Source organism: uncultured Sphingomonas sp., from assembly GCF_964021865.1.
Classification (GTDB): Bacteria; Pseudomonadota; Alphaproteobacteria; order Sphingomonadales; family Sphingomonadaceae; genus Sphingomonas.
Genome location: NZ_CAXIAM010000001.1, coordinates 114,674 through 163,921 on the forward strand (window position 1 = coordinate 114,674; position 49,248 = coordinate 163,921).

49 protein-coding genes and 2 pseudogenes (1 of these 51 running past the window's edge) are annotated in these 49,248 nt (G+C 67.9%); 31 read left to right on the forward strand and 20 right to left on the reverse strand.

Annotated features, from left to right (window positions below; genetic code table 11):
• On the reverse strand, window positions 1-980 hold the 5' portion of the coding sequence (dprA, locus tag AADI75_RS00540; protein WP_341207113.1) for a DNA-processing protein DprA. Its footprint begins 97 nt before the window's first position; the window shows 980 of its 1,077 coding nt (coding positions 1-980); its start codon is at window positions 978-980; its stop codon lies beyond the left edge, outside the window.
• The gene (gene plsY / locus AADI75_RS00545; RefSeq protein ID WP_341207114.1) at window positions 973-1,653 is read right to left on the reverse strand and encodes a glycerol-3-phosphate 1-O-acyltransferase PlsY; all 681 of its coding nucleotides are present in this window, start codon (window positions 1,651-1,653) and stop codon (window positions 973-975) included. Before plsY ends, dprA begins: the two co-directional genes overlap by 8 nt.
• Window positions 1,654-1,710: 57 nt before the next feature.
• Here plsY and murI point away from each other — a divergent pair, with 57 nt between their 5' ends.
• A complete protein-coding gene (gene murI / locus AADI75_RS00550) occupies window positions 1,711-2,541 on the forward strand; it encodes a glutamate racemase (RefSeq protein WP_341207115.1) in 831 nt (276 codons plus the stop codon).
• A gap of 103 nt (window positions 2,542-2,644) precedes the next feature.
• Window positions 2,645-3,889: a 5-aminolevulinate synthase gene (gene hemA, locus AADI75_RS00555; protein WP_341207116.1), complete on the forward strand. Its 1,245-nt coding sequence runs from the start codon at window positions 2,645-2,647 to the stop codon at window positions 3,887-3,889.
• 28 nt (window positions 3,890-3,917) lie between these two features.
• Here hemA and AADI75_RS00560 read toward each other — a convergent pair whose 3' ends face one another.
• From AADI75_RS00560 to AADI75_RS00570, 3 genes are read right to left on the reverse strand one after another with little or no spacing between them, the layout of a single operon-like run.
• Window positions 3,918-4,862: a M48 family metallopeptidase gene (locus tag AADI75_RS00560; RefSeq protein WP_341207117.1), complete on the reverse strand. Its 945-nt coding sequence runs from the start codon at window positions 4,860-4,862 to the stop codon at window positions 3,918-3,920.
• Between the two features lie 5 nt (window positions 4,863-4,867).
• Entirely contained in the window at window positions 4,868-6,199 is a 1,332-nt protein-coding gene (locus AADI75_RS00565) for a sigma-54 dependent transcriptional regulator (RefSeq protein WP_341207118.1), read from the reverse strand.
• Window positions 6,196-7,926 (reverse strand): cache domain-containing protein, encoded by a 1,731-nt coding sequence (locus tag AADI75_RS00570; RefSeq protein WP_341207119.1) that lies wholly within the window; start codon window positions 7,924-7,926, stop codon window positions 6,196-6,198. The genes AADI75_RS00565 and AADI75_RS00570 overlap by 4 nt, the downstream gene beginning before the upstream one ends.
• A 192-nt stretch (window positions 7,927-8,118) precedes the next feature.
• Here AADI75_RS00570 and AADI75_RS00575 point away from each other — a divergent pair, with 192 nt between their 5' ends.
• The 11 genes from AADI75_RS00575 to pal all read left to right on the forward strand — a co-directional run bounded on the left by AADI75_RS00575 (window position 8,119) and on the right by pal (window position 19,266).
• The gene (locus tag AADI75_RS00575) at window positions 8,119-9,633 is read left to right on the forward strand and encodes an alginate export family protein (RefSeq protein ID WP_341207120.1); all 1,515 of its coding nucleotides are present in this window, start codon (window positions 8,119-8,121) and stop codon (window positions 9,631-9,633) included.
• 19 nt (window positions 9,634-9,652) lie between these two features.
• The gene (locus AADI75_RS00580) at window positions 9,653-10,939 is read left to right on the forward strand and encodes an MFS transporter (protein WP_341207121.1); all 1,287 of its coding nucleotides are present in this window, start codon (window positions 9,653-9,655) and stop codon (window positions 10,937-10,939) included.
• A gap of 93 nt (window positions 10,940-11,032) precedes the next feature.
• Window positions 11,033-13,069 carry a M3 family metallopeptidase gene (locus AADI75_RS00585; protein ID WP_341207122.1) on the forward strand — a complete coding sequence of 679 codons (2,037 nt, stop codon included), beginning with the start codon at window positions 11,033-11,035 and terminating at the stop codon, window positions 13,067-13,069.
• Window positions 13,066-13,551 carry an asparaginase domain-containing protein gene (locus AADI75_RS00590; RefSeq protein ID WP_341207123.1) on the forward strand — a complete coding sequence of 162 codons (486 nt, stop codon included), beginning with the start codon at window positions 13,066-13,068 and terminating at the stop codon, window positions 13,549-13,551. Before AADI75_RS00585 ends, AADI75_RS00590 begins: the two co-directional genes overlap by 4 nt.
• Window positions 13,548-14,597, forward strand: a complete 1,050-nt coding sequence (locus AADI75_RS00595; RefSeq protein ID WP_341207124.1) for a PLP-dependent cysteine synthase family protein — start codon at window positions 13,548-13,550, stop codon at window positions 14,595-14,597. The genes AADI75_RS00590 and AADI75_RS00595 overlap by 4 nt, the downstream gene beginning before the upstream one ends.
• A 182-nt stretch (window positions 14,598-14,779) precedes the next feature.
• Window positions 14,780-15,241: a YbgC/FadM family acyl-CoA thioesterase gene (locus tag AADI75_RS00600; protein ID WP_341207125.1), complete on the forward strand. Its 462-nt coding sequence runs from the start codon at window positions 14,780-14,782 to the stop codon at window positions 15,239-15,241.
• Window positions 15,238-15,930 carry a protein TolQ gene (gene tolQ / locus AADI75_RS00605; protein ID WP_341207126.1) on the forward strand — a complete coding sequence of 231 codons (693 nt, stop codon included), beginning with the start codon at window positions 15,238-15,240 and terminating at the stop codon, window positions 15,928-15,930. Before AADI75_RS00600 ends, tolQ begins: the two co-directional genes overlap by 4 nt.
• Window positions 15,930-16,361 (forward strand): protein TolR, encoded by a 432-nt coding sequence (gene tolR / locus AADI75_RS00610; RefSeq protein WP_341207127.1) that lies wholly within the window; start codon window positions 15,930-15,932, stop codon window positions 16,359-16,361. The genes tolQ and tolR overlap by 1 nt, the downstream gene beginning before the upstream one ends.
• Window position 16,362: 1 nt before the next feature.
• Entirely contained in the window at window positions 16,363-17,334 is a 972-nt protein-coding gene (locus AADI75_RS00615; protein ID WP_341207128.1) for a cell envelope biogenesis protein TolA, read from the forward strand.
• Window positions 17,334-18,713, forward strand: a complete 1,380-nt coding sequence (gene tolB, locus AADI75_RS00620) for a Tol-Pal system beta propeller repeat protein TolB (RefSeq protein ID WP_341207158.1) — start codon at window positions 17,334-17,336, stop codon at window positions 18,711-18,713. Before AADI75_RS00615 ends, tolB begins: the two co-directional genes overlap by 1 nt.
• Before the next feature lie 31 nt (window positions 18,714-18,744).
• Window positions 18,745-19,266 (forward strand): peptidoglycan-associated lipoprotein Pal, encoded by a 522-nt coding sequence (gene pal, locus AADI75_RS00625; RefSeq protein ID WP_341207129.1) that lies wholly within the window; start codon window positions 18,745-18,747, stop codon window positions 19,264-19,266.
• Between the two features lie 114 nt (window positions 19,267-19,380).
• Here pal and AADI75_RS00630 read toward each other — a convergent pair whose 3' ends face one another.
• The 5 genes from AADI75_RS00630 to AADI75_RS00650 form a co-directional block, all read right to left on the reverse strand.
• Window positions 19,381-21,090: a long-chain fatty acid--CoA ligase gene (locus AADI75_RS00630; protein ID WP_341207130.1), complete on the reverse strand. Its 1,710-nt coding sequence runs from the start codon at window positions 21,088-21,090 to the stop codon at window positions 19,381-19,383.
• 39 nt (window positions 21,091-21,129) lie between these two features.
• Window positions 21,130-21,354, reverse strand: a complete 225-nt coding sequence (locus AADI75_RS00635) for a hypothetical protein (RefSeq protein WP_341207131.1) — start codon at window positions 21,352-21,354, stop codon at window positions 21,130-21,132.
• 97 nt (window positions 21,355-21,451) lie between these two features.
• Complete coding sequence (locus tag AADI75_RS00640; protein ID WP_341207132.1) at window positions 21,452-23,113, reverse strand: diguanylate cyclase; 1,662 nt, start codon at window positions 23,111-23,113, stop codon at window positions 21,452-21,454.
• 196 nt (window positions 23,114-23,309) lie between these two features.
• Window positions 23,310-25,631, reverse strand: coding sequence for an ATP-dependent Clp protease ATP-binding subunit ClpA (clpA, locus tag AADI75_RS00645; protein ID WP_341207133.1), 2,322 nt, complete (start codon window positions 25,629-25,631; stop codon window positions 23,310-23,312).
• 144 nt (window positions 25,632-25,775) lie between these two features.
• Complete coding sequence (locus AADI75_RS00650; protein ID WP_341207134.1) at window positions 25,776-25,973, reverse strand: DUF1192 domain-containing protein; 198 nt, start codon at window positions 25,971-25,973, stop codon at window positions 25,776-25,778.
• A 73-nt stretch (window positions 25,974-26,046) separates the two neighbouring features.
• Here AADI75_RS00650 and AADI75_RS00655 point away from each other — a divergent pair, with 73 nt between their 5' ends.
• Window positions 26,047-27,048 (forward strand): NAD(P)H-quinone oxidoreductase, encoded by a 1,002-nt coding sequence (locus tag AADI75_RS00655; RefSeq protein ID WP_341207159.1) that lies wholly within the window; start codon window positions 26,047-26,049, stop codon window positions 27,046-27,048.
• Between the two features lie 153 nt (window positions 27,049-27,201).
• Here the strand turns inward: AADI75_RS00655 and AADI75_RS00660 are convergent, their stop codons facing one another.
• Together AADI75_RS00660 and AADI75_RS00665 are read right to left on the reverse strand one after the other, a co-directional pair.
• The gene (locus AADI75_RS00660; protein ID WP_341207135.1) at window positions 27,202-28,497 is read right to left on the reverse strand and encodes an amidohydrolase family protein; all 1,296 of its coding nucleotides are present in this window, start codon (window positions 28,495-28,497) and stop codon (window positions 27,202-27,204) included.
• Window positions 28,494-29,912: an amidohydrolase gene (locus AADI75_RS00665; RefSeq protein WP_341207136.1), complete on the reverse strand. Its 1,419-nt coding sequence runs from the start codon at window positions 29,910-29,912 to the stop codon at window positions 28,494-28,496. Before AADI75_RS00665 ends, AADI75_RS00660 begins: the two co-directional genes overlap by 4 nt.
• A gap of 224 nt (window positions 29,913-30,136) precedes the next feature.
• Here AADI75_RS00665 and AADI75_RS00670 point away from each other — a divergent pair, with 224 nt between their 5' ends.
• The 4 genes from AADI75_RS00670 (at window position 30,137) to AADI75_RS00685 (ending at window position 33,517) form a co-directional block, all read left to right on the forward strand.
• Window positions 30,137-30,643, forward strand: a complete 507-nt coding sequence (locus AADI75_RS00670) for a MucR family transcriptional regulator (protein ID WP_341207137.1) — start codon at window positions 30,137-30,139, stop codon at window positions 30,641-30,643.
• A gap of 29 nt (window positions 30,644-30,672) precedes the next feature.
• Window positions 30,673-31,530, forward strand: a complete 858-nt coding sequence (locus AADI75_RS00675) for an oxygenase MpaB family protein (RefSeq protein ID WP_341207138.1) — start codon at window positions 30,673-30,675, stop codon at window positions 31,528-31,530.
• A 46-nt stretch (window positions 31,531-31,576) separates the two neighbouring features.
• The gene (locus AADI75_RS00680) at window positions 31,577-32,008 is read left to right on the forward strand and encodes a CoA-binding protein (RefSeq protein WP_341207139.1); all 432 of its coding nucleotides are present in this window, start codon (window positions 31,577-31,579) and stop codon (window positions 32,006-32,008) included.
• Between the two features lie 117 nt (window positions 32,009-32,125).
• The gene (locus AADI75_RS00685; RefSeq protein WP_341207140.1) at window positions 32,126-33,517 is read left to right on the forward strand and encodes an amino acid permease; all 1,392 of its coding nucleotides are present in this window, start codon (window positions 32,126-32,128) and stop codon (window positions 33,515-33,517) included.
• A gap of 120 nt (window positions 33,518-33,637) precedes the next feature.
• Here AADI75_RS00685 and AADI75_RS00690 read toward each other — a convergent pair whose 3' ends face one another.
• A complete protein-coding gene (locus AADI75_RS00690; protein ID WP_028967721.1) occupies window positions 33,638-33,934 on the reverse strand; it encodes a zinc ribbon domain-containing protein YjdM in 297 nt (98 codons plus the stop codon).
• 74 nt (window positions 33,935-34,008) lie between these two features.
• Window positions 34,009-36,696, reverse strand: a pseudogene (acnA, locus tag AADI75_RS00695) (aconitate hydratase AcnA).
• Window positions 36,697-36,931: 235 nt separating this feature from the next.
• Between acnA and AADI75_RS00700 the strand changes: the two are divergent.
• From AADI75_RS00700 to AADI75_RS00710, 3 genes are all read left to right on the forward strand, one after another.
• Window positions 36,932-37,246 (forward strand): hypothetical protein, encoded by a 315-nt coding sequence (locus AADI75_RS00700; protein ID WP_341207141.1) that lies wholly within the window; start codon window positions 36,932-36,934, stop codon window positions 37,244-37,246.
• Window positions 37,236-37,445, forward strand: a complete 210-nt coding sequence (locus AADI75_RS00705) for a hypothetical protein (protein ID WP_341207142.1) — start codon at window positions 37,236-37,238, stop codon at window positions 37,443-37,445. The genes AADI75_RS00700 and AADI75_RS00705 overlap by 11 nt, the downstream gene beginning before the upstream one ends.
• Window positions 37,446-37,640: 195 nt before the next feature.
• Window positions 37,641-38,159, forward strand: coding sequence for a hypothetical protein (locus AADI75_RS00710; protein ID WP_341207143.1), 519 nt, complete (start codon window positions 37,641-37,643; stop codon window positions 38,157-38,159).
• 175 nt (window positions 38,160-38,334) lie between these two features.
• On the opposite strand, the gene AADI75_RS00715 is transcribed toward AADI75_RS00710, so the two are convergent.
• Both AADI75_RS00715 and AADI75_RS00720 read right to left on the reverse strand, forming a co-directional pair.
• Window positions 38,335-39,456 (reverse strand): M14-type cytosolic carboxypeptidase, encoded by a 1,122-nt coding sequence (locus AADI75_RS00715; RefSeq protein WP_341207144.1) that lies wholly within the window; start codon window positions 39,454-39,456, stop codon window positions 38,335-38,337.
• The gene (locus tag AADI75_RS00720) at window positions 39,453-40,055 is read right to left on the reverse strand and encodes a DUF4136 domain-containing protein (RefSeq protein WP_341207145.1); all 603 of its coding nucleotides are present in this window, start codon (window positions 40,053-40,055) and stop codon (window positions 39,453-39,455) included. Before AADI75_RS00720 ends, AADI75_RS00715 begins: the two co-directional genes overlap by 4 nt.
• A 154-nt stretch (window positions 40,056-40,209) precedes the next feature.
• On the opposite strand from AADI75_RS00720, the gene ykgO reads away from it, so the two are divergent.
• The 3 genes from ykgO to AADI75_RS00735 all read left to right on the forward strand — a co-directional run bounded on the left by ykgO (window position 40,210) and on the right by AADI75_RS00735 (window position 41,393).
• Window positions 40,210-40,335: a type B 50S ribosomal protein L36 gene (gene ykgO / locus AADI75_RS00725; RefSeq protein WP_003046794.1), complete on the forward strand. Its 126-nt coding sequence runs from the start codon at window positions 40,210-40,212 to the stop codon at window positions 40,333-40,335.
• A gap of 8 nt (window positions 40,336-40,343) precedes the next feature.
• Window positions 40,344-40,955 (forward strand): HAD family phosphatase, encoded by a 612-nt coding sequence (locus AADI75_RS00730; protein ID WP_341207146.1) that lies wholly within the window; start codon window positions 40,344-40,346, stop codon window positions 40,953-40,955.
• A gap of 63 nt (window positions 40,956-41,018) precedes the next feature.
• Entirely contained in the window at window positions 41,019-41,393 is a 375-nt protein-coding gene (locus tag AADI75_RS00735; protein WP_341207147.1) for a DUF4440 domain-containing protein, read from the forward strand.
• 68 nt (window positions 41,394-41,461) lie between these two features.
• Here AADI75_RS00735 and AADI75_RS00740 read toward each other — a convergent pair whose 3' ends face one another.
• Together AADI75_RS00740 and pyk are read right to left on the reverse strand one after the other, a co-directional pair.
• Window positions 41,462-41,584 (reverse strand): hypothetical protein, encoded by a 123-nt coding sequence (locus AADI75_RS00740; RefSeq protein WP_341207148.1) that lies wholly within the window; start codon window positions 41,582-41,584, stop codon window positions 41,462-41,464.
• A gap of 351 nt (window positions 41,585-41,935) precedes the next feature.
• Complete coding sequence (pyk, locus tag AADI75_RS00745; protein WP_341207149.1) at window positions 41,936-43,414, reverse strand: pyruvate kinase; 1,479 nt, start codon at window positions 43,412-43,414, stop codon at window positions 41,936-41,938.
• Window positions 43,415-43,787: 373 nt separating this feature from the next.
• Between pyk and AADI75_RS00750 the strand changes: the two genes are divergently transcribed.
• The 3 genes from AADI75_RS00750 to AADI75_RS00760 all read left to right on the forward strand — a co-directional run bounded on the left by AADI75_RS00750 (window position 43,788) and on the right by AADI75_RS00760 (window position 45,112).
• Window positions 43,788-44,078 carry a DUF1244 domain-containing protein gene (locus tag AADI75_RS00750; RefSeq protein ID WP_341207150.1) on the forward strand — a complete coding sequence of 97 codons (291 nt, stop codon included), beginning with the start codon at window positions 43,788-43,790 and terminating at the stop codon, window positions 44,076-44,078.
• Window positions 44,079-44,220: 142 nt separating this feature from the next.
• Entirely contained in the window at window positions 44,221-44,487 is a 267-nt protein-coding gene (locus AADI75_RS00755; RefSeq protein ID WP_184036625.1) for a DUF2312 domain-containing protein, read from the forward strand.
• A gap of 94 nt (window positions 44,488-44,581) precedes the next feature.
• Window positions 44,582-45,112, forward strand: a complete 531-nt coding sequence (locus tag AADI75_RS00760) for a PilZ domain-containing protein (protein WP_341207151.1) — start codon at window positions 44,582-44,584, stop codon at window positions 45,110-45,112.
• Window positions 45,113-45,193: 81 nt separating this feature from the next.
• Here the strand turns inward: AADI75_RS00760 and AADI75_RS00765 are convergent, their stop codons facing one another.
• Complete coding sequence (locus AADI75_RS00765) at window positions 45,194-46,654, reverse strand: ATP-binding protein (RefSeq protein WP_341207152.1); 1,461 nt, start codon at window positions 46,652-46,654, stop codon at window positions 45,194-45,196.
• Between the two features lie 97 nt (window positions 46,655-46,751).
• Here AADI75_RS00765 and AADI75_RS00770 point away from each other — a divergent pair, with 97 nt between their 5' ends.
• From AADI75_RS00770 to ruvC, 4 genes are read left to right on the forward strand one after another with little or no spacing between them, the layout of a single operon-like run.
• Window positions 46,752-47,294, forward strand: a complete 543-nt coding sequence (locus AADI75_RS00770; protein WP_341207153.1) for a DUF1003 domain-containing protein — start codon at window positions 46,752-46,754, stop codon at window positions 47,292-47,294.
• A 29-nt stretch (window positions 47,295-47,323) separates the two neighbouring features.
• Entirely contained in the window at window positions 47,324-48,067 is a 744-nt protein-coding gene (locus AADI75_RS00775; protein WP_341207154.1) for a YebC/PmpR family DNA-binding transcriptional regulator, read from the forward strand.
• Window positions 48,068-48,115: 48 nt separating this feature from the next.
• Window positions 48,116-48,517 carry a DUF559 domain-containing protein gene (locus AADI75_RS00780; protein WP_341207155.1) on the forward strand — a complete coding sequence of 134 codons (402 nt, stop codon included), beginning with the start codon at window positions 48,116-48,118 and terminating at the stop codon, window positions 48,515-48,517.
• Entirely contained in the window at window positions 48,514-49,020 is a 507-nt protein-coding gene (ruvC, locus tag AADI75_RS00785; protein ID WP_310100764.1) for a crossover junction endodeoxyribonuclease RuvC, read from the forward strand. The genes AADI75_RS00780 and ruvC overlap by 4 nt, the downstream gene beginning before the upstream one ends.
• Before the next feature lie 104 nt (window positions 49,021-49,124).
• Here the strand turns inward: ruvC and AADI75_RS00790 are convergent.
• Window positions 49,125-49,248: pseudogene (locus AADI75_RS00790) on the reverse strand (glutathione transferase); the annotation flags it as partial.

Here is a 49,248-nt window from a genome sequence, read left to right on the forward strand (position 1 = left end):
GACTGGCGGACCAGTTCGTCGACCGCGACCGGGACCGGACCGAGCAGCGATCCGATGCGCGCGCGCTCGGCATCGCTTGCATCTTCGGGCGGGGGTGCGCCCCAGCGGCCGGCGGGCGCGCGGACCGCTGCGCGGGCGTCGATCGGGCGGAGCTGTTCAAGGACGTCGGCGGCGTTCTGGATCAGCGTCGCGCCGTCGCGGATCAGCGCGTTGCAGCCCTGCGCACGCGGATCGGACGGGTGGCCGGGCACCGCCATCACCTCGCGCCCCTGCTCGCCGGCCAGCCGCGCGGTGATGAGCGAGCCCGATTTCGGCGCGGCCTCGACCACCACCGTGCCGAGCGCGAGCCCGGCGATGATGCGATTGCGGTGCGGAAAGTGGCGCGCGCGCGGCTCGGTGCCCGGCGGCATCTCGGCGATCAGCAGCGCTTGTGTCGCGATCCGGTCCTGGAGCGCTTCGTTCTCGGACGGATAGACGACGTCGATCCCGCCGGCGATCACCGCGATCGTCGCCGCGCCCGCGCCCTCGTGCGCGGCGGTGTCGATCCCGCGTGCCAGCCCCGAAACGACGCTCGCGCCCTCGGCGGCGAGGTCTTGCGCTAGCCCCCTCGCAAAGCGGCACGCCGCCGCCGAGGCGTTGCGTGCGCCGACCAGCGCCACCGGGGTGCGGCGCACCAGCGACAGGTCGCCGCGAACGGTGAGCACTGCGGGGGCATTGTCGATCTCCGCGAGCAGCGCGGGATAATCGGGGTCGCCGAGGAACAGCAGTTGCGCGCCGAGTTTCTCGACGAGCTGTCGCTCGCGCGCGACCGCCGCGATCGGGGGTGGGGCAGGGACACGGCCACCGCCGCGTCGGGCGAGATCGGGGAGCGCATCGAGCGCCGCTGCGGCGGTGCCGAACCGCGCCAGCAACTGCCGATAGCTGACCGGCCCGATCGACGGCGTGCGGATCAACCGCAGCCGTGCGGTCGTCTCATCCACCGGCGTCCTCGCCCGCGGCCTCCGCGGTCGCACCCTTGGTGCCGCCGACGCGGGGTTCGGTGCCGTCGACCAGTCGCGCGATGTTGGCGCGGTGCTTCCACAGCACGATCGCGGCCAGGGCGAGCAGCAACGGCACGAGATCGAAATCGCCGAGGATCGCGGCGGTGACCGGCGTGCTGATCGCCGCGGCCATCCCGGCCAGCGACGAGATGCGCGTGATCGCCAGCAGCCCGAGCCACAGGATCGCGAACACCAGCCCGAGCGGCCAGCCGAGCCCGAGCGCGACGCCCATCAGCGTCGCGACGCCCTTGCCGCCGCGAAAACGCAGCCACATCGGATAGCAATGGCCGATCATCGCGCCCGCCGCCGCGAGCGGTTGCTCGCCGGGCCACAGCCAGGCCACCAGCAAAACCGCGACCAGCCCCTTGGCGAGATCGAGCAGCAATGTCGCCGCCGCCAGCCCCTTGCGGCCGGTGCGCAGCACGTTGGTGGCGCCGATATTGCCCGAGCCGATCTGCCGCAGGTCGCCCGCGCCCGCCATCCGCGTCAGCACAACGCCGAACGGAATCGAGCCGAGCAGATAGCCGATCAGCAAGGCTGCGGCCGGCGCAATCCAGATAATCTCGGTCGGCAGTGTTCGATCCCCCTCGACCGCGAGCTTTAGCCGAAACATTTCGGGTACGCCACCGGCAGCGTTGCCCTGACTAATCGATCCGGACTAGGTGACGGTGTGATTGACACAGCGCCGATCCTGTTCTTCGATTCCGGTGTCGGCGGCTTGTCGGTGGTTGCGCCGACGCGTGTGCTGCTGCCGAACGCACCGATCGTCTACGCCGCCGATTCGGCGGGTTTCCCGTACGGCACGCGGAGCGAGGCGGAGATTGCGGCGCGCGTGCCGGCGCTGCTGGGACGGCTGGTCGAGCGTTATCGACCGCGCCTGGTGGTGATCGCGTGCAACACCGCCTCGACGATCGCGCTGGCGGCGGTGCGTGCCGCGCTCGACGTCGGGGTGGTCGGCACCGTGCCCGCGATCAAGCCGGCGGCGGCGATGAGCCGGTCGCGGGTGATCGGGGTGCTTGGCACCGCGGCGACGGTGCGCCAGCCGTATGTCGACGATCTGGCGGCGCGGTTCGCGAGCGACTGCACGGTGTTGCGCTACGGCTCGGCCGCGCTGGTCGAGATCGCGGAGGCGAAGCTGGCGGGTTGCGCGCCCGATCCGGCCGCGCTGACGCGCGAGCTGGACGGGCTGTTCGCGCAGCCGGGCGGCGGCGGGATCGACGTGATCGTCAACGCCTGCACCCACTTCCCGCTGCTGGAGGCGGATATGGCGGCGGTCGCGCCGGCGGGGGTGCGGTTCGTCGATGGCGGGCCGGGGATCGCGCGGCGGATCGTGCATCTGACCGAGGGGCAGGCGTGGCCGGTACAGGTGGGGCCGGCACAGGTGGGGCCGGCGCAGGCGGGGCCGGCACAGGCGGAGGATGTGCTGGTGTTCACGCGGCTTGGCGAGACCGAGCGGCGGCTGGCGTCGGCGCTCGGCTTCGCACGGGTCGAGGCGCTGTAGACGCTGGAGCATGGGGGTGGGGCAATTTGTCCACCCTTTTCGATTAGTGAGAGTGCGGTTCTGCGCTGGCCATTGCCGGTCGGAGGGAGTAATCGCGGGCACCATGAAGACGGAGAGCATCGAAGCGCGCGGCGTCGATTATTCGCGCGTGTTCACCCAGGCGATCGACCGGCTTCATGCCGAAGGCCGATATCGCGTGTTCATCGACATCCTCCGCAACAAGGGCATGTTCCCCAATGCGCGGTGCTTTGCGGGGCATAACGGGCCGAAGCCGATCACGGTCTGGTGCTCGAACGACTATCTCGCGATGGGGCAGCACCCCAAGGTGATCGCGGCGATGGAGGAGGCGCTGCACGACGTCGGCGCGGGCTCGGGCGGCACGCGCAACATCGGCGGCAATACGCATTACCACATCGACCTCGAAGGCGAGCTGGCCGATCTGCACGGCAAGCAGGCGGCGTTGCTGTTCACCTCGGGCTATGTGTCGAACGAGGCGACGCTGTCGACGCTCGCCAAGGTGCTGCCGGGCTGCATCATCTATTCGGACGAGATGAACCACGCCTCGATGATCGCGGGGATCCGCAACTCGGGGTGCGAGAAGCGCGTGTTTCGGCACAACGATCTCGCGCATCTCGAGGAATTGCTTTCCGCCGACGATCCAGCGATGCCGAAGCTGATCGCGTTCGAGAGCGTCTATTCGATGGAGGGCGACGTCGCACCGATTGCGGCGATCTGCGACTTGGCCGACAAGTATAATGCGCTGACCTATCTGGACGAGGTCCATGCGGTCGGGATGTACGGCGCGCGCGGCGGCGGGATTTCGGAGCGCGACGGGGTCGCGGATCGGCTGACGATCATCGAGGGGACGCTGGGCAAGGCGTTCGGGGTAATGGGCGGCTATATCGCGGCCGATCGCACGATCGTCGACGTGATCCGCTCCTATGCGCCCGGGTTCATCTTCACGACCTCGCTGTCGCCGGTGCTGGTGGCGGGCGTGCTGGCGAGCGTGCGGCACCTGAAGCAGTCGAGCGTCGAGCGCGACGGGCAGCAGGCGGCGGCAGCGACGCTGAAGGCGATGCTGCGCGACGCCGGGTTGCCGGTGATGGCGGGCGAGACGCATATCGTGCCGGTGATGGTCGGCGATCCGGTAAAGGCCAAGAAGATCAGCGACATCCTGCTCGCCGAATATGGCGTGTACGTGCAGCCGATCAATTATCCGACCGTGCCGCGCGGCACCGAGCGGCTGCGTTTTACGCCGGGGCCGGCGCATGACGAGACGATGATGCGCGAGCTGGTGGACGCGTTGGTCGAGATCTGGGACCGGCTGGAGCTGCGCGCGGCGGCGTGAGGGTTCGCGTCGCAAGGACGGGGCCCGGTTAGTCCAGGCCCTCGTCGCGTCGCGCCAACAGCGGCGGCTGGTAGGGCAGTGGCGCATCCTTCGGCATCGTCGCCAGTTCCCGCTCGATCGCCGCGGCGCGATCTTTCGCCGACGGGTGCGTGCGGCTGTGGAACATGCCGCCGTCGATCTTGCTGCCATAGTCGCGCCAGAAGCGCACCGCGAGCTGCGGGTCCCATCCGGCGTTGCGCAACAGGTACGCGCCGAGCAGATCGGCTTCGGTCTCGGTCTGGCGGAACAGCCGCGCGTTGCGGCCGAATTCGGAGAGCAGCCCCCATTTGACCCCTGCCGCCTCCAGCCGCGCACGGTGGCGCAAGATCGCATGGGCGAGTTCGTGCGCGACGACGACCGCGATCTGGTCATCGCCGAAGCGCTCGAACAACGCACCGCCGACCTGCACGACATGCCCGTCCGACGAAGCGCCGAGCTTGGCGCCGGTCAGTACCTCGAACTCGACGCGGCAGCCGGGGCGCGGCTGGACCGTCAACTCGCGCGCCGCACCGTCGCGCCGCAGTGTCAGCGCGATCGGCGCGGCGACCGGCAGCGCCGCGATCCGCGCCTGTGCCGCGTCGCGGGTCGCGCTGGTCATTGCGTCGCCCGTCGTCACGGGCGGCAGCGGCTGCGCGTCGATCGCGGTGACGCCGTCGTTGGCGAGCACGCCGGCCTGTGCGGCGGGCGCACCGGGCACGACCAGTTCGACCGCGACCGGCGCGGCGAAGGCGCTGCGCAACTCGGGAGGATATTGGTCGGCGGCGTGGAGTGTCGCGCCGATCACCGGTTGCTGCTCGCGACACAAGGGCGCGTTAGCGGTCGTCAACCGCCACGCGATCGCCGCGAGCCGCTGGTCGACCTCGAGCAAGCTCGGCGCGGCAGCGGCTGGCAGCGCGACGAGCGCCAGCAGAACGGCCAGGAAACGGAACAACATACGCATCACTCGGGCTGGCGGGCGGTCGGGCGGAAGGCGGCGGGCTCAATGCCGTGGCGCTGCATCCGGTCGTACAGGCTGCGGCGGGGCAACTGCAACTCCGCCGCGGCCGCGCCGACATCGCCGCGCACCCGCTCCAGCGTGGCGCGGATCGCCGCCGCCTCGAAGCGGTCGACGCGCTCCGACAAGGGGAGCTGTTCGGCGGGCTGGGTCGCGCCGCCATCGACGCCGAGCACGACGCGCGCGGCGAAGTTGCGCAGCTCGCGGACATTGCCCGCCCAATCGTCGCTGACCAGCCGCGCCTCGACTGCGGCGTCGATCATCGGCCGCTCGCGCCCGAAGCGCTCGGCGGCTTCGCCGAGAAAATATGCGAACAGCAGCGGCACGTCGGCGCGACGCTCACGCAACGGCGGGATGCGCAACCGCACCGTTTCCAGCCGATAGAGCAGATCGGCGCGGAAGCGGCCCTCGGCGGCGGCGGTCGACAGGTCGGTCTTGGCAGCGGCGACGACGCGCAGGTTGACGACGCGCGGCGCGGCGCCCGGCTGCGGCAATTCGCGCTCCTCGACGACGCGGAGCAACTTGCCCTGCAACGCCGGAGACATGCTGTCGATCTCGTCGAGGAACAGCGTCCCGCGATCGGCGTCGGCGATCCGACCTGCCTGCGTGCGGTTGCCGAACAGCGCCTCGTCGGCGATCGCATCGGGCAGTGCCGCGCAATCGACCGCGACGAACTGCCGGGTGCGACGATGGCTCCAGCGGTGGAGCAGCAGCGCGACCAATTCCTTGCCGGTACCCGTCTCGCCCTCGATCAGCACATCGACATCGACGTCGGCCAGTTGCCGGATCGTCTCGCGAAGGCGCACCATCACCGGCGTCTCGCCGATCAGCGGATAATGCGTCTCGGCCTCGGCGGCGGCGACGCGCAGCCGGCGGTTTTCGAGCACCAGCCGCCGCACGTCGAGGGCACGGCGCACGCTGGCGATCAGATGATCGGCGGCGAACGGCTTGGCGATGAAGTCCCACGCGCCCTTTTTGAGCGCCGCGACCGCGGTGGCGATATCGCCGTGGCCGGTCATGAGGATCACCGGCAGTTCGGGGTCGCGCGCGGCGACCGCCTCGGCGAGCGCATGGCCATCCATGCGCGACATCCGTATGTCGCTGACGACGACGCCGGGAAAGTCAGCGCCGAGCTGCGTCAGGGCGGCGCGCGCATCAGCGAACGGCTCCACGTCGATCCCGGCGATCGCGAAACTGTCCGCGAGCGCGGTGCGCAGCCCGTCGTCATCGTCGATCAGCACCACGCGCATCGCGCCGGTGGAGGAGGAGTCGCTCATGCGCGCTTCACCGATGCCATGAACGCCGCGCCGCCGAGCGGCGAGGACACGATCCGCAAGGCGCCGTCGAACTGCGTCATGATGTCACGCGCGATGCCGAGCCCGAGGCCGAGGCCATCGGGCTTGCCGGTGACGAATGGGCTGAACACGTCCTCGCCCAGCGCCGGGTCGATCCCGCCGCCGTTATCGGCCACAATCAGGTTCACGCATGTCTCCCGCTCCTCCACCAACAGGGCGATGCGCGGATCGTCGCGCCTTGCCACCGCATCGACCGCATTGTTGAGCAGGTTGACGAGCACCTGCTCCAGCCGCACCCGCCCGGCGATCACCGCCGGCTGCCCACGCACCGGCCAATCGACCGCCACATTCGCGGCGCGCAACCGGTCGCCGACCAACAGCAAGGTGCCGTCGAGCACCTCGTCGAGCGCGATGGTCTCGATCCGCCCGCTGCCGCGCCGCGCGAAGCGGCGCATTTCCTGCGTGATCGAGCCGATCCGCGCCGTCAGCGCCACCGCGCTCTCCAGCGTCGCGGCGACACGATCGTTCCGCCCCGCGGCGAGATGGTGCTGCGCGTTCTCGGCCAGCGTGCGGATCGTCGCGACCGGCTGGTTGATCTCGTGCGCCAGCCCGGCGGTGATCGAGCCCAGCGAGGCGAGTCGATTGGCCTGCGCCAGTTCCTCGCGCGCGGCGCGGAAGCGCTGGTCGGCATCGGCGCGCCGCTCCATCTCGGCGCTCAGCTCGGCGGTGCGCTCGGTCACCGCCGCCTGCAATTGCGCGCGTACCGTCGCGGCGCGCGCCAGCCGCGTCGTCCGCCATGCGAGCAAGGCGGCGAGCAGCAACAGCACCAGCGCGAACGTGGCGGTCGCGAGCCGCGCGAGCCCCGCCGCCTCGCGCAGCGCGCGCGCGATCGGCACGACGCGCACCAATTGCCAGCCGGGGACAGCGAGGGGGGTAGCGATCGTCAGTTGCGTCGGATCGGTGCCGGGGCGGACGTGCGTGAGCGGCAGCGGCGCCGTACCGAACTGCCCGCTGGCCCGCACCGCCGCGCGCGTCGCGGGGGAGAGCGGGCGTAGCGTGCGCAGCGCCTCGCGCGGGTCGGTGGTGGCGAGCACGATGCCGCGCCCGTCGACCAGCAGCGTCGTGCCGGGATCGTTGCTCCACGCGCGCGTCACTGCGTCGAACTCCACCTTCACCACGACCACCCCGGTCGGACCGCGCGGCCCGTCGATGCGGCGGCTGAGGAACAATCCGGGCCGTCCGCTGACGTTGCCGAGCGCGAAATATTCGGCACTGCCGTCACGCATCGCCAGCCTGAAATAGGGGCGGAAGCGATAGTCGTGCCCGACGAAGCTGTCGGCGCGCGTGGCGTTCGAGGCGGCAACGGTCATGCCGCGGGCGTCGATCGCGTAGATGACCGCAGCGCCGGTGCGCTCCGCCAGCGGGGCGAGCTTGCGATCGAGCCGGCGCGCCGCGTCGGCGCTGGTGCCGCCCGACAGTGCGTCGCGCAAGTCGCTGTATTCGCTAAGAACGATCGGCAGGAGCCGGTATTTGTTCAGTTCGCTGTCGAGCAGCCGTGCCTGTTGGCGGGCGGTGCCGAGCGCGGTGGCGCGGGCTTCGTCGCGCGCGCGCCCGGCGGTCCAGGGGGCGACGGCGAGATAGAAGAGCATCGCCGCCGCGATCACCGCCAGCGGCACCGTCAGCCGAAGGGGAACACGCAAGCGCGACATGCGTGCAGGATATTGCAACGTCATGCGTGAAGTCACGCGGGATTTCGCCCGCGGTCGCTTGATCCATCTTAACCTTTCCAAAAAGTTACGAGTGTTTTCATGTTTTTAGCATACGGCCTCGCTGGTTTTTGCGATCGCGCCTGTGCACGGCATGCTGTGCGCAAGCCGAGGAACACGGCGAGAGAGGACCGAATGTACAGCAATTTCAATCGCGCAGAGGCGAAGGTGGCGCGTGGCGTCGCCGTTCGCACGCTGCTGCTCGCCACGCCTGCACTCGCCGATCCCGCCGCATCGCCGCAGGTCACCGGGACGAAGGAAGCGCCCGCGACGCCGTCGGTGGTCGGCTATCCGGCGATCGGGAACGGTGAGGGCACCGTTTCGGGCAAGTACAACGTCTCGCGCTGGGCCGAGGACTGGCGTTCGATGCGCGATCCGGCCAAGCGCGACGATCCGCTCGACCGGCTCAAGTTCCTGCCGCTGACGCCCCAAGGCGACGTCTATCTGACCCTGTCGGGCGAGTTCCGCTTCCGCGTGCAGGAGACCACCAACCCCGACCTGCGCGACCGTGAGGCGCAGCGGCAGGACCGCACGCGCGTGTATGTCGGCGCCGACCTGCATCTGGGCGAGCATGTGCGTTTCTACGGCGAGCTGGCGCACGCGGGGGTCAGCGGCGTCAATATCGGCACCCCGGCGGCGAACATCACCAACAAGCTGACGCTGCAACAGGGGTTCGGCGAGATCATGGGCCGGATCGGCGGTGCCGAGGTCGGCGTGCGCGGCGGGCGACAGGAGTTCTCGGACGGGCCGAACCTGCTGACCTCGGTCCGCGACGACCCGACGCTGCACTTCGTGCTCGACGGCGTGCGCGGCTATGTGCGCGGCAAGCGCGTGCGTGCCGACGTGTTCGACCTGCGCTACGTCAATTATGGTAGCGAGGGGCTGGGCGACGACCGGACCGACCCGTCGCGACGCTTCAGCGGCGTGACCTTCGGCTATGCGGTGCCGGGCGACTTCCTCGGCACGTCGAAGCTGTTCTTCGATCCGTTCGTGTGGCGGCTGCGCAACCGCGCGGCCGTCTGGGGCCGGCAGACCGCGCGCGAGGAGCGGATGTTCTACGGCCTGCACCTGTACGGTGACGTCGATCGCGCGACGATCGACTGGACGGTCAATTATCAGGGCGGCGACTTCAACGACCGCAAGATCAGCGCGTGGCAGGCGTTCATCGCGCAGACGTGGCGCGTCGCCAAGGCGGCCACCGCGCCGCGCATCGGCGTGCACATCGATTACGCGAGCGGCGGCGGCGGGGCGAGCGGGCAGGGCGACCTGCGCACGTCGAGCGGGTTGTACGGCAACAACATCTATTACAGCTACCAGCTGTTCCTGACCCCGACCAACCTGCTGGCGATTTCGCCCAACGTCACGGTGCAGCCGGTCAAGAACCTGCGCGTCACGGGCGAATATACGATGGCCTATCGCCCGAACGAGAACGAGGCGGTGTATCGCGCCTCGGGCGCGGCGTTCGCCAATACGCAGAACGTCGCGGGCAAGCATATCGCCGACCTGATCCGGATGCAGGTGGTGTGGGCGCTGACCCCGCGCATCTCGTTGACCGGACGCTATGAGCATATGATGGTCAAGGATGCGCTGGCGAACGCCGGCTTCAAGAACTCGGATTTCCTGGCCGGCTGGGTCAGTTTCCGGTTCTGACATAACAAGGAGAGACGCGATGGCGGGAACGCCGGGCACCGACAATCGACTGAAATCCATTATCGGAGGATCGACCGGCAATCTGGTCGAATGGTTCGATTGGTACGTCTATTCGGCGTTCACGCTCTATTTCGCGCCGCACTTCTTTCCTTCCGAGGATCGGACCGCGCAATTGCTCAGCGCGGCGGCGGTGTTCGCGGTCGGCTTCGTCATGCGCCCGATCGGCGCGTGGATCATGGGGATCTATGCCGATCGCAAGGGGCGCAAGGCCGGTCTGACGCTGTCGGTGACGCTGATGTGCGCGGGATCGCTGATCATCGCATGCACGCCGGGGTTCGAGACGATCGGGCTCGCCGCGCCGGCGCTGCTGGTGCTCGCGCGGTTGATGCAGGGGCTGTCGGTCGGCGGCGAATATGGTGCGAGCGCGACGTATCTGTCTGAAATGGCGGGCAAGGACCGGCGCGGGTTCTTCTCGGCGTTCCAATATGTCACGCTGATCTCGGGCCAATTGCTGGCGATCATGGTGTTGCTGATCCTGCAGGCGGTGATGGACAAGCCCGCGCTGGAGGCATGGGGCTGGCGCATTCCGTTCGTGGTCGGCGCATTCCTTGCGGTGGTCGTCTTCTACCTGCGGCGCGGGCTGGCCGAGACGCAGAGCTTCAAGAACGCGCATGCCAAGGAGGCGCCCAAGTCCGGGTTCGGCGCGCTGCTGAAGAACCATCCGCGCGAAACCGCTTTGGTGATGCTGCTGACCGCGGGGGGCACGCTCGCCTTCTACGCTTATTCGATCTACATGCAGAAATTCCTGGTCAACACCTCGGGCTTCTCCAAGGAAGTCGCGACGCAGATCAACGCCGTCACCTTGTTCGTCTTCATGCTGCTCCAGCCGGTGGCGGGCGGACTGTCGGACAAGATCGGGCGCAAGCCGCTGATGGTCGCGTTCGGAGTCGCGGGGGTGCTGTTCACCTATCCGATCTTCTCGGCGCTGGAGGCGACGCGTAACCCGGTGACTGCCGGGCTGCTGGTGATGGCCTCGCTGATTATCGTCACTGGCTATACGTCGATCAACGCGGTGGTGAAGGCGGAGCTGTTCCCCGCGCATATCCGCGCGCTGGGCGTCGCATTGCCGTATGCACTGGCGAACACGCTGTTCGGCGGGACCGCCGAATATGTCGCGCTCAGCTTCAAGAGCCATGGCTGGGAACAGGGCTTTTACTGGTATGTCACGGTGATGATCGGGCTTTCGCTGCTGGTGTATCTGCGGATGCGCGACACCGGGCGGAACAGTTTGATCAGCGAGGATTGATCCTCCTCGTCGCCCCTGCGGAGGCAGGGGCGACGGTGGGTGGAGCAGGCGGGGTGGTTTCCCTCGCCCTCGTGCATCGCTACATCGGCGCGCATGACCGATACGTTGCTCGACCCGCTCGTCCTCCCCGATTTCGCCGCGCTGACCCCGGAGGCGATCGCTCCGGCGCTCGACGCCGCGATCGCGCGCCATGCCGAGGCGGTGGCGATCGTCACGCGGGACCGCCCGACGACGTTCGACACCGCATGGCTGCCGCTCGAACGCGCCGAGGCGGGGGTCGATGCCCTGTGGTCGGCGGTGTCGCATCTGCGCGGGGTGGCGGACACGCCCGCGCTGCGCGCCGCGCATGCCGCGGGGCAGGAGAAACTGGTCCAGCATTTCATGGCGGTAGCGCAGAACCGCGACCTGTATGAGGTGCTGACCGTGCTGGCGGCGTCGCCGGCCTTCGCCGATCTGCCGCAGGCCGATCGCGTCGCGGTGGAACATGCGATCCGCGACTTCCGGCTGGCGGGCGTCGCGCTCGACGCGGCGGAGCGTGAGCGGTTCGCGGCGGTGTCGGTCGAGCTGTCGGCACTGTCGACCGAATTCGGCAGCGCGGTGCTCGACGCGACCGACGCCTGGACCTGCCACGTCACCGACGAGGCACGGCTGGCGGGCATTTCCGCGCCCGACAAGGCGATGTTCGCCGCCGCCGCGCAGGCCAAGGGGCTGGACGGCTGGCTGGTCACGCTCCAGCAGCCGAGCGTCAATGCGGTACTGACCTTCGCCGAGGATCGCGAACTGCGCGCCGACGTGTACCGCGCCTATGGCACGCGCGCGTCGGATCAGGGGCCGAACGCGGGCGCATTCGACAACGGCGCGCGGATCGCGCGCATCCTCGAACTTCGGCGCGAGGCGGCGGCGCTGCTCGGCTTCCCCGATCCGGTCGCACTGTCGCTGGAAACCAAGATGGCGCCGAACGCGGGCGAAGTGCTCGCCTTCCTGCGCGATCTCGGCCAGCGCGCCAAGCCGGCGGCGCAGCGCGACCTCGATGCGCTGCGCGCGTTCGCGGCGGAGGAACTGGGGATCGCCGATCTCCAGCCCTGGGATGCGGGGTTCGCCGCCAACCGGCTGCGGCAGGCGCGCTATGCGGTCGACGAGCAGGAGGTGCGCGGCTATTTCCCGGTCGAGCGCGTCACCGCCGGCTGGCAGACGTTGCTGACGCAATTGTTCGGGCTGCGGCTCACCCGCCGCGACGACGTGCCGCTCTATCACCCTGATGCGCATTATTACGACGTCGCGGACGACAGCGGCGCGGTGTTCGCCGGCCTGTATCTCGACCTCCATGCGCGCCCCGGCAAACGCGGCGGCGCGTGGATGGCGCAGGCGCGGCCGCGGCTGCGCGACGGCAACACCGTCCGCGTGCCGGTCGCCTATCTGGTGTGCAATTTCGCGCCAAAGGGCGAGGGGCAGCCGTCGCTGCTGAGCCACAGCGATGTCGTGACGTTGCTCCACGAAACCGGGCATTGCCTCCACCATCTGTTCACGCGCGTCGACCGGCCGTCGATCGCGGGGACGAGTGGGTTCGAATGGGATGCGGTCGAGCTGCCCAGCCAGTTGATGGAGGATTTCGCCTGGGATCGCGCGGTGCTGACCGCGATGTCGGGCCATTACGAAAGCGGCGCGCCGCTGCCGCCCGAATTGTTCGACCGGATGGTCGCGGCGCGGCGCTTCCAGTCGGGGATGTTCATCGTCCGCCAGCTCGAATTCGCGCTGTTCGATCTGCTGCTCCACCTCGGCACGATCGGCAGCGACCCGATGGAGGTGATCGAGGCGGTGCGCGACGAGGTGTCGGTGCTGCGCCCGCCGGAATGGCATCGCTTCCCGCACGCCTTCAGCCATATCTTCGCGGGCGGCTATGCCGCCGGCTATTACAGCTATCTGTGGGCGGAGGTGCTCGCCGCCGATGGCTTCGGCAAGTTCGCGGAGAACGGGCTGGTCGATCGCGCGACCGGCACCGCGCTGCGCGAGGAAGTGTTGTCGCGCGGCGCGACGCGCCCGGCGGCGGAGAGCTTCCGCGCGTTCCGCGGGCGCGACGCCGATCCGGTGGCGATGCTGGTCCGCCACGGCCTGCTGGAGGACGCGCGATGAGCGTGCTGATCCTCACCACCGGCGGGACGATCGACAAACTCTATTTCGACGCGCTCAGCGAATATCAGATCGGCGACAGCGTGGTCGACCGGTTGCTCAAGACCGCGCGCGTCGCGCTGCCGTTCCGCGTACAGGAGCTGCTGCGCAAGGACAGTCTCGAACTGACCGACGACGATCGGGCATTGATCGCCGACGCGGTCGCCGAGGCGCCGGAGAAGCGGATCGTCATCACGCACGGCACCGATACGATGACCGACACCGCGAAGGTGCTGGCGGGCAGGACCGACAAGACGATCGTGCTGGTCGGCGCGCTCGCCCCGGCGCGGTTCGCGGAGAGCGACGCGACGTTCAACCTCGGCATGGCGTTCGCCACCGCGCAGGTCGCCGCACCCGGCGTGTGGATCGCGATGAACGGCACGATCTTCGACGGGACGAAGGTGCGCAAGGATCGCGCGATCAACAGCTTCGTCGCCGCCGAATGACGCGCGACTGGCTGGCGGAGGCGATCCGGCGGATCGAGGCGGATTACAACCGCAGCGCCGACACGCATCTGATCCAGGTCGATCTGCCGCATCACGACGGCATCCAGCTCTATCTGAAGGATGAGAGCAGCCACCCTACCGGCAGCCTCAAGCACCGGCTGGCGCGCTCGCTGTTCCTCTATGCGCTGTGCAACGAATGGATCGGGCCGGACACCTGCGTGATCGAGGCGTCGTCGGGGTCGACCGCGGTCAGCGAGGCGTATTTCGCGAAGATGCTCGGGCTGCGCTTCATCGCGGTCGTGCCGGCGGCGACCGCCGCGCCCAAGCTGGATGCGATCCGCTTCCACGGCGGCGAGATCCATGCGGTCGACGATCCGCGCAGCGTCTATGACATCGCGCAGCGGCTCGCGCGTGAGACCGGCGGGCATTATCTCGACCAGTTCACCTATGCCGAGCGCGCGACCGACTGGCGCGGCAACAACAATATCGCCGAAAGCATCTTTGCGCAGATGGCCGAGGAGGAACATCCGGTTCCGGCGTGGATCGTGTGCGGGGCGGGCACGGGGGGCACCTCGGCGACGATCGGGCGCTTCATCCGCTATCGCCGCCATGCGACGCGGCTGTGCGTCGCCGATCCGGTCCATTCGATCTTCCATCGTCATTATGCCGATCGCCGCGCGGTCGCGCTGCCCGAGGGCTGCGCGTCGCGGATCGAGGGGATCGGGCGGCCGCGCGTCGAGCCGAGCTTCGTGCCCGGCGTGATCGACCGGATGATCGCGGTTGACGATGGCGACAGCATCGGCGCGATGCGCGCGCTGGGGCAGGTGCTCGGGCGGCGCGTCGGCGGATCGACCGGGACCAACCTGTGGGCGTGCGCGCAGCTGATCCGCGAGATGGCGGCGGCGGGCGCGCGCGGGAGCATCGTGACGCTGCTGTGCGATGGTGGCGATCGCTATGGCTGTACGTATCACGATCCGGCGTGGCTGGCGGAGAGCGGGCTGGAATGGGAGCGGGCGGAGGTGGAGATGGCGGCGCTTCTCAACTAACTCCGTCATTCCCGCGAAGGTGGGAATCCAGAGCCTCTGGCGCGGCGGCCCTTGCGAAAACCTGCGCGTCTGGATTCCCGCCTTCGCGGGAATGACGGGGGAGGAGGCGAAACCCTCGACCCACATCAGCCGCGGGCCATTACGGCTTCCCCGCGCCGGCCCCATCGGTTAACAGCCCTGCCATGACGGCGGTGGATCAACCCGCGCAGGGACGTTTCGAGGGGAACAGCCACCTCTTCGCGCTGCGCGTCTATTTCGAGGATACCGACCTGTCGGGCGTGGTCTATCACGCCAATTACCTGCGCTATCTGGAGCGCGCGCGGTCGGACATGCTGCGCGTCGGCGGGATCGACCAGCGCGCGACCTTCGAAAGCGGCGGCGGCGCCTATGCGATCACCGATCTGGCGATCAAATATCGCGCGCCGGCACGGCTCGACGATGCGCTGCTGATCGAAAGCCACGTCACGCTGATCCGCGCCGCCAGCGTCGTCATTCATCAGACAGTCAGGCGCGGCGCGGAAATGCTGGCGGACGCCACGGTGACCGCGGCGCTGGTCGGCCCCGACGGGCGTCCGCGTCGCCAGCCCGCCGCCTGGGTCGATACGTTCCGGCGCCTCGCGTCATTGGGGGAAGAGACACCGTGAATCCGATTTTGCAGACCGACGCGGCCACGCTGTCGCCGATCGCGCTGTTCCTGCAGGCCGATTGGGTCGTCAAGGCGGTGATGCTGGGGCTGCTGCTCGCCAGCATCTGGACCTGGGCGATCATCATCGGCTTCTGGCTGAAGCTGGGCCGCACGCGCCAGCGCACCGAGGCCTTCGAGCGCGATTTCTGGAAGGCCGAGGATATCGACGCCTTCTACAAGTCGCAGACCCACACCGATCTACCCTCCGCGCGGGTGCTGAACGCGGGCGTCACCGAATGGCGCCGCTCGACGCAGGGGCAGAAGATCGACCGCGAGGGCACGCGCGAGCGGCTCGCGACCGTGATGGGATCGGCGGTGGCGCGCGAGATCGACCAGCTTTCGGACCGGCTCAACGTGCTGGCGACGGTCGGCTCGGTCGCGCCGTTCGTCGGGCTGTTCGGCACCGTGTGGGGGATCATGCGCAGCTTCACCGCGATCGCCAGCCAGCAGAACACCAGCCTGTCGGTCGTCGCCCCTGGCATCGCCGAGGCGCTGTTCGCGACCGCGATCGGGCTGTTCGCGGCGATCCCGGCGGTGATCGCGTACAATCGCTTCAGCCATTCGATTAACCGCATCGAGGCGCGGCTGAACCGCTTCGCCGACGGCTTCCACGCCACGCTGTCGCGGCAGCTCGACGGCGAACGCTGATGGCGATGCAGCTGCCTTCTGCGCGGGGGAAGGGCCGGCGCGCACCGATGGCGGAGATCAACGTCACGCCGCTGGTCGACGTGATGCTGGTGCTGCTCATCATCTTCATGGTGACCGCGCCGCTCTTGACGCAGGGCGTGCCGGTGAACCTGCCCGACAGCCGCGCCAAGCCGCTGGATCAGGAACAGCAGCCGACCGAAATCTCGCTCGACGAACAGGGGCGGATCTTCATCGCCAAGGAAGAGGTCGCCGCCGATGCGCTGCCGGCGCGGCTCGCCACGATCGCTGAAACCGCGAAGGGCAACGAACCCCCGCAGGTGTTCCTGCGCGCCGATCGCGGGCTGGATTACGGGCGCGTGATGCGCGTGATGGGCGAGCTGAACCGCGCCGGCCTGAACCGCGTCGCACTGGTGACGGTCGGCGAGGAATAAGGTGGAGCGCGGTGAGAAGATCGGGCTGGGGCTGGCCGTCGCGGGACACGTCCTGCTGTTCGGCGTGCTGTCGGTCGGGTTTCTCGCCACCCCCAATCCGGTCAAGCTGAAGCAGAATCCGGTCGAGGTCAGCCTGGTCAAGGACGTCGCGCTGGAAGCGGCCGCGCCTGCGCAGACCGAGGCGCCGTCGCAGGCGGTCGCCCCAGACGTCGGCGAGCCCGAGGAAGCGCCGCCGCCCGCCGAGGCCCCACCGCAGCCGGTGCCTGCGCCGGTCCCCGAGCCCGCGCCGCGGCCCGAGCCCAGGCCGGTCGCGAAGCCCGCGCCGCCCAAGCCCGCGCCACCGAAACCTGCGCCCAAGCCCGCACCCGCGCCCAAGCCGGTCCCCAAACCGCAGCCGAAACCCAGGCCCGCGCCCCCTGCGGCGGAGAAGGCCGCGGCGAAACCCGCACCGAAGAAGCAGGAGAGCGCCGCGGCGTCGAGCAAGTCCTCGGCCGCGCCCGCCGCGTCGAAGGGCAAGGGCAAGACCGAGACTGCCAAGGGCGAGAAGCCGCGCGGCAGCCGGCTGGGCAGCGATTTCCTGAAGGGGCTGACCGCCGAGAAGAGCGACGCCAAGCCCAATGACGCGCCGCCCTCAGCCGCGCGCGTCGACGGCAAGGCGCTGGCGGCGATCCAGCAGGCGATCGCGCGGCAGATCCAGCCCTGCGCCGACCGGCAGGTCGATCCGGGCCCCGGCGCGAACCAGATCGTCACGACGCTCAACCTGCGGCTCAACCGCGACGGCACGCTGTCGGCGACGCCGACCGTGGTGCGCCAGAACGGTGTCGACGACGACAACCGCCGCTATGCGCGGCGCGTCGTCGATCTGGGGATTGCGGCGTTCAAGGGCTGTTCGCCGTTAAAACTGCCCGCCGAATATTATGCCACCGCCAATGGGGGGTGGAGCAACATCAACTATAATTGGAAACTGCGGTGATGCGACTCCGGCTGCTCCTCCTCGCTACGCTCGTCTCCACCCCTGCGCTGGCGCAGCTGGTGCCGCCACCGGCGACGCCCGCCGACCCCGCCGCCGCGCCGGCCGGGCAGACCCCGCCGCCGCTGGAGGTCGACGTGACCGGCGGCATTTCCGCGCCGATGCCGATCGCGATCCCGCCGATGCCGACGCAGGCGGTGGTGCAGACCGCCGCCGGCTCGACCGATCAGCTCGGGCGGCAACTGGCGGAGATCGTCAGCAACGATCTGCGCAATTCCGGGCTGTTCACCCCGCTCGCGCCCGGGCGGATGCGCGCGATCGCCTTCCCGGAAGTGACCGCGCCGGCGTTCGATTATTGGGCGGGCTCGGGCGCGCAGGCGCTGGTGCAGGGCTATATCCGCGCCAACGGCGACGGGACGCTGACGGTCGGCTGCTACCTTTATGACGTGTCTGCGCAGACGCAGCTCACCCGCCAGGGCTTCGTGGTGCCGCCGTCCGACTGGCGGCGCGCAGGCCACAAATGCGCCGACATGGTCTACACCCGGCTGACCGGCGAGGGCGCCTATTTCGACAGCCGCGTCGTCTATGTCAGCGAGACCGGGCCGAAGGCGAACCGCATCAAGCGGCTGGCGATCATGGACCAGGACGGCGCGAACAGCCGTTTCCTGACCACGGGCTCGTCAATCGTGCTGACCCCGCGCTTCGCGCCGAACCAGCAGTCGATCGTCTATATGAGCTATGTCGGCAAGACCCCGGCGATCTACGTCTACGATCTCGGCTCGGGACGGCAGCGGCTGGTGGTGCAGAATGTCGCGACCACCTTCGCGCCGCGCTTCTCGCCGGATGGTCGCTATATCCTGTTCTCGATGGCGCAGGCCGGCAATACCGATCTCTACCGCGTCGCGGCGTCGGGCGGCACGCCGCAGCGGCTGACGACCTCGCCGGGGATCGATACCGGCGGCAGCTATTCGCCCGACGGGTCGAAGATCGTCTTCGAGAGCGATCGGTCGGGCGGGCAGCAACTCTACGTCATGAATGCCGACGGTTCGAGCCAACAGCGGATCAGCTTCGGCGGCGGGCGTTACGCCACCCCGGTGTGGAGCCCGCGCGGTGACCTGATCGCCTTCACCAAGATCCAGGGCGCGTTCCGGATCGGCGTGATGAGCCCGGGCGGGCAGGGCGAAAAATTGCTCACCAACAGCTGGCAGGACGAAGGTCCCTCTTGGAGCCCCAACGGGCGTGTGCTGATGTTCTTCCGGCAAGGGCGCGGCAACGCCGGCAAGGCCGACCTGTGGTCGGTCGACCTGACCGGGGTCAACGAACGCCGCGTGCCCACCCCGCTCGACGGATCGGACCCCGCCTGGGGCCCGTTACGCCCGTAAGTTTCACGAACGACCATAGAGGAGACACCCGATGGCCCGTCTGACCACCACGCTGCTGATGGCGACCGCACTCGTCGCCACCGCCGCCTGTTCCAAGAAGCGCCCCGAGGTGCTGCCGCCCGCGCCGGGCGTCGCGCCGACGCAGGGGACACCGACCGGTCCGGTCGATCCCAACGGCGGCGTCACGCCCGGTTCGGCGGCCGATTTCAAGCGCTCGACGCAGGGCGACACCGTGCTGTTCGGGCTCGACCAATATGACATCGACGCGACCGCGCGCGGCATCCTCGACTCGCAGGCCGAGTGGTTGCAGCGCTACAACAACGTGACGATCACGATCGAAGGCCATGCCGACGAGCGTGGCACGCGCGAATACAATCTTGCGCTCGGCGATCGTCGCGCCAACGCCGCAAAGAACTACCTCGCCGCGCGCGGGATCGCGCCGTCGCGGGTCACCACCATCAGCCACGGCAAGGAACGCCCGGTCGCGCTGGGTTCGGACGAGCAGAGCTGGGCGCAGAACCGTCGTGCGGTGACGGTGGTCGTCGGGGGGTGATGAATGGGGGAGGGGCGGTGCTCCTCCCTTTCGTCATTGCGAGCGCAGCGAAGCAATCCAGGGCGGCGCGCGGAACACTGGATTGCGTCGCTGCGCTCGCAATGACGATTGACGTCACGCCGGAGTGATCGGCGGGTGCTCCATCTCGGCCTTGATCTCGGCGATCAGGTCCTTGCGGCTCAGCTTGCCGATCATCGTCTTCGGCATGGTCGCGCGCACCACCACGCGATCGACGCGCTCGTGCTTGCCGAGTTGTGGGTTGAGCCACGCGGCCAGCGTCGCGCCTTCCGCCTCCAGCCCCTCGTTGAGCGTCACATAGGCGCGCGGCACCTCGCCGCGATATGGGTCGGGCAGCCCAATCACCAACGCCTCGCGCACCGCCGGGTGATGATAGAGGATCGCCTCGATCTGGCTGGGAAAGACCTTGAACCCGCCGACCGAGATCATGTCCTTCAGCCGGTCGACGATTGCGATGAAGCCGTCGTCGTCGATCGTCCCGACATCTCCGGTGCGCAGCCACTTGCGCCCTTCGGCATCGAGCGCGAAGGTCGTCTCGTCGGCATCGGGTCGATTCCAGTAGCCGGCCATGATCTGCGGCCCGAGCGCGACGATCTCGCCGGGTTGACCGTCCGGTGCCGGGCGCGACGCATCTTCCTTGTCGACCAGCCGCAGCCGGGTGGCGGGCAAGGGCTGCCCGATCGTCCCGGCCTTCTGCCCGCCCTCATAGGGGTTGGTGGTCAGCACGCCGGTGCTTTCCGACAGGCCATAGCCTTCGATCAACGTCGAATGCGTCGCGGCTTCCCACTTTGCCTTAAGCTCGGCGTTGAGCGGCGCGCCCCCCGAGATGCAGACGCGCAGCGACGCGAAGTCGGTCTGACCGAGTTTAGGATGATCGAGCAACGCCTGATACATCGTCGGAACACCGGGAAGCGAGGTCGGCTTGGTGCGGGTGATTGTCGCCAGCGCCTGTGCGGCGTCGAAGCGCGGCAGCAACACCATCTCACCGCCGGTCACGATGGTGCGGTTCATCACGCAGGTGTTGGCGAAGACGTGGAACAACGGCAGCACGCCGAGGATGCGGTCGGTCGCCTCCGGATGCGGATCGAGCTGCGCGACCTGCCGCGCATTGGCGCTGACATTGGCATGGGTGAGCATCGCGCCCTTCGGCACGCCGGTGGTGCCGCCGGTGTACTGGATCAGCGCCACGTCGTGCTCCGGATCGATCGCGGGCGGCAACAAGCCGCCGTCATTGGCGATCAGTGTGGAGAAGGCGGTGACGCGGGGATCGTCCGGGCGCTGCGTGGTTTCGGCGCGCTTGAAGAGCCGATAGGCGATCGACTTGGCGGGGGGCAGCGCGCCGGCGACCGATCCGACCACCAGCCGTTCGAGCCCGCTTTTTTCCAGCACCTTCAGCGCGGTCGGCAGCAGCGCACTGGCGGAGACGGTGAACAGCACGCGCGTCCCCGAGTCCTCGACCTGGTGGCACAGTTCGTCGACCGAATAGAGCGGCGAGAAATTGACCACCGTCGCGCCGAGCCGCAGCGCGCCGTGATAGGCGGCGAGGTAATGGGGAACGTTGGGCAGGAACAGCCCGACGCGGTCGCCCTTGCCATAACCGAGCGCCGCGAGCCCGGTCGCGACGCGGCGGACCCCGTCGGCCAGCTCGGCATAGCTATAGTGACGGCCGAGGAAGTCGATGGCCGGACGCTGGGCATGGCGGGCCGCCGAAGCGTCGAACAGCGCCGGCATCGACAGCGGCGGGTAATCGGAATCCCAGGCCACGGGATGGCGATAGGCGGTGCGCCAGGCATGCTCTCCAGTCATTGACATGGTTGTAAGCAACAAACCGCGGCGCGCAAGCGGTCAGCGCTGGAACAGCGTCCCGATCGCGGTCGCGGCCTGCCCGATACCGGCGATCGCCAGGGCGACCGGCGGCGCCCAATCGGCGTCGATCTGCGCGCTCCGGTGGTCGATCGAGATCGACAGCGTGCCAATCATCGGGGTGCGGTGGCCGGCGGTGACCAGCATCAGCGCGCCCAGCGCGATGACGGCGGCACGACGGCGGCGATAATCGGATGATGGTGGCATGATGGCGTCCCTCTCAAAACCGCGCAGATCATAGCATGCGCGACGGGGGAGCAACAGCGGTGGACGGCCGCTACGATGGATTTCTCGTTGCTTTCCCTTATGCTGCCTCGGCCCACCTAAGCCGGTCGCGGCCGGCGCGCTTGGCAGCGAACAAGGCATCGTCGGCGCGGCGATAGAGGCGCTTCCACTCGGCCTCGTCGACGATCGTGCCGCATTCGCTGCCCAGCGACGCGGTGACCGCCAGATCGAACGGCATCGCCGCGGCGCGAATCCGCGTCAGGATCGTCTCGGGCATCGCGGTTGCGGTGGCGGGGGCGAGCACCGCAAATTCCTCGCCGCCGATCCGTGCGATCAGCGCACCGGGAGGCGCCGCGCGCCGCAGCGCATCGGCGAACACCCGCAGCACCTGATCGCCGCCGTCGTGGCCGAGCGTCTCGTTGATGCGCTTGAAATGGTCGATGTCGACCAGCACCAGCACGTGGCGGTCGGCGCGCCCGATCGCTTCGCGCAGGAAGCTGCGCCGGTTCATCAGCCCGGTCAGCGGATCGCTGTCCGCCAGCAACCGCGCCAGCATCTCCTGCTCGCGCGCCTGGTCGCGTTCCTCGCCCAATTGCTTGATTCGCCACGCGATCGCCAGCGCGCTGCAGCACGCCTCCAGCACCATCGCGATCAGCGTCGAATTGTCGATCCAGAAGTTCCACGGTACGAGCCCAAGCGCCTGCAGCACGCGCGCAGTGGCGGTGAGCAGCGGTAGCGCCCAGGCGATAGCGAAGGCGCGCGCATAGCGATCGCGCGCGTGCCAGCCGCGCCACAGCAGCGGAAGCGTGAGCAGCAACGTCGCCAGGAAGGTCAGGGTCAGCGCGCGATCGAGCATGCGCCCCTGGACCGGCATGAAGACGACATAGGCCAGCGATGAAGCGAGAACGGCCCCCATGGTCACGTCCATCGCGGGACGCAGCCAGCCGCGCGTCACCTGCGGCGCGAAGAAGCGTTGCGCAAAGAGTAGGGCGCTGCATAACGTGGCGGCGAGCAGCAGCACGTTGAGCCGCAGCCGCAGGTTGTTGTCGAGCCCGGTCACCTGCCCGAGCAACCCCGAACTGCTCGCGGCATAGCCGATCAGGAACAGCACCATCGCGCAATAGGGCAGATGGAAGCGCTGGCGAAGCGCGGCGGCCAGCGCGACGTTGAAGATCAGCAGCGCACCCGCGAGCCCGACAAATCCCGCGTAGAAGGCGGTCAGTTCCAACGCGTAGCGCTGCGAGAGATCGGGCGAGAGCAATTGCGGCTGGAGCACCAGCCCACGCATGTTGGCGGCCCCCTGCACGTGCCACAGCAACTGGATCGGGCGCGCCGCGGCGGCGGGGAGCGGAAGCTCGAACGCGGCGCCCAGTTCGAGATAGCGCCAGGCGGTCGCGCTGGTGAAGCCGACGGCGCGGATCGTGCCGTCGGCATAGCGGACGTAGAGGGTGACGCGGTCCTGCCACAGACTGCCCGATCGCACCGCGACGCCGGGTTCGACGACGGGCAGGCGCTCCGACCTGACCCAGTAATCGCCCGGCGGCGCGTCGCGTTGCGACCGCTGGCAATCGAAGCCGGCACCCGTGCCGAACAGCCGCTCGGGCCGGTCACCATCCGCAGCGGTGCGGAAGCAGGTGCGCAGGAGCATGTCGGTGCGCGCGGAAGCCGCCGGCGCGACCGCCAGCGACATGAGGATCACGGCGCAGACCGCCACGACCCGACGGATGATCCCCCCGGTCATGCATCGACGCTAAACGGGAATAGCAAACAGAAGGTTAACGCGACCCCCGGGAACGTAAACATCGGAGGTGTGTCGCGGTCTCTTGCTGCGGCGCGCAAGCGGCGGAAATGCTTGGAGTCGGGCAGATGATCTGCGGTGTGCGACCGGTGTGGGATGGTTAACGGGCCGGAGGCATGGTCCCCGGCCCGTTAACGGATCAGTCGGCGGCGGCGGGCGCTGCCTTGCCCTTCTTGCCCGACTTCTTGGGCGCGGCGGGCTCGATCGCGAAGACCAGCGCATTGTCCTTCAGGTTCACCGTGACCTCGCCACCGTGGACGAGCTTGCCGAACAGCAGTTCCTCGGCGAGCGGCTGCTTGATCTTCTCCTGGATCAGACGGCCCATCGGACGCGCGCCATAGAGCTTGTCATAGCCCTTTTCGGTCAGCCACTTCTTCGATTCATCGCTCAGCTTGATATGCACGTCGCGGTCGGCGAGCTGCAGCTCGAGCTGGAGGATGAACTTGTCGACGACGCGTGCGACCACCTCGGTCGGCAGATAGCCGAACGGCACGATCGCATCGAGGCGATTGCGGAACTCCGGCGTGAACATCTTCTGCACCGCCTGCTCGTCCTCGCCTTCACGGGTGAGCGACCCGAAGCCGACCGTCTCGCGCGCCATATCGGCCGCGCCCGCGTTGGTCGTCATGATGAGGATGACGTTGCGGAAATCGACGGTCTTGCCGTGCTGGTCGGTCAGGCGACCGTTGTCCATCACCTGCAACAGGATGTTGAACAGGTCCGGGTGCGCCTTCTCGATCTCGTCGAGCAGCAGCACGCAGTGCGGGTTCTGGTCGACCGCATCGGTCAGCAGCCCGCCCTGATCGAAGCCGACATAGCCCGGCGGCGCACCGATCAGCCGGCTGACCGAATGCCGCTCCATATATTCGCTCATGTCGAACCGCTGGAGCGGGATGCCGAGGATCGTCGACAATTGCTTGGCGACCTCGGTCTTGCCAACGCCGGTCGGGCCGGTGAACAGATAGTTGCCGATCGGCTTCTCGGGCTCGCGCAGGCCTGCGCGCGCCAGCTTGATCGCCGACGACAGCTTTTCGATCGCCGCATTCTGCCCAAAGACGACGCGCTTCAGATCGGTTTCGAGTGTCTCGAGCTGCTTCTTGTCGTCGCTCGACACGCTCTTCGGCGGGATGCGCGCCATCGTCGCGATCACGGCCTCGATCTCCTTGGCGGTGATCGTCTTCTTGCGCTTGTTCGGGGCGACCAGCATCTGCATCGCGCCGACCTCGTCGATCACGTCGATCGCCTTGTCGGGCAGCTTGCGGTCGTTGATGTAGCGCGCCGACAACTCGACCGCCGACTTGATCGCCTCGGGCGTGTATTTGACCGAGTGATGCTCCTCGAATGCCGAGCGCAGGCCGGCGAGGATCTTGATCGTATCCTCGATCGTCGGTTCGTTGACATCGATCTTCTGGAAGCGCCGCAGCAGCGCGCGGTCCTTCTCGAAGTGGTTGCGGAACTCCTTGTAGGTGGTCGAGCCGATGCAGCGGATCGTACCACCCGACAACGCCGGCTTGAGCAGGTTCGACGCGTCCATCGCGCCGCCGCTGGTCGCGCCAGCGCCGATCACGGTGTGGATCTCGTCGATGAAGAGCACCGCGTCGGGCAGCTTTTCCAGCTCGTTGACGACCGCCTTCAGCCGCTCCTCGAAATCGCCACGATAGCGCGTACCCGCGAGCAGCGCGCCCATGTCGAGCGAGTAGATCACCGCCGGCTTGAGCACCTCGGGCACGTCGCCCTCGACGATCTTGCGCGCCAGACCCTCGGCGATCGCGGTCTTGCCCACGCCGGGATCGCCGACGTAGAGCGGGTTGTTCTTCGAGCGACGGCACAGGATCTGCACGGTACGATCGACCTCGGCCGAACGACCGATCAGCGGATCGACCTTGCCGATCTTAGCCTTCTCGTTGAGGTCGACGGTGAATTGCTTGAGCGCGCTCTCGCCCTTCTTGCCCGGCGTCTCGGCCTTTTCCTTCTTTTCTTCCTCGGGCGCGCCCTTGGCGCTTGTCGCCTCCGGGGTCGCCGCGCCCTTGCCGACGCCGTGGCTGATGAAGCTCACCGCATCCAGCCGGCTCATGTCCTGCTGCTGGAGGAAATACACGGCATAGCTCTCGCGTTCGGAGAAGAGCGCGACCAGCACGTTGGCGCCGGTCACCTCGTCGCGGCCCGACGACTGGACGTGCAGGATTGCGCGCTGCACGACGCGCTGGAACCCGCTGGTGGGGGACGGATCGGTCGCGGCATCGACCTTGAGCGCACCCAGTTCGGTATCCAGATAGTGCGCGACGGTGGTCTTCAACTCGCTCAGGTCGACGCCGCACGCGGACATCACCTGTCCCGCATGTTCGTCGTCGATCAACGCGAGCAAAAGATGTTCAAGCGTCGCATATTCGTGGCGGCGCGACGACGCGGCCTCGAGTGCCTTGTGCAGCGTGGTCTCGAGAGCGCTGGCAAATGACGGCATCAGGTTACTCCTTGCAGGCCGCGTGAAGCCACGCGACCCCTTGCCACGAATGTCGTGACGATGGGGCTCCGCATCAAGCGTCCCCCGCCATCACCCTCTCGACCCTGCACACATAACCCTGTCACCCGCGGTAAGGTGCCGGCCTTATTTTCTGAATATCGCGTCGGCACTTGCGCGATGGTTAACGGCGCCTTCGATCTTTTTGCGCGTCCGGACGATCTCACCCTCCAGCGCCGCCACCCGCGCCTCAAGCTCGGCGACCGACAAGCGATCGAGATCCTCACGCAGCAGCGCGGTCAGCGGTTCGTCGGGGCGCGCGCCCAGGATGTCGTCCAGGTCCACGGGCAGCATCGTTGACGCTGGGGAACACGGAGTCAATATGGCCCCTGACCGCAAGACAGGGCTTCCCGACACGATGACCGACGTCCCCGATACGATGCGCGCGATCGATCCTGCCGAGGCGGGCGGCCCCGAGGTGCTGGTGCCGCAGCACCGCCCCGTGCCGGTACCCGGCGATGGCGAGGTACTGGTGCGCGTCGCGGCCGCGGGGGTGAACCGGCCCGACGTGATGCAGCGGCAGGGGCTGTACCCGCCGCCGCCCGGCGCGCCCTCGACGCTGGGCTTGGAGATCGCGGGCGAGGTGGTCGCGTTGGGCGAGGGCGTCGATCCCGATATGCTGGGGCAGCGCGTCTGTGCGTTGATCGCGGGCGGTGGCTATGCGGAATATGCGATGGCGCCGGCCGCGCAATGCCTGGCGGTGCCCGACGCGCTGACGTTGGAAGAGGCGGCGGCATTGCCGGAGACGCTGTTCACCGTCTGGACGAACCTGTTCGAGCGCGCGTTCGCGGTCGAGGGCGATACGGTGCTGGTGCATGGCGGGACGAGCGGGATCGGGACGATGGCGATCACGCTGGGCAACCTGTTCGGGCTCGAGGTGATCGTGACGGTCGGCTCGCCGGAGAAGCAGGCCGCGGCGCTGCGGCTCGGGGCGGATCATGCGATCGACTATAAGGCGGAGGATTTCGTCGCGCGGGTGAAGGAGATTACCGGCGGGCGTGGCTGCGCGGCGGTGCTCGACATGGTCGGGGGCGACTACGTGCCGCGCAACCTGCAATGTCTCGCCGAGGATGGCCGCCACGTTTCGATCGCGGTGCAGCGCGGGGCGTCGGCGACGGTGCCGTTGTTCGAGATCATGAAACGGCGGCTGACGCTGACCGGCTCGACGCTGCGCGCGCGCGATGCGGGGTTCAAGGCACTAGTGACCGAGGAGATCGCGCGGACCGTGTGGCCGTTCGCGGCGGCGGGCAAGCTGAAGCCGGTGATGGACCGCAGCTTCCCCTTCGCGCAGGCGGCGGACGCGCATCGGCGGATGGAAGAGGGCAGCCATGTGGGTAAGATCGTGCTGACGATGGGGTGAGGGAGGCGCTTGTCGCGCGGACTCCCTTCGTCATTCCCGCGCAGGCGGGAATTCAGAAGCTCTGACGATCCGCCTTTAGCGACGGACCAGCGCGTCTGGATTCCCGCCTGCGCGGGGATGGCGAGGGGTGGGAGGGTCGTGCAACGACGTTGATCAGCGTCGCTCGTAGGCCTTCGGCAACGCGCCCTCGGTTGGCGTCAGATATCGGTCGCGTAGCTCCGTCTGGCGCGAGCGCATCGGTTGCGACACGCCGTCGATCCACGTCGCGACCGGCACCGACGACATCTCCAGCGGATCGCCGTCCCAGATCACCACATCCGCGCGCCGACCGGGGCGGAGCGAGCCGATCTCGCCGCCCACGCCGATCGCCTCGGCCGGGCCGCTGGTGATCGACGCAAACGCCTGCCCCCAGTTGAGCCCGGTCGCGCCCGGGATGCGCGCAATCGCGACGAGATTGCCCGCGAACTGCCGCAGTACATGGTCGCCCCCCGACGCGCCGGTCGCCGCCAGCGCCACCGGCACTCCGGCGGCGCGCAGCCGTCCGACGTTCGACTCGGTCGCCGCCAGGTTCTCGAATTGCGCGGGAAGATCGGCGAGCGCCGCGGCGATCACCGGCACCTTCGCCGCGGCGATCTCCCGTGCGACCAGCCAGCCCTCGGTCACACCGACCAGCACCAGCCTGAGCTTCGGATAATCGCGCGGCAGCGCCAGCACGTTGCGGATGTCCGCCGCCCGCTCGACATGCACCAGCAGCGGCACCTGCCCGTCGAGCACGCGCAGCAGCGCCTCGGCATCGGCGCGGGTCACCAGCGCGTCGCGCGAGCGGCCGTCGAAGGCGGCGGGGGTGCGGCGGAAGTCCTGCGCCTGCGCGAAGGCGTCGCGCAGCAGCGCATAGGCCGCCGGCCGGCTGCCTCCCGCTAGCTTGCCGCCACTTTCACCCAGCTCGACGAACTGGAACGCGCGGGGCCGCGTCACCGCATTCGGATCGGCGCCAAGATCGATGATCGCGCCCTGACCCGCGAAGATCGAGCCTTCCGCGCTCGGCGTCACGATCGCGCGGGTCACGCCGCCCAACCGCTCGTTGGCGACCTTCACCGCCGCCGGATTAACCCCCAGCGACACGTCGATCGCGGCCTTGAAGGCTGAGTTGCGTGCGCCGGCATCGTTGCTTTCCTGCACGGCGTCGGCGTCGACCAGCGAGATGTCGGTCAGCGCCGAGACGACGCCCGCCGACACCCATTTGCCGGCCGCGTCAATCACCTGCGCGCCGGCGGGCACCGCGACGCCGCGCCCGGCGGCGACGATCCGTCCGTTCGCGATCACCACCGTGCCGCCCTCGATCGGTGCGGAGCCGTCGCCGATCGCGACCGTGCCACCGGTGATCGCCACCGTCTGGGCCATTGCCGGAGACGCCAGCATCGTGGCGAGGAGCAGGAGTGCGCGCTTCACTTGACGTCTCCCGAGCCGGGCTGACCGAGTTCGAAGTCGCTCACCGGGCGACGTTTCGGATCATTGGCGTCGTAAAGCAGCGCGCCATCGATCCATACCTTCTCGGGCCGCGTGTAGACGCTGAACGGATTGCCATTCCACAGCACGACGTCGGCCATCTTGCCCGGCTTCAGGCTGCCGGTCCGCGCGTCGATGCCGAGCGCCTTCGCCGGCCCGAGCGACAGCCACTTCCACGCCGCCGCATCGCTGATCTGGATGCCGGAGTGGCGTGCCGAGGACAGGACCTTGGCGACTTCCTGATTGAGCCGCTGAATGCCGTTCTCGTCGTCGGAATGGATCATCGCGCACGCGCCGGCATTCTCGAGGATTGCGAGGTTCTCGCCGATCCCGTCGTAGCTTTCCATCTTGAAGCCGTACCAGTCGGCCCACACCGCTGCGCAGGTCCCGCTCGCCTTGAGCAGATCGGCGATCTTGTACGCCTCGACCGCGTGGTGGAAGGCCGTGACGTTGTAGCCGAACTCCCTGGCCATATCGAGGACGATCGCCATTTCGTCGGCGCGATAGCAATGGTTCTGGACCATGATCTCGCCCGCCAGCACGCCGCGCAGCGTGTCCATGCCGATGTCGCGATCGGGGGCGTCGCCGCCCTCGGCCTCGTATTTGTCCCATTTGCGTTTGTACGCCACCGCCTTCGCCCAGGTCTGACGATCGACCGCGACATTGCCCATCCGCGTCGAGGGCTCGCGGTTCTTGCTGCCGTAGACGCGCTTGGGGTTCTCGCCACACGCCATCTTCAGGCCGTAGGGTGCGCCGGGGAACTTCATCGCCTGCATCGTGCGCGCGTAGACGTTTTTCAGCACCACGCTGCGCCCGCCCATCAGATTCGCCGAGCCAGGCAGGATCTGGAGCGTCGTCACCCCGCCGTTCGCCAGCGCGCGGCCAAAGCCGGGGTCTTGCGGCCAGACGCTATGTTCGGCCCAGACGTCCGCGGTGATCGGGGCAGTCGCCTCGTTGCCGTCCGAATGCGCCTGCACCGAGGGGGTCGGATAGTCGCCGAGATGGCTGTGGATGTCGACGATGCCGGGAGTGACGTATTTGCCCTGTCCGTCGATCACGGTAGCGCCGGGCGGGGCGTCGAGCGTCTGTCCGACCGCGACGACCTTGCCATCGGCGAACAGCACCGCGCCGCCGTCGATGCGGTTGCCCTCGCCATCGAAGACCGTGACGTTGCGCACCAGCGTCGGCGTGCCGGGATAGGCGTGATAGGTGGAGGGATAGGGGTCCCGCGAATAGCGGACCGGTGGCGCTTTCTTCGCGGCCGTCGCGGGCTTATCCTTGGCGGTGGCGCACGCCGAGAGCGGCAGCGCCAGCAACGCGACTGACAGCAAAGCGCGCCGGGCGCGATCCGAATTCATGGCGGTGCCCCTTTTTATTCATTCTTTGTTGTCCCGATCATGGACGCCGTCTTGCGGCGCGGTCAAGCGACACCGGCGTCATTCGATCGCAAAGCGCAGGCGCGAAAAGGTTCCAGGCCGATATTTGCCGACGCAAATAGATACAGGTTGATTTCATTTATCGGGCGCGTTGACCTGTTCCGAAACGCTGTCTAGGGCGAGGCATGTAAATAAGGGAGCTCCCCATGTCCGAAGATACCATCACTGCCAACGCGGTTGAGCTTGCTACCGAACTGACCATCGCGTGGCTCGCCAATCCCAACACCCGCGCCTCGGGCGAGGATGTGCCGGCATTTCTGCGCACGATGCATGATGCGGTGACCAACCTGTCGTCGTCGACTGCACCGGCCGCGCCGGAAGAGCCCGCGACCGAATATACCCCGGCGGTGTCGGTGCGAAAGTCGCTGGCGTCGAAGGATCACCTGATCTCGCTGATCGACGGCAAGCCTTACAAGACGCTTCGCCGCCATTTGGCCGGTCATGGTCTTACCCCGGACGACTATCGTCAGCGTTACGGCCTGAAGCCCGACTATCCGATGGTCGCCGAAAGCTATTCGGAAGCGCGCCGCGACATGGCCAAGAAGATCGGCCTCGGCCGCAAGCCCGGTGCGCGCCGCAGTGAGACTGCCCCCGCCGCCGAGCCGACGACCAGTGGCCGTGGCCGCCGCAAGGCCGCACAGGCCGAGGGCTGATCCTCCGCACCGTACGGAGCGGCCCGCCGATGTCGATCGTCGATCCGATGATCGCACCGGCGGTCGACCGTGCCCGTGCGTCGCTTGCGCAGGCCTTACGCGGGATGGTGGGCAGCGGCGAGCTGGATCTCGCCCGCCCGCCCGGCGATCCCGGTCTGATTGCCGAAACGTCGCCCGCGTGGCGGGTGCATGGCGACTTCTCCGCGATGATGATCGGCGGCATCTCCGCCTTGCTGCTTCAGATGCTGCACCCCGGCGCGTTGGCGGGAGTGTGGGACCACAGCGACTTCCGAAACGACCGGCTCGGTCGCCTGCGGCGCACCGCGCAGTTCATCGCCGTCACCACTTACGGCCCGACCGGTCTGGCCGAGCGCACGATCGCGCATGTCCGCGCGATCCACGACCGTATCAACGGCCACTTGCCGGACGGCACGCGCTACGACGCCAACGATCCTGCGTTGTTGACGTGGGTGCATGTCGCCGAGACCGACAGCTTCCTGCGCGGCTATCTGCGCTATCGTGACGCCGCTTTGTCGCCCGCCGATCAGGATCGGTATGTCGCCGATGTCGCGGTGGTCGCCGAGCGGCTGGGCGCGCGTGAGGTGCCGCAGTCGCGCGCCGATATCGCGGCCTATTACCGCGCGGTCCGTCCACAGCTGCGCGGCGATCACCGCGTCCGCGAGGTAGCCGATGCGTTGCTCGCCCCCGGCCCCGATCGCGCGCAGGCCGCCGGGCTGGCGGTAGCGGCGGCGGCGGCGCTCGACCTGCTTCCCGACTGGGCGGCCGCGCTCCACGATCGCCGTGCGCCGCCGCTCGCGCGACCCGCGATCCGTGCGGGAGCGGACGGGATGAGCCGCGTGCTGCGCTGGGCATTGCGCGCGCCCTGAACCGTTCGGCATGATGACTCGTTCTGCGAGGAAAGGAGCCGGGACGATGCCGCTTACCACCGATGCCGAGATCAGGACCTTGCTGGAAGAGGTGCGCACGATCGCGCTGGTCGGCGCGTCCGATCGGCCGACGCGACCGTCGAACGGGGTAATGGCGGCGTTGCAGGCGCACGGCTATCGTGTGATCCCGGTCAATCCGCAGATCACCGGCACGCATGTTCATGGCGAGTTCGTGTTCCGCGAGTTGTCGCAGCTCGGCGACCCGATTGACATGGTGGACATCTTCCGTCGCTCGTCGGAAGCGGGAGCGGCGGTGGACGAGGCAATCGCGATCGGGGCTAAGGCGGTGTGGCTGCAATTGGGTGTCGTCGACGAAGCTGCGGCCGCGCGCGCCGAGGCGGCGGGGCTGAAGGTTGTCATGGATCGTTGTCCGGCGATCGAAATCCCGCGGCTTGGGGTCGAGCCGATCGCCGCATAGCCTTTTCACAATCAGAGCGAACGCTGCGGATGACGCGCCACAGCGTCCGTCACGCACTCTCCCCATCGATCGTCACAACTGTTACATCCCCCTTCAACACCAAGAAAAGGGGAGTGCATGTCCAGTCTGTTCCGACGCAAGCCGATCGCGATCGATCATGGCGAAGGACACGTCCTCGCCCGGACGCTGTCGTGGCCGCATCTCGTCGCGCTGGGTGTAGGTGCGATCGTCGGGACCGGGATCCTGACGCTGATCGGCGTCGGGGCGGATCGCGCGGGGCCGGCGGTAATGCTCAGCTTCGCGATCGCGGGGGCGATCTGCGCCTGTGCCGCGCTGGCTTACGCCGAGATGTCGACGATGATCCCGGCTTCGGGCAGCGCCTATACGTATAGCTATGTCGTGCTGGGCGAGGTGATTGCCTGGGTGATCGGCTGGTCGCTGATCCTCGAATATTCGCTGGTGGTCTCGACGGTGGCGGTCGGCTGGTCTGGCTATGCCTCGGCGTTGCTGACCCCGCTCGGCTTCCCGGTCGCGCTGACCAATGGGCCGGAATTGGGTGGGATCGTCAACGTGCCCGCGGTGTTCATCATCGCGGTCGTCGCCGGGCTGCTGTGCTTCGGCACCAAGGAAAGCGCGACGCTCAACGCGGTGCTGGTAGCGGTGAAGCTGGTTGCGCTGACCGTGTTCGTGATCGTCGCGCTACCGCATTTTGACCCCGCCAACCTGCATCCGTTCATGCCGCACGGCTTTACCGCCTCGGTCGACGCCGACGGCAAAGAGCGCGGAGTGATGGCGGCCGCCGCGATCATCTTCTTCGCTTTCTATGGCTTCGACGCGATCTCGACCGCGGCGGAGGAGACCAAGAACCCGGGGCGCGACCTGTCCATCGGGATTATCGGGTCGATGTTCGGGTGCATCGTCATCTATGTCGGCGTGGCGGTCGCGGCGGTCGGGGCGCTCAGCTACACGCGGTTCGCGGGCTCGCCCGAGCCGCTGGCGTTGATCCTGCGCGACATCGGGCGGCCCGGGTTCGCGACCTTCCTCGCCGCCAGCGCAGTGATCGCGCTGCCGACCGTGCTGCTCGGCTTCCTGTTCGGGCAGAGCCGGATCTTCTTCGTGATGGCGCGTGACGGGCTGTTGCCGGCAGGGTTGGCGAAGGTCTCGCGGCGCGGCGCGCCGGTGCGGATCACGCTGATGACCGCGGCGCTGGTCGCGGTGATCGCGGGGGTGATGCCGATCGACGCGATCGCCGCGCTCGCCAATGCCGGGACGCTGGCGGCGTTCGTCGCGGTGTGCGTGTGCATGATGGTGATGCGTCGCCGCGCGCCGGATGCCGAGCGCACGTTCCGCGCGCCGCTGGCGCCGGTGGTGGGGACGCTGGGCGTGCTGGGGTGTTTGTATCTGTTCTTCAGCCTGCCGTTGAAGACGCAGGAATATTTCCTGCTGTGGAACGTCGCAGGGCTGGTGCTTTACTTCGTTTACGGGCGCAAGCGCGCGGCGGTGGCCTGACCTCGCCAAACCCGTCTTTCCCGCGGAGGTGGGAATCCAGAACCTCTGACCTCGCGCTTCTATCGAGGAACCTGTGCGTCTGGATCCCCGCCTGCGCGGGGATGACGGACAGGAGCGACCTCAGCGCTTCTTCACGAACTCCGCGCGCAGGACCAGACCCTTGATTCCGTCGAAGCGGCAGTCGATTTCCTGCGGGTCGCCGGTCAGCCGGATCGACTTGATCGCGGTGCCGCGCTTGAGCGTCTGGCTGGTGCCCTTGACCTTCAAGTCCTTGATAAGCGTTACCGCATCGCCGTCCGCCAGCAGGTTGCCGACCGCGTCGCGGACCTCGACGCCCTCCGCCGGCGCGGCGGCGGTTGCTTCGCCGGCCTGCACCCATTCGCCGGTCGCTTCGTCGTAGATATATTCGTCGCTCAACTTCTCATCCCCACAAGCAGAAAGGGAGGACCAGCGGCCCTCCCTTCCCGAAAATCCACCCTGATCGTCGCCGCTTATGCAGCGAGGTTCCGCAGCACGTACTGCAGGATGCCGCCGTTCAGGAAGTATTCCAGCTCGTTGACCGTATCGATCCGGCAACGGGTCTGGAACTGCTCGGTCGACCCATCCTGACGCTTCAGCGTGACGGTCACGTCCTGACGCGGGCGCAGATCGGCGACGTGGTGGATGGTGAAGGTCTCGTCGCCGGTCAGCTTGAGCGTCTCGCGGGTCACGCCGTCGGCGAACTGAAGCGGCAACACGCCCATCCCGACGAGGTTAGAGCGGTGAATACGCTCGAAACTTTCGGTGATGACCGCGCGCACGCCCAGCAGGTTGGTGCCCTTCGCCGCCCAGTCGCGCGACGAGCCGGTGCCATATTCCTTGCCGGCGATGATGACGAGCGGAGTGCCGTCGGCCTTGTGACGCATCGCGGCGTCGTAGATCGGCATCACCTGACCCTCGTAACGGCTCATGCCGCCCTCAACCCCCGGCACCATCTCGTTTTTGATACGGATGTTGGCGAAGGTGCCGCGCATCATGACCTCGTGATGGCCACGGCGCGCGCCATAGCTGTTGAAGTCGGCGCGGCTGACCTGATGCTCCTGCAACCACGTCCCCGCCGGGCTGTCCGCCTTGATGCTGCCGGCCGGCGAAATGTGGTCGGTGGTGATCGAATCACCGAGGATCGCCAAGGGCTTGGCCTCGATGATGTCGGTCACCGGCGCCGGGGTCATCTCCATGCCCTCGAAATACGGCGGGTTGGCGACATAGGTCGAGCCGGCGCGCCACGCGTAGGTGTCCGAGCCGGTCACGTCGATCGCCTGCCACTTCGAGTCGCCGGCGTAGACGTTGCCATAGCGGGCGCGGAACATACCGTCGTCGATGTTGGCGGCCATGAGGTCGGAAACCTCCTGGTTGGTCGGCCAGATGTCGCGCAAGTACACATCCGCGCCGTCGGTGCCCTGACCGATCGGCGTCTCGTTCATGTCGGTCGTCACGGTGCCCTTCAGCGCATAAGCGACGACGAGCGGCGGCGAGGCGAGGAAGTTGGCACGCACGTCGGGCGACACGCGGCCCTCGAAGTTGCGGTTGCCCGACAGCACCGAGGCGGCGACGAGATCGTTCTCGTTGATCGCCTTCGAGATCGGCGCGGCGAGCGGCCCCGAATTGCCGATGCAGGTGGTGCAGCCATAGCCGACCAGGTTGAACCCGATCGCGTCGAGATCCGCCGACAGCCCGGCCTTGTCGAGATAGTCGGTGACCACCTGGCTCCCCGGCGCGAGCGAGGTCTTCACCCACGGCTTCGGCTTCAGCCCCAGCGCGTTCGCCTTGCGCGCGACCAGACCGGCGGCGACCAGCACCGACGGGTTCGAGGTGTTGGTGCAGGACGTGATCGCGGCGATCACGACGTCGCCGTCGCCGATGTCATGCCCACGCTCGTCGACCGCGACGCGCGCCGGCTTTTCCTTGTGGTACAGCTTGAACAGGTCGCCGTTGAACACCTCGTCGACGGTGTCGAGGCTGACCTTGTCCTGCGGGCGCTTCGGGCCGGCGAGCGACGGCACCACCGTGCCCATGTCCAGCTCCAGCGTGTCGGTGAACACGGGATCGGGCGCGTCGGCATAGCGCCACATGCCCTGCGCCTTGGCATAGGCCTCGGTCAGCGCGACGACCTCGTCGGGGCGACCGGTGAGGCGCATGTAGTCGAGCGTCTTGTCGTCTACCGGGAAGAAGCCGCAGGTCGCGCCATATTCGGGCGCCATGTTGGCGATCGTCGCACGGTCGGCGAGCGTCATCTACGACAGGCCGGGGCCGTAGAACTCGACGAAGCGGCCGACCACGCCCTTGGCGCGCAGCATCTGCGTGACGGTGAGCACCAGATCGGTGGCGGTGATGCCCTCACGCAGCGCGCCGGTCAGCTTGAAGCCGACGACCTCGGGGATCAGCATCGAGACCGGCTGGCCGAGCATCGCGGCCTCGGCCTCGATCCCGCCGACGCCCCAGCCGAGCACGCCGAGACCGTTGATCATCGTCGTGTGGCTGTCGGTGCCGACCAGCGTATCCGGATAGGCGATCGTCGCCCCACCCTTGGCATGGTCGCCGGTTTCCTGGGACGCCCAGACGGCATGGCCGATATATTCGAGGTTCACCTGGTGGCAGATGCCGGTGCCCGGCGGCACGACCTTAAAATTGTCGAGCGCCTTGCTGCCCCACTTCAGGAACTCATAACGCTCGGCGTTACGGGCATATTCGAGATCGACGTTATCCTCGAACGCCTTGGGCGTGCCGAATTCGTCGACCATGACCGAGTGATCGATGACGAGGTGGACGGGCACCTGCGGATTGATCTTCGCCGCGTCGCCGCCCAGCTTCGTGATCGCGTCGCGCATCGCGGCGAGATCGACCACGCACGGCACGCCGGTGAAATCCTGCATCAGCACGCGCGCGGGGCGATACTGGATCTCGCGGTCCGAACGGCGCTCCTGCTGCCAGTCGACGATCGCCTTCACGTCGGCCTCGGTGACGGTGACGCCGTCCTCGAAGCGCAGCATGTTTTCGAGCAGCACCTTCATCGAGAAGGGCAGGCGGCTGATGTCGCCGAACTTTTCCTCGGCGGTCTTCAGCGAGAAATAGTCGTAGGACTGGCCCCCGGCCTGCAGCGTCTGGCGGGCGTTGAGCGTATCCTGGCCGATGGCCGTCATGGGCAAAGTCCTTTCTTCAAGGGCCGTCGCCCGGCGGCGTGCGCGTGCGGCGACGGGAGCGAATGTCTCGGTCGCCGCGGGCGATAGCAGCCGTGCCGCATGTGCGAAAGGGGGTGGGGTGGGGGTGGCTGTAAGCGATTGTGGCTGTGGCGCTGGGTGGTGGTACGGTTGTGAACCACGCGAGCGCCGGGCGGTTGGAACGGGCAACCTGCTGCTGGAACGAGAGAACGAAGCGATGCCGCGCAAGCTGAAAGTTTTCCGTACCGCCGCAGGCTTCAACGACGCTTACGTCGCAGCGCCGAGTCGCAAGGCCGCGTTGGCTGCGTGGGGCGCCACCGCCGATCTGTTCGCGCGTGGCGCGGCGGAGGAGGTGACCGATCCGGCGCTGATGGAAGCGCCGCTTGCCGCACCGGGTGAGGTGGTAAAGATATCGCGGGGGAGCGCGGAGGAGCAGCTTGCCGCCGCGCCAGCGCCGCAACGCGCGGGCAAGCCGGCGGTGTCGAGAAAGAGTGCCGCCAAGCCCGTGCCGCAACCCAGCCGTGGCGCTTGATGATGCGGAGGCGGCGCTCGACACGGCCGCGGCCGCCGAGGACGCGGAGCGTAAAGAACTGGCAAAGCGCCGCGCGGCGCTGGAACGCGAGGAGAAGGCGGCCGAACAGCGCTGGCGTTCAGAGCTGCGCAAGCTGGAAGATGCGCGCGATGCGGCGCGCGAGCGATATGATGCGGCGCTGGCGAAATGGCGGGAGTGATGGCGGACGGCGGCGCTGACGCGCAATCGGGCAGAGGAAGGCGCAACGTTGCCCACCCGCCGCTTTTTCACACACCAGATATGAGCCTTGTTCGTCTTCGTCGCCCGGATCAAGTTCGGGGTGACCGGCGTGGTTCGGGCTGTCCTACATGCACGCCGCTGCGGTACTTTCTCCATCGGCAGCGTGGGGATCGAGATGAGTGACGGCGACGAGGCAGCGTTCCGGTATCGGCATGACGGGTGGACGCCGCTGCGGCAGACGACCTTTCTGCGGACGCTGCGCGAGACGGGGTGCGTGCGCTCGGCGTGCCAGCGGGTGGGGCTGAGTTCGACCTCGGCCTATCGCGTCAAGCGGCGCATCCCCGACTTCGGCGCGGCGTGGGATGCGGCGCTCGCGTATCGATTGCCGGCGCTGGAACGCGCCGCCTACACGCGCGCGGTCGAGGGATGGCTGGAGCCGATCGTCTACAAGGGCGAGGTGGTGGCGCATCGGCGGCGCTATTCGGACGCGATGCTGCGGCTGTTGTTGCAGCGCGAGGATGCGCGCCCGGTGCCGGACGTGGCGAAGGGGATCGGCGGGCGGCTGGTGACCTCGGCGCGGGCGCAGGCCGAGGCGGAGCTGCTCCAGCGGCTGCAGGCGATGGCCAAGCGGCAGCGGGCGCGTGGCGAGGGGCAATTGGGGGCTTCGGGGCACGGAGCGTCCGCTGAGCGATGAACGCCGGGGGCTGAGGCGCGCCGTCGCGGGGCGGTGAGCCTCGCGCATACACGGAACCGGCCCAAGTTCGTCATTGCGAGCGTAGCGAAGCAATCCAGGGCCGGATCAGGACGCTCTGGATTGCTTCGCTGCGCTCGCAATGACAACTACCAGTTCGCCATGATGTCGATCGCGCCTACAGCGTCCCGATCATCTCCGTCAGCACCTCGAGGCACGCGACGCCGAGCGCGCGCGACCGCTGCGCGCTCCACCCGAACGCGGGGTCGGGGTTGGCGTCGTGATCCTTGAACGGCATTTCCAGCGTGACCGACACCGCGCCGAACCGCTCGGCGAGCTGGTTGGTCGACATCGACAGATTGGCGTTGCCGGGTGCGGACTTCTCATAGCCGAGCCGGGTCTGGAAATCGGGGGTGTGTGACGCCAGCCGCCGGCCGAATTCGGTGAAGCGGTCGCCGCGCGCGTTGTTCCACGACGGAATGCCCTCGAACCCGGCGATGAAATTGGCGGCGATCGCCTCGTCGCCGTGCACGTCGATCGCGAAGGTGACGCCGGTCGCGTCCATCTCGCGCAGCACGCAGAGGACCTCGGGGCTGCGCTCGGGCGTCGGCGCGTGCCACTCGCGGTTGAGGTTCACGCCCGCCGCGTTGGTGCGCAGATGCCCGCGGCGCGTGCCGTCGGGGTTCATGTTGGGGACGAGATGGACGGTCGCCGCGCGCAGCAGCGGCGCGGCGGCGGGGCTGGTCAGCCAATCGAGCGCGCCGTCCATCCACCATTCGGCCATCGATTCGCCGGGATGCTGGCGCGCGTAGAGCCACACCTGCTTGTCGCCGGTGCCGAGGCGGAAATAGTCGATCGCCTGCCCGTCGAGCGTCTCGCCGAGCTGACGGTGCGTAACGCCGGGGCGCGCCGCGATCCGCGCGACCAGCCGTGCGTGCATCTCCATCGTATAGGGCGCGAAATAGGCGAACCACGCTAGGTCCGTCTGCCCGGTCCAGTCGAAGCCGAGCACGCCGCCATCGTAGCGGGTGTCGATCATCCGCCACTGGTCGAGATCGGTCGAGGCGCGTGCCTTGTAGCCCGGCCAGCCGAACGGATAGGCCGAGTCGTCCGCGTTGAGGATGCGGAAGGCGACGCGCTTGCCGCGCAGCCCGGCGGCGCGGAAATAGAACCACTGGAAGAAGTCGGACTGATGATCGCGGACGATCTCCAGATCGCAGCGCCAGTCGTCGCCCGCGCCCTCGATGGCCACGACCTTGATGTTGCCGCCGTCGAAGGCGGCATTGATGTCCAGCGTCATTTTACCTCGACGGTCCGTCCCGAATCACCGGGAAAATTCTTGAAGAGCGCGCCGGCGAGTCGCGACGCGACCGAGGCGGCGTCGGCATCGGGGGCGCTGGTGTCGGTCAGCGATTGCGCCTGGCCCTCCCAAATCGCATCGGCGCCGTGGCGGATGCGCACCGCCAGTTCGGTGACGAGCCCGAGCCGCCCGCCCGAATCGCCGCCCACGGGGAAGCTCATGCCGCCGCCCAGCCCGGTGCCGCCGCGCCAGCCGCCCGAATAGCCGCCGCCGCCGATCCCGATCTGGATCGGCGAGCGCTTCGGCGGCAGCCCCCGCTCGGCGCGGGTGAAGCCGACGGTGGCGATGAAGTCGGGCTTGCTGCCCGGCGCGGCGCTGGTGAAGCCGTTGCGGAGCAGCTCGGCCTCGACCGCGGCGGCATAGGTCTTGTATTCGAGGCTGGCCGACGACGGTCCGGGCAGCGGCTCGACCGCGATCGTCCCGCGTTCCGCCACCGCATCGTAGTGGAACCGCGTCGCCTGTACCGGGAAGCGTTGCGGCCCGGTGGTGCAGGCAGCCAACGGTGCCAGCGAAAGAGCCAGAAGAATCGCGCGACGCATGACACACCCTCGATAAGATCGTTGCGACATAGCAACGCACGCTTGCGGTACAAGCTCCGGGCCACGCACGCGCGCGCTGCAAGCCCCGCTCGGTTGACTTTCGCGGCGGTGCTCTCTAGGCGGCGCGCTTCCCCGTTTTCGAAGAAGCGCAGCCATGAAGATCCGCAACAGCCTGAAGTCGCTCAAGGACCGTCATCGCGACAATCGCGTGATCCGCCGTCGCGGCCGGACCTATGTCATTAACAAGACGAATCGCCGGTTCAAGGCCCGCCAGGGCTGATTTCCGGCGTGACGCCGACGTCGGTCATCTTCGACGTCGGACACGTCCTGTACGATTGGAACCCCAGGGTTCTGTACGAGCGCCTGTTCGATGACGAACGGGCGCTCGACGTGTTCCTGAACGACGTCGCCACGCGTGAGTGGCATTTCCAACACGACGCCGGTCGTCCGTTCGCGGAGACCAGCGCGGAGCTTGGTGCGCGCTTCCCGGACCATGCGGCGATGATCGCGCTGTGGGGGCCGCGGTTCGGCGAGCAGATCCCGGGGCCGATCCCCGGCATGATCGCGATCGTCGAGGAGCTGGACGCCGCGGGCGTGCCGCTGTTCGCGATCACCAACTTCAGCCACGAATTCTTCCCGCCGTTCCGCGCGCGCGAGGCGGCGGTGTTCGATCGCTTCCGCGACATCGTCGTGTCGGGGGAGGAGCGGCTGGTGAAGCCGGATGCGGCGATCTACCGGCTGGCGCTCGATCGATTCGGGCTGGCGGCGGACGAGGCGTTCTTCATCGACGACAATGCCGCCAATATCGCCGGCGCGCAGGCGCTGGGCATCCACGCGCATATGTTCACCGACGCCGCGACGCTGCGCCCCGCGCTGGTCGCCGCCGGCCTGCTGCGCTGACGCGCGGCGGAACGATCGGACGCACCGCGGCTTTCAGGCTCCGACACCAGATCGGAGAGTGGCATGGAAGACCAGCGCGTGTGGGCGTTCGAGGAAAGCCTGTGGACCGGTGACGCCGATCACTATCGCGAATCGATCGACGAATCGGCGCTGATGGTCGTGCCGCAGCCGCCCTATGTCCTGGAGAGCGAAGCCGCGGTCGACGCCGTGTCGCAGACGCCGCGCTGGGAGCAGGTGACGTTCAGGGACGGGCGGATCGTGCGACCGCAGGAAGGGCTGATCGTGATCGCCTATGGCGTCGAGGCGACGAAGGGCGACGAGCGCTACATCGCGCATTGCACCTCGACCTACCGCCGGCTCGAGCATGACGTGTGGAAGGTCGTCCAGCACCAGCAGACGCCGCCGCTGACCGCCGAGCCGCGCGCCGAGCGCAGCTAGACCGACGTCGTGGAAGCGGCGCCGCCCGTCGACCGGCGGCAGCGTCGCTTACCGACCGCCGCGACTGCTCATCGGGTCGGCTGTGACGCGTCCAGCATGGTGACGAGGGGCGGCGCACCGCGCAGCAACTGGTTCTCGAGTTCGGAAATATAGTCACTCAGCATCCGCATCGACAGCGGATCGTTGATCATGCTGCGCGCACGACGCGCGGTTGCCAGATCACCCCGTAAACGTCTTTCGGCAGCAGCCCGCGGCATCGTCTTCCACCCCAAACCCGCGGCAGCCAATGGCGCATCGCTCGAACGCGCGATTGTACATATAGGTCATGACATCGGCCGAAACTTCCAATTCAGCCGCGTTTGCGATGAGGCGTTTTGCACGCCGGCGAACCGTTCCAGGAGGCTCGCGGCGCGGTTGGGCGGCCCGTCGACGAGCGCCCCGGGAATGGAAAACGAACCAGCCGGCAGCCCAGGAGCGATCCCGCGACTGCCGGCCTGTCATGATGCCGGTCGCGCCGCCCGAGACGCGAGAAACCGTCCGCCTTATTGGGCGTCGGGCGCGCGATAATCCTTCAACTCGTCGCCGACGATCTGGACGACGTGCAGCACGTTGGTCGACCCCGGCGTGCGGAACGGCACACCGGCCATCACGATCACGCGGTCGCCAGCCTTGGCGATGCCCTGGCGGAGCGCGATGCGCTTGGCCTTGGCAACCATCTCCTCGAAGGACTCGACGTCGCGCGTGTTGACGTTGTGCGTGCCCCACAGCAGCCCGAGCCGCCGCGCGGTGTCGGTGCTGGGCGTCAGCACGAGGATCGGCACCGACGGCCGCTCGCGCGCGATGCGGCGCGCGGTCGACCCCGACATGGTGAAGCAGATGATTGCCGAAGCCGAGACGGTGTCGGCGATGTTCTTCGCCGCCTCGGCGAGCGCGTCGGCGGTGGTCGGATCGGGGCGGGTGACGGTGAAGTGGATGCGGTCGCCGTGCATCGGATCACGCTCCACCGCGTCGCCGATCGCGTTCATCATCGCGACCGATTCGACCGGCCACTGGCCCGCGGCGCTTTCGGCCGAGAGCATGATCGCGTCGGCACCGTCGTAGATCGCGGTGGCGACGTCCGACACTTCGGCACGGGTCGGCGACGGGCTCTGGATCATCGACTCGAGCATCTGCGTCGCGACGACGACCGGGCGACCCATGCGGCGCGCGGTCTCGACGATCCGCTTCTGGAGCGGCGGCACCGATTGCGGCGGCAGTTCGACGCCCAGATCGCCGCGTGCGACCATCACGCCGTCGCATGCCTCGACGATTTCCTCCAGCCGCTCGATCGCGGCGGGCTTCTCGATCTTGGCGAGCAGCGCGGCCTTGCCGCCGATCAGCTTGCGCGCCTCCCACAGATCCTCGGGACGCTGCACGAACGACAGCGCGATCCAATCGACCCCCTGATCGATCGCGAAGGCGAGATCGGAGCGGTCCTTTTCGGTCAGCGCGGCCATCGGGATCACGACATCGGGGACGTTGAGGCCCTTGTTGTCGGACAGCGGACCGCCGACCTCGACGGTGGTGACAATGCGATTTTCGTCATGGTCGGTAACGCGCAGCACCAGCTTGCCGTCGTCGAGCAGCAGGCGTGCGCCCGGCTCGATCGCGGCGAAGATCTCCTTGTGCGGCAGCCGCACGCGCGACGCGTCGCCTGGCGTCGGATCATGGTCGAGCACGAAGGTGCTGCCATGTTCGAGCGTCACGCGGCCACCGTCGAACTTGCCGACGCGCAGCTTCGGCCCCTGAAGATCGGCGAGGATCGTCGTCGGGCGCTTGAAGCGCTCCTCCATCGAGCGGATCGCCTGGATGACCGCGATCTTCGACTGCTGGTCGCCGTGGCTCATGTTGACGCGGAATGCATCCGCGCCCGCCTGAAAAAGCGTGGTGATCATCTCCAGCGTGTTGCTGGCCGGGCCGAGCGTCGCGAGCACGCGAACCTTGCGCGAGCGCGGAGCGATATGATTCGGGTTCAGGGTCATGCGCCTTCCTGCTTTGCCGGCACGGCCTTAGGGTCTGTACTCGACCGCAACAAGGATCGTGATCGCCCGTGGAAGTCCGCCCATAGCGATTGTGGGCTTTCGGGTAGCCTGCGCTACCCGCAGACAAGCGCCTCGGCCGGGCGGACGTCCACGGGCGATCGCTGCGCGGCGGGCGGATTTTGGCGTCATGCAGCGTCGGATCTCCCCGCAAAGTACTACTTTGCGGGGGCCCGGCCGCGCGTCGGTCGCGATGCACAAGCATCGCTCCCTCCTTGCTCCTTGCCTGACAGCAAAATCCGCTCCGTCGCGACCTTGTTGCAATCCAGTACAGACCCTAATCGGTAACGCCCCAGGATCAAATGACGGAGACAACATGGATCGGCTCGATACCATCGACGATGCCGTAGCGGCGGCGGCGTTCCGCCGGCTGGTCAGGCACTTGCGCCATCGCACCGATGCGCAGAACGTCGACCTGATGGGCTTGGCCGGCTTTTGCCGCAACTGCCTGTCCGACTGGGTGGGCGAGGCCGGCGGGCTCGACAAGGACGACGCGCGCGAGGCGATCTACGGCATGCCCTATGCACAGTGGAAGGCGCAGCATCAGGGCGAGGCGACGCCCGAGCAGCTCGCGCGGATGGCGGAAAGCGTGAAGAAGAACGCCTGAGCCGGACCGCGCGCGCCCTTGAGCATCGGCGCGCGCGGGCGTAGACGCGCCGCCGCACCCCATCGGGGTATCCACCACGCCGTCCCCGCCCGCGCGATTCGCGTCGGCGTCGCGGGCGGCGTCATTGTTTTCGGGGAATATCATGGCGGAAGAGCGTGGCGAAGGCATGGGCGGCGGTTCGGTGGCAGCCGACGAACTGCGGCTGTTGATCGAGCGGGCCGAGCGGCTGGAGGAAGAGAAGAAGGGCATCGCCGACGACATCAAGGACGTGATGGCGGAGGCGAAGAGCCGCGGCTACGATGCCAAGGCAATCCGCAAGATCTTGCAAATCCGCAAGAAGAAGCGCGAGGAATACCAAGAAGAACAGTCGATCCTCGAAGTCTATATGCAGGCGCTGGGCATGATCTAGATTAAGGAAGCCGTCATTTCGCGGCCGTTAAGATAATATTTGTTCCCCCTGTTTAGACGGTCGTGACGATCCGCGATTTGGGGGGCAACAACAGGTGCTGGCGGCTTTACAGACCGGATTTCGCCCGCGGGAGGAGCGGATCACCGTGCTCGTCCCGTCGCGGATGCGGCTGGAGGCGAGTTGGCACGATATCGTGATCCACAACGTTTCGTCGCGCGGGCTGATGGCCGGGTGCGACCAGCCGCCTGCGGTCGGCAGCTATGTAGAGATTCGGCGCGGCACGATCGTGATCGTCGGCCGCGTGCAGTGGAACAAGGGCCGGTTCTTCGGCATGCGCACGCAGGACCGCCTGTCGGTCAAGGCGCTGATCGACGAACCACGGCTCGCCAGCCGCCCGGCTCGCAACGACACGTCCGCCGAGACTGATCGCCGCGCCGAACGCCGGCTGGCGCATGAAGCGCAGATGGCGCGCAAGGTCGAACGGTCGCGCAGCTTTGCGTCGATGTTCCAGTTCCTCGTGATCGTGGCGGTCGGCGTAACGCTGGCGGGGATCGCGGCGCATACCGTGTTCACGATGCTTTCCGCGCCGGCCGCGCAGATCGAGGACGCGCTGAAGGTGCGGTGAGGATGGCCTGCGCGGGAAGGGGTCGGCGATAAAACGACGGCTCGTCCCTCTCTTCGTCTGAGATCCGGGCGTGACGGGGAGCTACGCCGCCTCGGCCGGCGCGGTCGTCCAGCCGAGGTGCGGGATCGTGATCGAGCGCTTACCGCCCATGTCGGTGCGCGTCACGAACAGGTCGCGCCCCTCGATATAACCGATCAGCCGCTTCACCCGCCCGATCGAGCTGGTGCCGTACGTATGCGCGATCGCGATGTCGGACGGGCAGGGCGCGCCGTCACGCGCGGCCTTGGCGACCAGCAGGAACGCGCCGAGCATGTCGTCGGGCAACCCGCCGGCCAGTGCGAGCACGCTCGCCCATTCCTCGGCATGCGGATCGAAGATGCCGGCACGCGCGCACGACAGGCGGCGGCTGAACGCGGGCAGGTCGAGCGCGGGCCTGGCGATCCCCGCCATTCGGCACCGCACCTGAAAATCCTGATACAGCACCGCCGCCGGGCGGCCGCTGCTTTCCGCGTCGGTGACGATCGCGCGCAGCACCTCGGCATAGACCGCCTCGACCTCTTCCTCGTTGCGGTCGGGGAGCGAGGGCGCAGGGGTGGCGGGCGCGGGTGCCTCGATATCCGACAGCAATTCGTCGGCCGGCACGCGGCGCGGGCGCGGGTCGAAGGACATCGGCAACGTCGGCGCGGCCTCGGGCGTGACGTCGAGCAACGATTGCAGGTCGACCGAATCGGCCTGTGGCAGCGGGACCAGCTTGGGGCTGCCGCTGCGCGCCTGTGTCTCGACCGTGCCGATCCGCACCGTGATCGGGCGGCGCGACACCGCCGGCCCCAGTGCCATGAAGGTGCCGCGCGCGAGATCGCGGATCGTCTCCGCCTGCCGCCGCTCCATGCCGAGCAGATCGGCGGCGCGCGCCATGTCGATGTCGAGGAAGGTGCGCCCCATCAGGAAGTTCGACGCCTCAGCCGCGACATTCTTGGCGAGCTTTGCCAGCCGCTGCGTCGCGATCACGCCGGCGAGGCCGCGCTTGCGCCCGCGGCACATCAGATTGGTCATCGCCGACAGCGAGGCGCGGCGCACGTCCTCGGCGACTTCGCCGCCGGTGGTCGGCGCGAACAATTGCGCCTCGTCGACCACCACCAGCGCGGGATACCAATGCTCGCGCGGCGCATCGAACAAGGCATTGAGGAAGCCGGCGGCGCAACGCATCTGCCCCTCTGCCTCCAGCCCCTCGAGGCTGAGCACCACGCTGGCGCGATGTTCGCGCAGCCGGGCGGCGATTCGCGCCAGCTCGCGCTCGGCATAGTCCGCGCCCTCGATCACGACATGGCCGTAGCGTTCGGAGAGCGTGACGAAATCGCCTTCGGGGTCGATCACCACCTGTTGCACCTGCCCGGCGCTGCGTTCGAGTAGCCGGCGCAGCAGATGCGACTTGCCCGACCCGGAATTGCCCTGGACGAGCAATCGGGTGGCGAGCAATTCTTCGAGGTCCATGGTCACGGGCGCGCCGCGCTCGTCGTGCCCCATGTCTACGCTGACGGTCATGATCGCGCCCCGTTTGGCCGATCATGCCCCGGTTGAGCAAGCGCTTTGCGCGACCGTGGCGCACAGGTAGGGGGACGCGTCACGAAGGGGAACATTGATGGCGCACCGTCCACCGATCGCCGATCTCGCGCTGCGCATCATCGGCAAGCCGCGCCACTCGCTCGACGCCGAGGAACGTCGCGTCCTCGACAGCATCGATGCGGGCACGCTGGTGAGCCGCGATGCCGCCGACGAAGCCGACCTGCGCGCGAGCTTCGGCGATCGCCTCGCCGACAAGGTCGCGGCGATCGGCGGGTCGTGGGGGTTCATCATCGCGTTCACGGTGGTGCTGGTCGGCTGGATGCTGCTCAACACCGACGTGCTAAAATATTTCGGGATGCAGTTCGATCCCTATCCGTACATCTTCCTCAACCTGATGCTCTCGACGCTCGCCGCGGTGCAGGCACCGGTGATCATGATGAGCCAGAACCGGCAGGCGGCGAAGGACCGGCTGGCCGCCAGTCTCGATTATGAGACCAATCTGCGCGCCGAGCTGGAAATATTGCGGCTCCACGAGAAGATCGACGGGCTGGTGATCGAGCGGCTGACCGCGCTGGAGGCGAAGATAGACGGGTTGGCGAATGCCGTCCGGCGCGCGTAAAGGCACGGGATTATCCGTCAGAGGCGACCATGGCAGGCCATTCCAAGTTCAAGAACATTATGCACCGCAAGGGCGCGCAAGATAAGAAGCGCTCCGGCATGTTTTCCAAGCTCAGCCGCGAAATCACCGTCGCGGCGAAGATGGGGCTGCCCGATCCCGATATGAACCCGCGGCTGCGCGCCGCGATCAACGCCGCCAAGGCGCAGTCGATGCCCAAGGACAACATCCAGCGCGCGGTCGACAAGGCGAGCAAGGGCGACACCGAGAATTACGAGGAAATCCGCTACGAGGGCTTCGGCCCCGGCGGCGTGAGCCTGATCATCGAGGCGCTGTCCGACAACCGCAACCGCACCGCCACCAACGTGCGCACCGCGGTGTCGAAGAACGGCGGCAATCTGGGCGCGAGCGGTTCGGTGAGCCACGGCTTCGACCGGATGGGCCTCATCAACTATCCCGCGAGCGCGGGCGATGCCGAGAAGGTGTTCGAGGCGGCACTGGAGGCCGGCGCCGAGGACGTCACCTCCACCGAGGAAGGGCACGAGATCTGGACCGAACAGGCGTCGCTCCACGAAGTCGCCAAGGCGCTGGAGCCGGTATTGGGCGAAGCCGAGGGCGCGAAGCTGGCGTGGCGCCCGCAGACGATGGTCGAGGTGACCGAGGCGGATGCGGCGACCTTGTTCAAGCTGATCGACGCGCTGGACGACGACGACGACGTGCAGACGGTATGGGGGAATTACGAGGTGTCCGACGAGGTCATGGCGAAGCTGGGGTGATCTGACGAAAAGCCCCTCCCCTTCAGGGGAGGGGTTGGGGTGGGGGACATGACGAGCGACATCGAACTGCTGATCCGCGCCGCGGAGATGCGCCGCAATCCCACCGAATGGGAGAAGCGTCTGTGGCGTGAGCTTTCGAGCTCCAAGATTGGTCACAAGTTCCGACGCCAGCACGTTATCTCGCCGTACATCGCCGACTTCTTCTGCCCGGCGAAAGGGCTGATCATCGAGATAGACGGCGATACGCACAACCCCGTCAAAGATGCCGCCCGCGACCGCTTCACCGCCAGCAAAAGCTACCAGACCTTGCGCTTTACCAACGCAGACGTTCGCGACAATATCGAGGGTGTCCTCCTCACGATCTTAGCCGCTCTCCAAGCCAGACCGGATCGCTGGTCCGGCGTGCCCCACCCCAACCCCTCCCCCGAGGGGGAGGGGCTTGCAAGATGATTATCCTCGGCCTCGACCCCGGGCTCGGCACCACCGGCTGGGGGGTGATCCGCGCCGAGGGGAACCGGCTGAGCCATGTCGGCAACGGGCAGATCCGCACCGATCCGTCGATGCCGCTGCCGCGGCGTCTCGCCAATCTCTATGCCGCATTGATCGACGTGCTGCGCGCCGAGCGGCCCGACGAGGCGGCGGTCGAGGAGGTGCTGGGCAACACCAATGCGCAGTCGACGCTGAAGCTGGGGCAGGCGCGCGGGGTCGTGCTGCTCGCGGCGAGCGGGGCGGGGCTGACGATCGGGGAATATCACCCCTCGACGGTCAAGAAGGCGGTGGTCGGCACCGGCGGCGCGGAGAAACGGCAGATCCAGGCGATGATGGCGGTGCTGCTGCCCGGCGCGAAGCTGGCGGGGCCGGATGCCGCCGACGCGCTGGCGGTCGCGATCTGCCACGCGCACCATGTCGCCAGTGCACAGGGCATGATGCGGCGGGCGCGGGCGGGGGCGTGATTCTTATGGTCCGTCGGTAAAGATCCGCCGCTGCGAGCCGCCGTTTGCGATGTGGTGGGCAGGTCACGGACGGCCGAGGATCAGTCTTGTGCCGCCACTACAACTCAGTTCGCAACGTCGTATACATGAAAGTCGGGCAGCTGACGGGCGCGATAATGCGCCAACCTGCTTTCCAGCGATCCGACATGAAGTTCCAGCTTGTGGCCGTCCGGGTCGAGAAAGTAAATT

Coding starts and splice junctions, on each gene's coding strand:
- plsY (WP_341207114.1), bottom strand. CDS start 1,653: ATGTTTCGGCTAAAGCTCGCGGTCGAGGGGGATCGAACACTGCCGACC.
- AADI75_RS00565 (WP_341207118.1), bottom strand. CDS start 6,199: ATGAGCGACTCCTCCTCCACCGGCGCGATGCGCGTGGTGCTGATCGAC.
- AADI75_RS00740 (WP_341207148.1), bottom strand. CDS start 41,584: ATGATCAACGATCCGCTGTCGATGCGGATGCTGAGTGACTATATTTCC.
- AADI75_RS00680 (WP_341207139.1), top strand. CDS start 31,577: ATGCCGCTTACCACCGATGCCGAGATCAGGACCTTGCTGGAAGAGGTG.
- pal (WP_341207129.1), top strand. CDS start 18,745: ATGGCCCGTCTGACCACCACGCTGCTGATGGCGACCGCACTCGTCGCC.
- AADI75_RS00600 (WP_341207125.1), top strand. CDS start 14,780: ATGACGGCGGTGGATCAACCCGCGCAGGGACGTTTCGAGGGGAACAGC.
- AADI75_RS00570 (WP_341207119.1), bottom strand. CDS start 7,926: ATGTCGCGCTTGCGTGTTCCCCTTCGGCTGACGGTGCCGCTGGCGGTG.
- hemA (WP_341207116.1), top strand. CDS start 2,645: ATGAAGACGGAGAGCATCGAAGCGCGCGGCGTCGATTATTCGCGCGTG.
- tolB (WP_341207158.1), top strand. CDS start 17,334: ATGCGACTCCGGCTGCTCCTCCTCGCTACGCTCGTCTCCACCCCTGCG.
- AADI75_RS00560 (WP_341207117.1), bottom strand. CDS start 4,862: ATGTTGTTCCGTTTCCTGGCCGTTCTGCTGGCGCTCGTCGCGCTGCCA.
- AADI75_RS00775 (WP_341207154.1), top strand. CDS start 47,324: ATGGCAGGCCATTCCAAGTTCAAGAACATTATGCACCGCAAGGGCGCG.
- AADI75_RS00685 (WP_341207140.1), top strand. CDS start 32,126: ATGTCCAGTCTGTTCCGACGCAAGCCGATCGCGATCGATCATGGCGAA.
- ykgO (WP_003046794.1), top strand. CDS start 40,210: ATGAAGATCCGCAACAGCCTGAAGTCGCTCAAGGACCGTCATCGCGAC.
- tolR (WP_341207127.1), top strand. CDS start 15,930: ATGGCGATGCAGCTGCCTTCTGCGCGGGGGAAGGGCCGGCGCGCACCG.
- AADI75_RS00640 (WP_341207132.1), bottom strand. CDS start 23,113: ATGACCGGGGGGATCATCCGTCGGGTCGTGGCGGTCTGCGCCGTGATC.
- AADI75_RS00670 (WP_341207137.1), top strand. CDS start 30,137: ATGTCCGAAGATACCATCACTGCCAACGCGGTTGAGCTTGCTACCGAA.
- AADI75_RS00635 (WP_341207131.1), bottom strand. CDS start 21,354: ATGCCACCATCATCCGATTATCGCCGCCGTCGTGCCGCCGTCATCGCG.
- AADI75_RS00630 (WP_341207130.1), bottom strand. CDS start 21,090: ATGACTGGAGAGCATGCCTGGCGCACCGCCTATCGCCATCCCGTGGCC.
- AADI75_RS00720 (WP_341207145.1), bottom strand. CDS start 40,055: ATGCGTCGCGCGATTCTTCTGGCTCTTTCGCTGGCACCGTTGGCTGCC.
- AADI75_RS00665 (WP_341207136.1), bottom strand. CDS start 29,912: ATGAATTCGGATCGCGCCCGGCGCGCTTTGCTGTCAGTCGCGTTGCTG.
- AADI75_RS00700 (WP_341207141.1), top strand. CDS start 36,932: ATGCCGCGCAAGCTGAAAGTTTTCCGTACCGCCGCAGGCTTCAACGAC.
- AADI75_RS00710 (WP_341207143.1), top strand. CDS start 37,641: ATGAGTGACGGCGACGAGGCAGCGTTCCGGTATCGGCATGACGGGTGG.
- AADI75_RS00780 (WP_341207155.1), top strand. CDS start 48,116: ATGACGAGCGACATCGAACTGCTGATCCGCGCCGCGGAGATGCGCCGC.
- AADI75_RS00675 (WP_341207138.1), top strand. CDS start 30,673: ATGTCGATCGTCGATCCGATGATCGCACCGGCGGTCGACCGTGCCCGT.
- AADI75_RS00750 (WP_341207150.1), top strand. CDS start 43,788: ATGGATCGGCTCGATACCATCGACGATGCCGTAGCGGCGGCGGCGTTC.
- AADI75_RS00765 (WP_341207152.1), bottom strand. CDS start 46,654: ATGACCGTCAGCGTAGACATGGGGCACGACGAGCGCGGCGCGCCCGTG.
- AADI75_RS00575 (WP_341207120.1), top strand. CDS start 8,119: ATGTACAGCAATTTCAATCGCGCAGAGGCGAAGGTGGCGCGTGGCGTC.
- AADI75_RS00770 (WP_341207153.1), top strand. CDS start 46,752: ATGGCGCACCGTCCACCGATCGCCGATCTCGCGCTGCGCATCATCGGC.
- clpA (WP_341207133.1), bottom strand. CDS start 25,631: ATGCCGTCATTTGCCAGCGCTCTCGAGACCACGCTGCACAAGGCACTC.
- AADI75_RS00755 (WP_184036625.1), top strand. CDS start 44,221: ATGGCGGAAGAGCGTGGCGAAGGCATGGGCGGCGGTTCGGTGGCAGCC.
- AADI75_RS00585 (WP_341207122.1), top strand. CDS start 11,033: ATGACCGATACGTTGCTCGACCCGCTCGTCCTCCCCGATTTCGCCGCG.
- AADI75_RS00715 (WP_341207144.1), bottom strand. CDS start 39,456: ATGACGCTGGACATCAATGCCGCCTTCGACGGCGGCAACATCAAGGTC.
- AADI75_RS00735 (WP_341207147.1), top strand. CDS start 41,019: ATGGAAGACCAGCGCGTGTGGGCGTTCGAGGAAAGCCTGTGGACCGGT.
- AADI75_RS00595 (WP_341207124.1), top strand. CDS start 13,548: ATGACGCGCGACTGGCTGGCGGAGGCGATCCGGCGGATCGAGGCGGAT.
- AADI75_RS00655 (WP_341207159.1), top strand. CDS start 26,047: ATGACCGACGTCCCCGATACGATGCGCGCGATCGATCCTGCCGAGGCG.
- AADI75_RS00590 (WP_341207123.1), top strand. CDS start 13,066: ATGAGCGTGCTGATCCTCACCACCGGCGGGACGATCGACAAACTCTAT.
- pyk (WP_341207149.1), bottom strand. CDS start 43,414: ATGACCCTGAACCCGAATCATATCGCTCCGCGCTCGCGCAAGGTTCGC.
- AADI75_RS00580 (WP_341207121.1), top strand. CDS start 9,653: ATGGCGGGAACGCCGGGCACCGACAATCGACTGAAATCCATTATCGGA.
- ruvC (WP_310100764.1), top strand. CDS start 48,514: ATGATTATCCTCGGCCTCGACCCCGGGCTCGGCACCACCGGCTGGGGG.